Origin of the sequence: Streptomyces sp. NPDC048643 (genome assembly GCF_040650615.1) — a bacterium.
GTDB lineage: Bacteria > Actinomycetota > Actinomycetes > Streptomycetales > Streptomycetaceae > Streptomyces.
In genome coordinates this window covers 1-54850 of the sequence record NZ_JBEZHO010000062.1, presented here as the reverse complement: position 1 = coordinate 54850, position 54850 = coordinate 1, and the positions used below count along the sequence as shown (strand labels likewise).

Genomic DNA, 54850 nt, shown 5'->3' with positions numbered 1-54850 from the left:
GTACTTCGTAGCACCGGCCGCACACCGCGGGGCCGGTGCGGGCGACGATCCGGTCCGGATCGGCGCCGAGTTCCACCATGGCCCGCACGGCGGTGTTCAGGTGTCATGCCTGGCGGCATGACGGTGGGGTGCCGGATGAGTTCGGTTCCTGCCCTGCCGGGCAGGTTCGGGGACAGTACGGCTCGACGCCTACGGCGCCGTGATGTCGTAAGGGTTTTTTAGACAGTTATCCGGTTGCTCTCCCTCTCTGGCCCACCCAGTCTGGTGGGCTTCGGCCCTGACGGGCCAACAGGTGGTTGTGCTGCTCGCTTAGCGCCGCGCAGGCTGGCTCCTGGCCGCCATCTCCGCACTCGCCGCCAGCGCCATCGGCTGCGGGTGAGCCGCCGGCCGGTCGGGCTGGCAGCAGTGGAGTTGGCTGCGCACGGCGAAGGGGCAACTCACCTTCGAGGCCCTGGCGCGGCGGGCCGGCGCACGGCGGATGCCGGTCTCGGCGTGCGTATTGCGCCGAGCCCTCGACACGCGGCTCCCCCCTTGTCTGGAACCGGGGGGAAGTGGGCCGAGCCAGCACCGGGCATGGTGCCGGCTCGGCGGATAGGCGGGCGCGGGCCAACGCGCCTGCCAGAGAGTCCTGAAACGGGTTCGGGCTTGCGACCAGGGCCGTCAGGAGAACACCGGCGGCTTGACCGTCGGCGTTGTGCTGGGACCACCGTCTTTCTGATGGAGCCTGGACCGCAAGTCGGCTGGAACAAATGGTGAGCCGCCCAGGGCACGGAACGCGCGGATGACAGCGCCTCCAGCGCGGTGGGCGCGGGCTGGCCGGGCGGCGGATTCCATGCCGGAGCGGGGAACATCCGCGAGGCCAGAAAGCCACATATCCGACAAAGGGTGTGACAGGGCAGAGCGGTAGTGTGCGGGAGCGTGGAAGGCTGTGTGCCACGCACCCCGCTGTACGGCAGGGCCAACTGCCTTGCGGAACGCGTCACTTTGCGACCAGACCCCGAGTCCCGGCACATCGTCGGCGACCCCCGTCAGGACGGAGTCCTGCGCACCATGAGCCATGCCCCCCTCCCTCGCCCGGCCAGCCCCACCCCGGCCTGCGCTTGTCCCTCTGCCGCCGCGCCGCCGACGGCCCGCGGCTGCGAACCGGATGGCGCTGCCGGGCGGTTCGGACCCACCCACGCGCTGATCCTGCTGATCGCCTTCCTGGGCCTGGGCTGCAGCTTGTTCCTCGCCGGTACCGAGCTTCAGACCGTCTTTGCGCTGCTGGGCGGCTGCGGGACGATCGGCGCGGCCACGCTCACCGCAGCCGGTGGCGGCCGCCGCCTGATGGCGGTCCTCATCGAGACCGCCGTGCGCTCCGGCGCGGGCAGGTAGGCACCGGCCATGACCCGTTCCCCTGCCGACAGTGCCCCGCAGCGCCCCTTCGCCCACCTTGCTGAGCACCTGATCTCACTGCGCCAGGCTTCGCGGCTGCCCCAGCGCGGACTGGCTGAAGCCGCCAACGTCTCCCGCGGCGCCGTCCAGCGCGCCGAGTCCGGCACCGCCCCGCCCACCCAGGCCGTCCTGGACGCCTACCTGCGCGCCTGCGGGGCCGACGAGGCCGCCCGGAAGCGAGCCCGTCTCCTGTTCGTCCGCGGCCGCACTGCACAGCGCGGCAACCTCCCTGGGCTCAAGGCACCGGCCCCCGACTTCATCAGCACCAAGCGCGAGCTTGGCCTCGCCTTGGCCCTGGCGTACGAACGGGCCGGTGCTCCCTCCCTCACGGACACCCGCCTCTCCCCCGGACGCAAACCGCTGCCGCGCACCACCGCGTGGCGAATCGTCAACCGCAAGGGCCTGCCGGCCAGCCACGAGCAGCTGATCACGTTCCTGACCGTCTGCGGTATCCACCACCCCGCCGCGCAACGCCCGTACCTCGACGCCTACAACCACGTCATCGCCCAGTACGGCACACGCCGCCTTCCCCCGCGCACGCAGCTGATCCGCCGCACCCACCCGGTACCCCTGGCCCGCAACGGAACAGGCACCCACGCCCTCGCCGAACTGGCCGCAGCTCTCCCGATGCTCGGCGAAGCCCTCGCCACCGCGTACCGGTCGGCCAAAAGGCAAGCGCACCGAAACGGAACCACCGGACCCGACTGGAACGCGTCCGTGCCCTTCATCCGCGACCGGATCAGCCGCGCCCTTGCCGACCGCGCCTTCACCATGCGCACCGACGACAAGGGCAACAACGTCCTCACCTGCACCACCGCAGACGGCACCGCCGTCTACGAGATCACAAGCCACCGCAACCGGCCCGGCCCTCCCCCGTCGCCGCCGCACGCACCGGTCCTCTCAGTAGCCAGCCACAACACCCACCGGGGCTGGCCAGCACTCTCTGCGGCCGCCATCGCATCCGGACCGCCCCCAAAGGGGAATGGCAGTCGCTCGCAGGTGGGAGAACGGATTCGCGTCCCCTGACCAGCCGGTACTGCCTGCGCGGCAATCACGCGGCGCCGGTTCGGGTGCCCGAACCGGCGAACCCGAGCCCGGGCCCGTCAGCCAGCCGTCGTCGTCTGGGCGAGGTCCACCTCGTCGGCTTCAACCAGGGCCGGCGCAGCTGTTCCACCTCTGCGGGGCGCTCTGCCTCGGGCAGCGCTGCGGCGGCTTGCCAGCCGGGCCGGTGGGGAAAGCGTCGGGGTTGTGCACGGCGATCGCGGCTACGGCGAGGTAGAACGCGCCGAACTCCGTCCGTGCCACGGCTGCAAGCACCCCGGGCACGTCGGCGGTCCAGGCGGCCGGATCGGCCGCCACGAAGCGTTGCAGCCCGAGGGCGTAGCCGTCGGCGCCCGCGTCCGGGGCGAGGGCGGCGGCACGCGGGTCGGGTGGCCCGGTCGGCTTCCGCTCGCGCAGCGCGGTAAGCAGCGGGACGAAGTCCGTGAGGAGTGCGAGGGCAAGGACCGGCGACCAGGTCCACACCCGCATCCAGGAGGCGAGCGGCTCCGCCGTGCCGTCGGCCTGGTCGACTGCGGTGGACAGGACCTTCTCGATGTCGGCTGCGGAGGGGCCGGGGCGAGCGCCGCACGCGTCCACTGGTTGAGGTCGGCGGCCTGCTCGGGCGGGCACGTGTCCAGCACCAGGACGGCCAGCCGGGCACCTTCCGTGTTCGACCGTCCGGCGCACCACGGCCTGACCCGGACGAGGCGACGCGAAGACGGCTCAGATTGCCGCGTCACATCACCTGCCCGAAGAAGAACTGCGCCCTGCGGCCGGGGCGACAGCCTTGCCACGAGGTGACGTGACGCGGCCCGAGCAGGGTTTCCGCGTCACGTCACCTCACGGCGGCTCACCCCTCGCGGCGGCGCCGCGTGGTGATGAACGCCGCGATGACGGTGGCCCCACCCGTGATGCTGGCGCCGATGATGACCGCGATGATGCCGTTCACTGTGCCCCCTTCGTGAGAGCGCCGGATGCGCTCAGCGAGCAGCACATTGACACCCTTACGGGCCCGGTTCAACGGCCGTCCTCCCTGGTCAGCGCGCTTCTGTCTACGCGTTGGCCGCGTGTTGCCAGACCGTAGAATCCGCGGACGTTTCCGCACAGGAATCCTGCGGGAAATGCTGCGGCGCGGAACGTCGGCGAGGCGACCACGCGCAACGCGCCCACCCTGGGGGCGGCAGGGCCTACCACTTTTCGGAGACGGTTCCTGGCATCTTTCCTCGCCCGATCCTGGCAGGTCCTGCCGCAAAAACTCGGTGCCGGCCGCGTCGGTGTACGCAATCAGTACGACCAGATTTACCGCACGAATTTTCTGCTTTGGCGCAGCGCGCGACGCTAGCCGCGCCAATTCGTACGGTCCGCAGCCATGGTCACGACTGCCGCATCACCCCGCACCCGGTTCGCCGCTCTCGCCGTCCGCGCCCGGAACGTCGTCGACTCCGGCCTGTGCATGCGAACGACCGCCGTCCCCGACTGGCTTCTGCGCACGGGGCAGCTCGCCGAGCTCGCTGCGGCCCTCGCCTGCCCCCTGCGCCCCGCTCTCGCGAGCATCGACGACGACACCGTCCTCGGCCTGATGGTCCTGTCGTACGGCTCTTCGCCGTCGGGATCCCGGCCCTCGAGCCCGGGGACCTGGTTCGAGGACCTCGCGCAACGGGCGATGACCCGCACCGTGAACATGACGGTCTCTGACCTCCCGCCCATGACTGGTGAGGACGTCGGCCGGTGCGGCTTCTGCCCCAGCGATGTGCTCCGCACCCCAAGACCGTTCACCTGCCCAATCCAGCGTGGGCGTCTCGGCAGATCGCCGAGCACAGGCCGGAAAGCCCGGACGTCGTCACCCGCGTTCTAGGAGTCCGGGCAGACAGACTGCTGCCAGGGAGCCGACCCCGGACATGGGCATGCCGAGCGGCTCCACCAGGCCACAGTTCCGGCCAGTGGCTTAAACTTCTTGCCCCTTGCAGACGCTGGGCGTCATCCGGTCCCCGTTCAAGGCGCCGGGCTCGCCTGCTTACAGGCCGAGTTCGGCCAGTGCTGCCTGCTTGTGCTGGCTGAGGCCGGAGCGGCGCCGGCGCAGGTTGCTCAGCCACTGGCCTAGGCGCACGGGGTCGCCTTCGATCTTCTCGATGTGGCGCTGGGGGACATTGAGATGGCCTTCTCTCGCATGGAATGCCTGTGCGGCGGCCAGTCCGCGCTGGAAGGCACGCTCCCGTGCTGGCAGGTGGCTTTCCTCGGCTTGGGTGGCGGATGTGGCGGGCAGATCGGCGAGTCCCAGCTCCTTCAGCAGACTCTTCTGGTCGGGGTGGAGGCGGTCGGAGCGGGTGCGGTGGGCCTCAAGCCACTTCCCTTCTTCGGCAGCCGTCGTCCCATTGTGTTGCAGGCTCTGGCGGGCGGCGTGGTAGGTCCGCTGCCAGGTGATCGGCCAGGGCGGGTTCCACCAGCGGTCCAGAGCGGTGAGGGCGGCGGCACGCTGGTCGGTGAGCAACTCGGCGCGGGTGCGCTGGGTGGCGAGCCAGCGGCCGAGGGGGAAGCCGTCATGGATTTCCTCGACAGGTGCGGCGAGGTGGCCGTGGCGGGCCACGTAGGCGGCGGCGTGGGCCAGGGCGCGGTCGAAAGCCTGCTGACGGGGGTCCCAGATGATGCCGAGGCGTTCGAGGGCGTGGACGCGTACGGCGTCGAGGGTGCCCTTGGCGTGGAGGTGGCGTTGCCAGGTGAGCCAGCGGCCCAGGGGGTAGCCGGTGGGGTCTTGGTAGGTCTGGGGGACGTCGAGGTGGTGGTGGGTGTGGCGGTAGCTGCGGGCTGAGGTCAGGCCGCGGCGCCATTCGGCGCTCTTGGGGGCGAGGACGCGCAGGGAGAGGGCGAGGGCGACTTCTTCCGTCTGGGTGGGGCGGTCGAAGCGGAGCCAGGCTTCGGGGTCTTCGCCGGGCACGGTGGGGCGGTGGGTGCGGGGGTCTGACAGGCGGGCGTCGAGGCGGTCGTCGTGGGCGCGCAGGGCTTGGATGGTGCGCCACAGCGGGGTGTAGGCGTCGGCGCCAAGGAGGTCGTCGGGGTCTTCGTCGGGGGTGAGGTAGACGGGGACGACGAGGGTGGCCTTCTTGCCGGCGCCGGGTTTTTGGCGCAGGGCGCGGCCGACGGCCTGGACGGTGTCGACGGGGCTGTTCTTGGGGTCGGCGAAGACGACGGCGTCGATGTCGGGGACGTCGATGCCCTCCCCCAGGACGCGGGCGTTCGACAGGACGGCGGGGGTGTCGGGGCTGGTGTGGGAGGTGAATTCGAGGAGGAGGCGGCGGCGGACCTGGGGGGCGTGGCTGCCGCTGATCCAGTCCGCCCACAGTCCTTCGGGCCGCAGTTCGGCGGGGAGGGTGGCGGCGGTGTCGGTCAGGGTGGTGGCGAAGGCGCGGGCGTCGGCGACGCGGTGGTGGAAGGTGAGGATGCGGCGAAGGCTGTGGTCGTGGATGGCGCGCAGGGCGGCGACCTGGCGGCCGGCCAGGCGTAGTCCGTCGACGCCGGCTCCGGCTCCGGTGGCGAGCCAGTCGCGCAGGTCCGTGTCGGTGACTACGGGGACGAGGATCTGATAGTCGGCGAGCAGCCCGAGGTCGATGGCGTCGGAGAGGTTGAGGTGGTAGGCGACGGGGCCGAAGAGGTCTTCGTCGTCCATGGAGGCCACTGCCTCTGCTCCGTCGTCGTCCGAGGCGTCGTCGGGGTCCCAGATGCGGGGGGTGGCGGTGAGGTAGAGGCGGCGGGCGGCGGGGATCTGGTCGTCGTGGTGGACGGCGGCCCACGCTTTGCCGAGACGGCCGGCCGTGCGGTGCGCCTCGTCGATGACGATCAGGTCCCAGGGGGGCAGTTGGTGGTCGCGGTGCGCGGTGACCACTGCGGTCAGGGAGGCGTAGGTGGCGTAGACGGTGACCGGGCCCGGTCCCGTCTGGCGGATGTGGGCGGCCAGTTCGCCGGGGTCGGTGGTCATGGGGACGTCGGCGCCGACTGGTTCGTGGTCGAGTGCCTGGCGGGCGGAGCAGACCGCGACGGCGGTGCCTTTGCGTCCGGCCAGCCGCCAGGAGCGGATCGTCTGGGACAGCAGGTCCAGTGTCGGCAGCAGCACCAGGACACGGCCGCGGGGAGCGGTGCGCGCGGCGGTGCGGGCGGCGATCAGGGTCTTGCCGGTGCCGCAAGCGGCGATGACGCTGGCCCGCGAGTGGGTTTGCAGGGTGCGGGTGGCGGCCGCGACGGCGTCCTTTTGATGCGGGCGCAGATGGAGCTCGGCGGTGGCCATAGCGTGGTGGCTTTCGGTTGTGGCGGGGCGCAGTGGGGGCAATTGTGGCACCCGCTCTGGCGGGTGTTCGGCGCCTTCGGTCAGTTGTGTGAGAGCGGAGACGGGCGGTTCAGCACGTGACGTCGGCCATCGGTGGCGACGGTGTCTTATAGGTCATGAGGGCGTTCACAGGTCGTCGCGCCAGGAGTTGTCGTGTCGCAGGGCCAGTGTTCCTGTGGCTTCTTGGGCGAGCCGGTTCCCGGCGGTGAGGATGTCGGCCACGGGGCGCCGCAGAGGGGCGGGCAGCCAGGACACGCGTCGTTCGGCGGTCAGTGGTTCGACTCGTTTTGGGGCCGGTCCTTGGCGGTTCTCGCTCAGTAGGAGCCGGTAGAGGCCGCAGGCAGGCCGGATCGGCGGAAGCTGTACTGCGGTGCCCGACACGTTGGCTCTTTGGGGGATGGTGAGGCCGTCGTCGTCGAGATCGCCGTAGTAGGCGATGTCCGTGACGCCTTCCAGTTGGGCTATGCGGGTGATGGAGGCCTCGAAGGCGTGGCCTCCGCCGAACGCGATGTGGCCCACTCGACCGCAGTTGTCGGCCAGGAGTGTGCTGAGGGTTTCGAAAGTGTCGCTGTTCTCGATCACCAGGACGGTGCCTCCGACACCGACGCGGTTGTACGCCAGGGGTGGCGGAATCCGCCGGGCGGCCAGGATGGCCAGGGTGAGGCGGCCAGCTGCGAAAAGCGTGCTGGAGGTGAGTGCGTCCAAGCGCTTTTCGTCACCGAAGATCTCCAGTGAGCGTTCCCGCATAGGGACGACGGTCCGTTGTCGGTCGTCCCCGTCGGTGTCGCGTAGCCACCGGTTGATGGTCTTGAGGGTTTCGGTCTGTGATGTGGTCAGTGTGGCGGTGTTCGCCCAGGTGAGCTCGCGGCGCCATAGAACGGGTGCCGTCGTGCGCGGGGGTCTGCTCTCTGTCGCCTTGGGCAGACGGAACCAGCGTGGCAGCGGCGGCTGGGTGGTGTCCCATCCGTCACGGCTGCGCGGCAGTTCTATGAGGTGGTGGTCGGCGAGTTCGTCGAGCAGGGCGGACAGGACGGGGCGGCCTTGTGTGGTGCCAGCCGTGCCGGGGCAGGCCCGGCCGAAGGCCGTAAGGATCGTGGCCTGTTCGACACGGTGGTGGCTAGTCGCGTTGAGGGTCGCGGCCAGGCAGGACGCCGACGAGGACAGTGGTTGCCGCTCGGCGTCGTTGCCGCCTTGGCTGTCGTTCATCGGTCGGAGGCCGTCTCGCTGGAGGGGCTGTCTGCCCGGGTCACCTCGGCGGGGTGGGGCGGTGTGTGGGCATCGCGTGGTTTCACCAGCAGCCGCGCTGCGGAAAGTCGGCCGGTGACGCCATCCTCGTCCGGCTGCGTGGGGCGGGTGACGCGGTCGGTGACATGCAGGTGCCGTGTCCCGGTGCGCTGATCGGCGTCGTTGCGCAGTCGGATGCACAGCGGGAACGTGGCCAGCACGCGGTCCTCCATGTTTCCGGTGGTGTAGATGAGTTGGACGCCGAGGGCGGCGGCCATGTTCATCTGCAGGGTCAGCAGGTAGTCGGCGTTCGCCTTGCCGATCGGGTTGTCCAGGATCAGCATGCCGCCGAGGCGGGTGGTACTGCGGGTTCCTGTCCGGGTGCTGCTGCGGAGTGCTGCGAGGGTGCAGTACAACATGATCGCGCCGGTGAGTTCTTGGCCTCCGGAGAACACCTTGCTCATGTCGCTGATGGAGGCGTAGTCGGCGCGGCCAGCGGCGTCGGGCTTGAGGATCTCGACATTGAAGTCGCGTGGCACTGCGGCCCCGACACAGCGCAGTACGAGGTCACGGCCGGACAGGCTGGGCTGTGTGCGGGCGGTCTCGTCCAGGGTCTCGGCAATGCGTACGGCCAGGACCTGGGCTTCGGGCTTGCTGAAGCCGATCTTGAGGATCTTCTGTCTGGCCCAGACTCCGGCGCCTTCGGGCAGGCAGGAGAGCCGTTCGGCCTTCTCCAGCAGGCTCAGCGCGTGGCCGGCGCGGTGCTTGAGCTGGTCGATGAGCAGACTGCGGTGGCGTTCTGAGCTCTCCAGGTCGGTGGTCAGGCTCGCGGCCCGGTCGGTCAGTTGGACTGCCCACTGCGCGGCACGTTCGACCAGCGACGTTTTGTCGATGTCGGTGAGCTGGTGGTAGATCGGCGCCTTAAGAGCGCCGAATCGGTTCTGGTTGGCCGTGTCACGGAATTCCAGGATCGCCTCGTCCAGGGCCTGGCTCGCGTCGCGCAGCTGGTCCACGGCATCGCTGTGCGCCTTGGTCGCCTCATCGGCATCCTGTTGCGCCTCGTCGGCGGTTTTGGCGAACGGTGCGGCTGCGAAGGGGAGTTCCAGTCGGCGGACGGCGGACGCCAGGCCGCGGTGCACGACGGTCATCTCGCGTGCTGCGGCTTCGGTCTTGCGGAGCGTGCGCTCGGTGGCGCGTTCGGTGTGGAGGGATTCGTGGAGCTGGGTGTCGGTGTCCTTCAGCTCGGCACCGGCTCGTTCGGTGAGGCGGGTGCCTTCGGCGAGGTTCGACGGGGTCCATTCGCTGTCGAGACTGGTCCAGGGCAGGCCACCGGGCTGGCCTGCCGCCTTCGCTTCTGCCTGGAGTTGGCCGGTGCGCTCACTGAGCGATTGGTATTCGCCTGCCAGCGTCTCGATCGTGCGGGCCAGGCGCCGTTTCGTGGCTTCCAGGGTTTCGGTGCTGCCGGCTTGGGCGGAGGCGGCCAGCGTCTCGGCGCGGGCCGTGACGTCGGCCGGTTGGCCACGGAGTTCGCCGTCACGGTTGGATGCTTCCTGTTGTGCATCCTCGACGCGCCGCAGCAGGTCCTCGCCGACCTCTACGGCGCCCAGGCTCGACACCGCTTCCTCGTATGCGATCTCCAGTGCGGCCAGGTCCGGTTCACCCGCGGGACGGTTCAGGGGCTGGTTGCCGTAGGCGACCTTGTCCAGCCGGATGGTGTACGAGGTGGCATCGCGCCGCAGCGACTCGGCCTGCACGGCGTATTCGGTGACCTGACCACGCAGGCGGGCAGCGTCGTCGCGGTGGTCCTGGGCCGTTGCTCGATGCTCTTCGGCCTGGGTGCGCAGTTCACCGATCTCGGTACGGTGGGTGTCGGCTTCGGCGGCTTCCTGTGCGAGTCGGCCGCAGGCGTCGCTGTTCCGTGCTGCCTCGAGTGCGGCCTGTTCGGCATCTGACACGGCCGTGCGGTGTGCGTCGAGGTTCTCCAGGGCCAGGCTGTGTGCGGTGCGGGCGGCTTCCAGCGAGGCCCGGGCCTCTCGTGCTGCGGCGGCCAGGGCCTGTGCCGCCGAGCGGGTCTGCTCGGCATTCCCCGGCGGGTGGTGGCGATGCCAGGTGTCGAGCCGGCTTTCCAGTTGGAAGGCCGCCGTCTGGCGTGCGGAAAGGTTCTCCAGGGTCCGACGGCGGCCGGCGATGCGGGTTTCGGCCTGTTCCCGCAGTGCGGCGGCGGCGTCACAGTCGTGCAGGGCGGGGGTCGGCTCGACGACGAAGCCACTGTTCGGCGCGGCCGGCCTCTCGTTCAATGGTTCGGGGGTGGAGACGAGTACCGCTGCGGCTGGCAGCAGCGGGTTCTGCGTCAGTACGGCCTGTGCTTTGCAGAGGGTTTCCTGGTCGGTGACCACGATGCCGTCGACCAGCGCGGGGTGGGCCTGGATGGCTGCGGCGTGAAGGCGTGGGTTTACCAGTTGTTCCAGAGCCCTCCAGCCGGCCATAGCGTCAATGCCGTGGCCAGCTAGGAGTTCGAGGAGGTCCTCGACTGCTTGCCTCGGTGGCATGAGGGCGTCGTCTTCGACGGTGAGGGCGGCGATCAGTCGCTGGTCCGCCCGGTCGTCGGCTCGCAGCGCGTCCAGCTGCTCCGCTGCCGACGCTTGGACCGCAGCGGCCAGGTGACGCAGCGGGAAGGCGTTGTGCTCCAGCCACAGTGCGGGGTCGCCGCCGGGTACGTCCTCGCCGTCATCGAGTTCGGCGAGTTCCCGCAGCAGCGTGTGGGAGGCGAGTTCGGCTGCGGCGCTGTTGGTGTCTGCGACCGCCCGGTCTGCGGCCTCGGCTGCCTGTCGGGCGGTCACCTCGGGTTCAATCAGCTGGCTCGTCCGCGTCTCGAGTCGGCGGATGTCCTGCTCGAGCTGCTGGTGGGCGGCGCGTTCTTCCGTCGCTCTGGTGTTGCAGCGGGCTGCCTCGGCCGTATGACGGGCGTCGGCTTCCGCAACGGATTCGTTCTCCTCGAGGAGCCCGGTCTGCCGTGCCTGTTCGAGGCGGTGGTCCACCCTCGTTACCTGTTGGGTGAGCAGCTCGGCCCGGGCCGTGTGCGAGGCGGCCAGTCCTTCGTCCTCGACGGCACGCTCCTCGGCCTTGCGGGCCTGTGTCGTGCTCGTGGCGCTTTTGAGGTCGAGCCCGTCGGCCTGCGTCGCACACTGCTGTGCTCTGGCGCGCAGGCTTCCGGCGTATTGGGCCCCGGCTTGGTCGCGGTGGAGGCGGGCGGTGCCCGCGGCGCGTTCCGCGGCGTCCAGCAGTTCGCTGGCCAGACGGTACTTCTCGTGTGCGGCGGCAGCTTTGAGCACGGTGGGGACCAGCGTCCAGGCGGCGAGCTCATCGCGTTCGGCGGTGAGCTGTTCTTGGATGTGTCCGGCTTGGGTACGTGCGGCTTCGAGACGCAGGAGCAGGGTGCTGCGTCGTACTTCCTTGTAGAGCAGGTCGGCGCGGTCACGGGCCTGTTGTCGTTCCTTGGTGTGCGCCTGGGCGGCCTCGTGGCCCGCGCGCTGTTCCCGCACGGTTCCTTCCGAGCGGTGAACGAACTCGCGGATTTCCGCCGCGAGTTGTCCTAAGGAGGCCGCGGCGTTGCGGGCGGAGGTGGACGCTGCGGTGTGTGCTTCCTTGCGCCGGGACAGTTGCTCGGCGGCTGCCCCGGTGGCCGTGGAGAAGTCGCGGTCCAGCAGCAGTTGCTCGCGCCGGCCGATATTCTTGGCGTATGCGCCGAAGGCGTCCCCCAGCTCGGTGAAGTCGTCGGCGTCCAGCGCTTTGCTCAGCATCCATTGCACGAACTGCCGGCCGGTGGTGGTCTTGAATGCTTCGGCCGCGTCTCCCTCGTCCACGTTCATCGCCTGCTGGACAGCGAACAGGTCCGGCTCCAGGCCGAGCCGGCGCAGGTGCTTCTCCCACTCCCCCTGCCGTTTCTCTATCTCCACGTGCAGCGTCTTGTCATCGGCGTCCAACCGCTTGAGCGCATCGTGGAATGCGTTCATCCGCAGGCGCCGCCGTCCTTCGGCAAACGGCAGTGTGGCCAGGGTCGTTACTGCGTTCGGATGCAGCGAGTAGAACATCCGGTCGATCTTGTCGTCCGCGGTCGGGGCCAGCACCTGCCCGGTCAGCAGCGTTTCACCGGTGCGGACATTGACCCATTCCAGGGCCACATGGGAGGGAGCCGCCGCGGACACCACGTAGGCGCGCAGCGCCTCACGTCCTTTGCGGGACTGCCGTTCGGGCAGCACCGTGGACAGCAGCATGCGGATAAACACGGACTTCCCGCCGCCGTTCTCCAGGACCAGCAGTGTCGCGGGGGCGGGACGGCGGAACAGCTGCCCGGCCGCGGGAATCAGGGTGTGGACCGGGATCGGCAGACCGCCGTCGGACAGATCGAGCGGGACGTCGTCGTACCGGGCCCCCGCCGGGCCGATGTTGTACAGGCGCACGCGGTTGAGTTCGTACATCGCTGGGTTCAGGCTCCTGGCTCGGCTGCGGGCAGGGAGGCGGGTGTTGCGGTGTCCGCCGTGTCAGCGGATGCGGTGTGCGGACTGTGGAACGAGGGTTCGCCGTCGAGCCCGACGGTGATCCCGAGTTCGGCCAGGTGGCCGAGCATCTGCTGGCCGGCCAACTCCCGTACCTGGATCTGGTAGCGGGCGGTGGTGGTGTAGGTGCCGGCGTTCTCTTTACCTGCGCGCCGCAGCATCCCGTTGTCCGCGAGGTACTCGGCCACGCGCTTGATGATGGCGTGCCTGCTCTTGGAGTGGGCCCGGTCGTCGCCGGTGGAGGCTACGGGGTTGCGTCGCTGGTAGTAGCGCCACAGGTGGACTAAGTCCGGGTGGTCGACCGGGACTCCGTCGTCAGTGTCGGCTTCGGTGGCCTGGCGTTCCAGTTCTTTGGTGGCCTGCTCCACCATCGTGTCGATATGGCGGACGGTGACGCGGCCGACGTGGGATTCGTCGTCCAGGTCCTCGGGGCGGTAGTAGGCGAGCGCGGCGATGGCCAGGTGGGCCAGTGCTGCGATCGGCCGGTCGGCGGGCTTGCTGATGTGGTCGGTGACGCTGACCGCGAACTGTGTTTCGGCGGTCGCCCCGAGCACCAATCCGGCCCGCGCGTCGAGGGCGATCACGGTCAGGTCGAATCCGCGGGCGGCGGCGTGTAGTTGCTGCACGAACTGCGGATCGGTGCGACAGCGGCCGATCAGCGTGGCGTACTCGGCATTGCGCCGGGGAGTCAGTCCGGGCTGGAAGCCGAAGGCGAGCAGTCTGGTGACGGCGGCCGTGTCGTCGATGGTGTTCACGCCGCGCCCTCCTCGAAGTCGGTGCCGGTGGTCAGGGCGGTGGCGGCGGGGCCCTGGACCACCAGCAGGTCGTGGCCGGCGAACAGGGCGTCGTCCAGTTCGCTGTCGTCGGCCAGCGCCGCCAGTACCGAGCCGCGGTCGGGGGCGTAGCGTGGCGCGCCGAACAGGCCCAGCACGTGCAGGGCGAGCAGGTGATCGAAGTCTGGCTGCCCGGCCGCCGCGGCGAGACGGCGCGCTGCGTTCAGGAGTTCGGACAGGCGCACCCCGTCCGTGTCTGCCTGTTCCAGCAAGGCTTCGACGGCTGTGTACTGCTCGTCGCAGAAGACGCTGGTGTCGTGCGCGTCGCCGAATTCCGGTTCGATGATCAGGCCGTCGTCACCGTCGGGCTCCGCCGGCGGCATCATGAGGCTGCTGATCAGGTCCGGGAGGTAAATGGTCGCAGGGCGGTGCGGCGGTGTCGCGGCCGCCGCGAACTGATCCAGCAGCGGATACGCCTGCCGTACCGGCAGTTCCAGGGCTGGCTGGAGCAGTTGGCGTTCGAGGTTGATGTGGATCCGGCTGGGGGGTGGTACGAAGCTCTGGCGTTCTTGTTCGGCGCGGAATCGATCGCCGATCTCCTGCAGGTTCGCCTGCAGTGAGGCGTGTCGGCGCAGGCATTCCTGGAGGATCGCGATCAGCTCGGCGGCCTGGGCCGGGGTGGTGTCCTCGGTGCTGTTCTCCATCATCCGCACGAGGTTGTCCTTGATGGTGTTCTCTGCGTTGATACGGTCTTCAATGTGTTCGAGTGCTTCGGCCTGCATGCGCTGCACGTCACGGCTCCAGTCCACGGAGCGGATGTCACGGCGCATTCCTTCCAGGCGGGTGCGAATGTGTTCGGTGTATTGAACGGTGCGGCGCAGCGCCATCTCTGCGGCACGGTGGGCGTCGGTGAGCCGTCCCCGTCGGACCAGGGCTTCCAGCTTGGCGTCGGCGGCGACCTGTTCGGAGGCGATGTCGAGGTCCACCGCTCCGACGAGCACGGCGATCGCTTCGTTGGAGGCGCGCAGCCGTGGCCGCCCGTCGGGTCCCGGGACTTCGCGCAGCAGTTTGAAGGAGAAGCGGTGCGAGGTGTAGGTGCCGTTGGAGGCTATGCCGTAGACGTGGCTGAAGTCGCGGTCGACGGTGCCGACGTTCAGCAGGCTGTCGAGGACCCAGCGGGCCACGGCTGTGTGTTCGTCACGGTCGCTGTGCGGCATCTGCAGGCCAGCGACACGGGCCACGGCGGTCACGATGTCCTCGTGTCGTGCGCCGTCGTCGAAGTCCATCTTCAGGGTGACGGTGTCGATGGCGGTGAGCGCCAGCTCTTCCATCTGGTAGCCGGTCCACTCCCGTGAGGTGAGCAGTGGCTTGCGGCGTTCGAGGTCGAGGACTGGGTCGGCCACCGCGAGTGCCTTCACCCGGGTTGCCAGTCCCAGCGTGTCTCGGCCGCGAAATCCCGCTTCAGACATCCAGTTCCCTTCCCGCCCCTTGAACTGCCGTCACGACGATCAAATTTGAGGGTGGCGTGTCGGGGTGTCCGCGGGCTAGAGGGCCTTTGCGTGGGTTCACGCGCCCCGGCCCGTCCGGCACCGCTACTGCGTCAGGGTCTGCAGGCCGCTGGCCAGGTCGGCTTGCACGAGGTCGTCGCGCTCGGCCGGGGTCAGCCAGCGCGTGCTGGACCCGGTGGTCCCTCGTTCCACCCACAGCACCGCATCGACGGCCTCGGCGACGGCGTGCAGATGGCTGATCACCATGACGAGGCGGTCGCCGCCGGCCCGGGCGCGCAGCACCTCCAGGGCCGAGTCCAGTGCGGCCGAGTCCAGTGCTGCGAAGCCTTCGTCGAGGAACAGCGAGCCCAGGCTCGAGCCGCTGCGGGAGTGCAGTTCGGCCAGCGCCAGCGCCAGGGCGAGCGAGGCCTGGAATTTCTCTCCTCCGGACAGCCGGTTCGGGGGGTGGTTGACCCCTGAAGTGCGGCTGATGATGTCGAAGTTGTCGGCGAAGCCGAACCGGTCGTCGGACATCTGGCCGAGCAGGTCACTGGCGACGTCACGCAGTGCGCTGGTGCGCAGCGTCGTGAGATGGGCCAGGAACTTGGCGTCGACCAGTTCCCGGCGCAGTACGTCCAACGCTTGGGCCCGGGCGGTGCCGACGGTGACGGCGAGGTCGAGGTCGGCGGCCGGTTTGATCATGTCTTGTGCGGTTCGTTGCTTGTACCGCTGGTCCGTGGCCTCCATGCCCGCCTGGGCAGCGGCCGCGACGAGGGGGTGCAGGGCATCTGCTGCCGTCAGGTCGGTGGCGGCGTCAAACCCATCGACGTCGTCGAGTGCGGACGTCTGTTCTCGCAGGCTTGCCGTCGCAGCCGCTGCGTGCTGGGCGGCGGCGTCAGCGTGCTCGGCGAGCCTGTCGGTCAACGACGCAGTGACCATGGCCAGTTCGGCGGCAAACCGTCGGATGGCGGGAATCCCGGGTGTGGCGGGGGCCTGCGGCGCGGGGCATGCCTCGGCTGCATCGAGGTGGGTGACCGCGTCGGCGACGGCTTGGGCCCAGGCGTCCAGGTTGCCGCGCAGCTCGTTCAGCGGGCGGTCTACGTCGGTGCGGGCCTCCTCGTCCAGGGCGCGCTGCCGGCCGAGCACGGCGTTCTTCTCCTGCCGTGCGGCTTCCCGCTGGTCGGACAGCTCCTGGAGTGCGGTCTGCCGGGCGGCCACGGCCTCGAGTGCGGTGGCCGCCGCATCGGCAGTCACCTCGATCGCATCATGGGGCAGCATGGCCCGGATCCGCAGGGGCAGCGCGGCCAGGGCGAGGGTGGTCTTGGCCGCGGCGCGGGTGTGTGCCGAAAGAGCGGTCTGGTGGCCGTCGACGGCGCGTCGGTGGGATTTCTTGCGCTCGTTGAGCGTCGCGCGGTCCATGTCGATCCGGGCGGTGCGGCGGTGCACGTCGGTTCGCAGTTTCTCGGCTTCGGCTTCGGCCGCGTCTTCGCATGCGGTGAGCGCGTCGGTGATCGGTGCGATGTCCCGCTCGAGGAGCTCCTCGTGGTGTGCGGAGCCGTCGGCGGCAGGAGTGACCCGGGCAGCGGTGACGGTGGTCAGTGTCGCCACCGCCGCCGCGTCGTCGAAGTGGCCGGCGGGGGCCGTGGTCGCGAGATCACTGAAGGCGCTCCTGGCCGTCGCCGCGGTCTCGCGTGCAGCCTGGTGCGCCGTGTCGTGCTCCGTGTCCCGGTCGCGGATGGCTGTTTCGGCCGCCGCCGTGTCGGCGTGGGCCCGGGCGAGCTGGTTGGTGGCGTTCTTCTGGGCACGGTTCGCGTGGGTAAGTCGGTTTCTTGCCTCGGTCAGTTCGGCGGAATCTGTCCCGGGTGCCGGTACGAAGCCGTCCGGGAGTCGCCGCAGGCAGACGGGGCAGTCGTCGCCGCCGTGCAGGTCGGCGCCGATCGCGGCGGCCTGGTCGCGTTGCTGCAGCGTTTCCACGCCCTCCTGAGCGGCGTCTCGGTTCCTTTCGGCTTCGGCGTATGCCTCTTGCAGCTCGCCGCACCGTTCGAGAGCGGCCTGATGCCGGCTCGTCGCGGTGCTCTGGCCGCGGACAGCGTCGGCAAGTCGGCTGGCTGCAGCGAGGGCCGCAGCCAGATAGGTGCGGGCATCGGCGGCCTGCTGGCGCACTTTCTTGGCCGTTTGGGCGGCGGCACGTGCCTTGTGCGCCGACGGTTCCATTTGTGCGGCGCGTTCGGCGAGTTCTTCTTCGGTACGGGCGATGGCCGCGTCTTCGCTGGCGAGTTGTTCGCTCTGCTGGGCGAGCCGGTCGCGTTCGCCGCGGTGCTCCTCGGCATCCGCCGCGAGGGTTTCCAGGATCACTGCGGCCTTGCTGAGTGCGTCTTGGCCTTCGCCTTTCGCGTCCACGGTGGCAATCGCATCCGTCAGGTCGCTTTCCTGCTCCGCAGCCCGGGATGCCTGGAGGTTCAGGGTCTCACCTCGTGCGGCGATGTCGGCGGCGACCGGTTCGAGGGCCTCGAGGAGGGTGACCGCGTCGGACACGGCGCGCGCGGAGAGCGTGCGCGCAGCGGCGGTGGCCCCTGCGGTGGCGGCCTGGGCCGTGGAGGCTTCTTTCTGGAGCTGGGTGATGCGGCCGATGGCCGCGTTGAGGCGCTCGGCGCGGTTTTCGGCCTGTACGGCGGCCGCCCCGGCTTGATCGGCGGCCTGCTCGGGGTCGTCCGGCATGGCCTCGCGCTTGGTCTTGGCGACCGCCAGGAGGCCGTTGAGCGTCTCGCGCTGGCGGGCAGCGGTCCGCTGGATGGCTTCCAGTGACTCGGCGCCGAACAGTTCCCGCAGCAGTTTGGCGCGTTCTTTGGGGGCCGCGATGAGGAGCTGGTCGAACTTGCCCTGCGGCAACAGCCCCACGCGCAGGAACGTCTCGTAGCTCATCTGCAGCACCGCTTCGAGGCGGTTGTCGACGGGACCGGCGTTGTCGGTCTCCTCGCCGGTGTCAAGGTTCCTCAGGTGGTGCCGGCCGGCGTTCGGGCTGGTGGCGTGCATGGTGCGGTGGACGTGCCAGCGTTGTCCTTCGTGCAGGAAGGTGAGGTCCACGCTCATGGTTTGGGCACCGTCGGCGATGAGCTGTCCGGGCTTTGTGGCGCTCCAGGAACTCTTGCGGAACAGGGCATAGCTGATGCCGTCGAGGAGACTGCTTTTGCCGGCTCCGGTGTCACCGACGACGCCGACCAGGCCTGTTCCGGTGAAGTCGACGGTGACCTGGCCGGGGTAGCTGCGGAATCCGGTGAGGGTGAGCGTCAGGGGCTTCATCGCGTCGTCTCCGCTGCGGTGATGTCGGTGCCGGGCAGTAGGCCGGAGCGGTCTAGGCCGTCGAGCGGCCGACCGTCGATGGCCGCGGTCAGCAGGATTTCCTCGCAGCACGGTGCCGGGTCGTCGAGGTCGGGTTCGGCCTGCAGATGTGCGAGGGCGTTCATGGCACGGTCCAGGGCCGGTCCGGTGGTTCCGTGGCCGCGCAGGTAGTCGCGCAGCAACTCCTCGATGCCGGGCAATTCGGTGGGAGCCTCCTGCTGGCCTGGCACGCTCTCGGCGGCTCCGGCGCGGCGTTCGTCGACGGCGACCAGGGTTGCCCGCGGCAGCATTTTTGCCAGGGTGTCCGGCAGGTACGGGTCGGGAATCTCGACGTCCACTACCGCCTTCACCCAGGCGTCGTTGACCCTCGCGGCGCGTTGCGCGATCTCTTCCAGGGTGCCTTCCAGGCGGACCAGGCGGCGGCCGGAGGTCAGGGGAACGGGATCAATGCGGGGCGTGGCGTTGGGGCCGACCTCGGCCAGCACCACGCTCTTGGTGTCGCTGCTTTCGCCGAAGTCCATCTGCAGTGGGCTGCCGGCGTAGTGGGCCGGGTATCCGGCGCGCTGGACACGCTGGGGTTTGTGGATGTGGCCGAGGGCGCCGTAGGCGACGTTGGGCAGGTCGGCGGCGGCCGTCGCGTATTCGCTGGCGATGGAGATCTTTCGTTCCGAGTAGGAGGGAAGGGCTCCTTCGACGAACAGGTGGGCGGCGAAGACCAGGACGTCGCGGGCGTCGCGTCCTGCGGCGAGGCGGCGGTAGACGTCGGCCTGAACGGTGCGCAGTCGCTCGGCGTAGGTCGCGGTTGTCAGGGCGGGGTCGGTGAAGTCGTAGGCGAACCGGTTTGGGTGCAGGTACGGCAGCGCGCCGATGCGCAGCGTCAACTCCCCTTCCTGGGCTGGGTAGTCGGCCACCAGCAGGCCGCCGGGGCGGGCGTCGGTGGCGAAGCGGACCCGGGCCTGTTCGCATGTGCCGACGTCTGTGCCGTTCAGGATGAATTCCAGGAATGCCAGGACGTTGCGGGTGTCGTGGTTGCCTGCGACGACGACAACGGGAGCGATCTCACCGAGGCGGCGCAGGGCCTGTGCGGCGCGGCGGAGGTCGTCCAGTCCCGGCCGGGAGGAATCGAACAGGTCGCCGCTGTGCACGATCAGGTCGGGGGCGAAGTCGTCGGCGATGTCGATGATCTCATCCAGGACGGCGTCGACTTCAGTGTCGCGTCGATGGCGGCCGAGCGGTTTTCCCAGGTGCCAGTCGGAGGTGTGGAAGATGCGTCCCGTCACGGGTGTCTCCAGGAGGGCCGGGTGGGCTTCGATGGCGCCGACTGTACACGGGAACACAGGAAGAAGACTGGAAACTCTGGAACTCTGGTAACGTCTGTGGCATGAGTGATCCTCTGGACGCCCTGGAGAAGAGCATCAGCAGCCTGCGCCGTGCGATCCGCGCCGCTTCTGCCGCAGGCGACAGCGAGCGCGCCAGCGACCTACGGGCGCAGCTCCGCCGTACCGAGCGGGCCTGGGACGCCCTGATCGACATCGGGGACCCGGTACCCGCGCCCCCGATGCGCACTGTGGCAGGAGTACCGCCGGCGGCGTTCGGATCGCAGCTTCCGGCACGTGAGCACGTCCACCGGGCCCTGGTGCTGCTCGGGACGCCGGCCGCTCCCAAGCTGATCGTGGGTGTGCACGAGGCGTTCTTCCTGGGTGAGTTGTCGGCGTCCAAACTGTCCAGCCTGCGCCGAGATGAGATGCGTTCCTACGAGTCCAGCCCCGGGGCGCGCCCGTACTATCTCTGCCCGGCGCTGGCACACGACCTGCTGACGCCGGTGCGAGCGCTCGTCACCATCAGTACCTGGACGCTGGAACAGCGCATCATCGGCCCGCTGTCCCCGCGTGTCGACTTCCTCACTGGCGCCATCCGCATCGCTGAGGCGGTCCACACCTCCGCGACGTCCACGGGAAGCGAGCCCCGCCCGGCGGCGCTGCGGCTGTTGTGGCGCTTCGCAACGAACATCCCCGACGCAATTCCGAGGGGCGTCCCCGAGAACGAGAGCGCCTTGGACCCGCAGCAGGTGATCGCCGCCGCCCAAGCCGAGCTGGACGTGCACCTCGCCGCCGACCGGGCCACCCGGGCCGAGGCCTCACGGCAGGCCCGCACATCGCTGGGCGAGGCCCAGCAACTGTTCGGCGCACCCCCGCAGAACGTCACATTGCTGCGGGCTCGGGCCTGATACCCCGTCCCCTCCCCCGCAAGGATCTCTACCACGTGAAAGCACACGTCGACGACCGTCTGAACGGGCTGCGCGGATCCGGACCACGGCGGCCCTATAGCGCCCGGTCGCTGGCCGCCCTGGAGAACAACCCGCGCTGCACGCTGCGCGCCCTGCTGGACGCCTCCGGGTCCGACAAGGCCGCGATCGCCGCGCGCACCGGCTACTCGTCCCCCTTCGGCCAATCCTCCTTCGCCTTCGCCCGCGGCAATGCTTTCGAGGCGATGGTGAAGGACAACGGGTGCGCGGAACTCCTGCGTGTCCTGCGCGAGACCCTGGGCCTGACCTTGCCCGAGGTGGCGTACCTGGACCTGAACGAGGTCGGCGGCGCCGGCGACAACAAAACCCGTAGGAATCACACCGCCCAGGTCCTGCTGCAGGCGGCCCGGGGAACCGGTGACGGCACCCTGTTTGACCACCCGATGCTGCACCTCCAGGTCGGCGGCGAGGACGCGTTCCTGGAGCCGGACCTGGTCGCCTTCCGTATCGACGGCCGTTTCTACGTCGTCGAGATCAAGAGCTTCCCGATCATCGACGGGCAGGCCGCCCCGATGCAGGTGCGGGCGGCGACGACGCAGGCGTGCGCGTACATCATCGCGTTGCGTGCTCTCCTCGCGAAGGAGGGGATCGGCCCGGAGGCCGTAGCCGGGACTGTCGTGCTGGTCGCGCCGAAGGACTTCACCAACCGGCCGACCGCGGCGTTCGTGGACGCTCGCAAGCAGGTCGCCGCCCTGACCCGCCAGCTGGCCCGCATCGAGCGTGTCAGCGACCTCGTGGACCTGCTGCCCGAGGGTCTGACCTTCGACCTCGATCTTGACAAGGACCGGCGGCCCCAACGCCCGACCGAAGAACTGGTCGCGGCCGTGGAGAAGGTGCCCGCGACGTACCGCCCGGACTGCCTCAACCACTGCGAGATGGCCTTCTTCTGCCGCGCCCGCGCCCGGGCGGATGCCTCCCTTGACGTACTCGGCCCTGCGGTACGCGAGCAGCTCGGCGGGATCGACACCACGACGATGGCCCTGGGACTGGCCCGGGGGCAGCTGACGCCGACCGCGGACCAGAGCGACACGGCCGCCGCGCTGCGGCACGCCGCCCGGCTGCGTGCTGAGTTGACCGCAATGTACGGGGGTGCCGCATGAGCATGCTGTCGGCTATGGCGCACGTGGAGGCGATGGACTCCATGGCGGCGGTGCCCCGGACCGTATTCCGCCACCACCGCCTGTCGGACCGTCCGCTGGTCATCATTCCGCTGACGATGGCCGGGGAGGCCGGGGCCCCGCTGGCGGCCATGGTCGGCACCGCCAAGAGGGACATGACCCTGCTGGTTGTGCCCCAGCCCCGCAACCGGGACCAGAGGTTCGCGTTCGCCGCCGAGCTGGGCCGGGCCGTGATGGACTATATCGACTCCTACCGCCAGGACCGCCGCGGCGAAGGCGATCGGTCCCGGTACACCGACGTGCCGCAGATCCTCGTCCCCAACCACGGCGGCATCAAGGCTCTCGCCGACCTCGGGCGCATGTGCCGTTTCCGCTCGACGTCCGGCACCTACGCCGTGCCGGACGTCGTCCCCGAGTTCGGCATGTGGCTGACCTTCCTGGTCGACACGGCCGAGATCGCTGGCAGCTCCATGCTGTTGCCTCTCACCGCGATGCTCACCGAACACTGGGCAACCGGTCAAAGCTCGCTGGAGGACCAGAACCTGGCCTCACTCATGGCGTGGATCGCCCCTCCGCCCGGAGTGAGCGTCGCCCAGGCTCTGGAAGAGGCGGAGAACCCGGACGTCTGCCCGCCGGCGGGGCCGACGACCTCCCCGGAGTTCGACAACCGCGACCTGGCGCCCGCGATCAAGCGGTTCGACACCGCCCACGCACTCGGCGATCCGCACGCGCTGGCCGCCGCCCAAACCGAGCTGACCGAGCTGATCGCCGAACAGACCAAGCCCACCTGGCGCCTGATATGGAAGGCCGTCTCGATACTGCGGTCCGTTCCCGACGCACCCCAGAACGCCGCGCGCGTCGACCGCGATTGCCGACTCTTCACCAGCTACTCCGACTACCGGGACGACGGCGGCCTCCCGCAACGCAAGCGGGACACCGCGATCAGCGCGGCACGGCGCCTGAGCCAACTGGAGAGTGCACTGGCCGACTTCGAGGCCGCCGTAGCGTTCGATGACCCGTTCGTGCTCGCCGACCGGCGCAGCGGTGGGGAGGCCTTCGCCGGAACGGTCGTGGCGAGCGAGCCCGACCGGGTCGTGGTCAAGAACAGGCCGGTGCCACGTCCGCACGTCACGGTCCGCACGAGCGACCCCCTGCGTCTGGCCGCCGGTACCAAGTTGATCAGTCCGTCCATGCCGAAAGGCCACAAGGCCGTCATCGTCTCCGTCCTTCCCGACGGCGACACGACCCTCGTCACGGTGGAGGTCACCGCTGGCATGGGACGCGCCCGCACCCCCAAGTCAGGATCCGTACCGGTCTTGGACCAGGACATCGCCTACCTTCCCGATCCGGGCTGGCGCCCGAAGCCGAACTTCCCGGACCCCGATCACACCCCGTGGACGCACAGCGCCGCCCCGGACGGACCTGACGCCCCAGCCGTACCCGAGAACGCCGCCGCAGAGGAGTGGGGACATGAGGACTGACAGCACCACCGCCCCAGCCGCGGCGAGCGCCGCCACCGCGGCAATCCTGGCCGACCTGGCCGAGACCCGTCACCAAGCCGTCGTCGTCGACTCCCCGCCCGGCGCCGGGAAGAGCACCCTCGTGGTCCGCGCCGCCCAGGAGCTCACTGCAGGCGGCGAGCGCCCGATCATCGTCGCCCAGACCAACAACCAGGTCGACGATCTGATCGAGCGACTCGCCAACACCCATCCCGGCATCTCCCTCGGCCGCCTGAGCGCTGGCGATTACAGCCCGCCCACAGCCCTGAGCGCACTGACGAACACCACCATCGGACGCACCCTGGACGACCTGACCGGCTGCCAGATCATCGTCGGCACCGCCGCTAAGTGGGCCACCATCCGTGACAGCACGTTCGGCTGGGCAATCCTGGACGAGGCCTACCAGATGCGTTCGGACATGCTGCTGCAGATCGTCGAGCGCTTCGACCACGGCCTGTTCGTCGGCGATCCGGGCCAGCTGGACCCGTTCACGATCGTCGGCACGGAACGCTGGATTGGGCTGCCGCACGACCCGACGCAAAACGGTGTCAGCGTCATGCTGGAGCACAATCCCCACATCCCCGTGCACCGGCTGCCGGTGTCCTGGCGCCTGCCGGCCTCCGCCGCCCCCACGATCGCCGAGGCCTTCTACCCCTTCACCAACTTCACCGCCGGCACCGATGCCGGCACCCGCTCCCTGGAGTTCAGCACCACAAGATTCGGCAGCACCCGCCTCGACGAGACCCTCGCCACAGCCTTCAGCACGGGCTGGGCCCTGCACGAACTGCCCCGCCGCCATGTCCCGCGCACTGACACCGAAACCATCCAGACAGCCGCGGACCTCGCCGACCGGCTGCTATCCCGAGGCGCGGTCGGTACCTGCGAACGCAACCCCGACGGCCATGACCTGTCCGCCGGGGACATCGCCATCGGCGTTGTCCACCGCGATCAGGCCGATCTAGTCCGCGCAGCCCTCGTCCGCACCGGCAACCCCAGCGCGACGGGCGTGGCGGTCGACACCGCAAACCGACTACAGGGCCGCGAGTTCGAAGTCGTCATCGTCGTCCACCCGCTGTCCGGCCGCCGCGACGCCACCGCGTTCCATCTCGAGGCCGGACGGCTGTGTGTCCTCGCCTCCCGCCACCGTCAGGCATGCATCGTCGTCGCCCGTGAAGGCATCGCCGATCTCCTCGACAGCCACCCCTCCACCGACCCCGTCCATCTGTCCGTGCCAGCCAAGTTCCCCGACGGCTGGGAAGCCAACCACGTCATGCTGGCCAAGCTCGCCCAGCACCGCATCGCCGCGTGACCCTGCATCTCCGTTCTCGCCGCGCTGGGCGGCAGCCTGCTGGCCCTGCTAAAAGACGGGCTGTACGACGCCAGCAGGGGACAGAAGATCGGCGTCATCAACGCTTTCTGCCACAACCAACGAAACAACACATGCCCCGCATGGATGCATCCGTGATCGACCCTGAAGACCGCGAGCAGCAGGCGGACGTCACGCGCCGCTTGCTGTACTTCCTGAACGCTCCGGTGGCCGAGTATTGCCGCCTGCGCGGCGTGCTGCCCGCACCCGGCGCCGTACGCATCGCCATCCGTGCCGGGGACGATGAGAACGCCCGGGGCTTCCTCTACGAGATCCCCAACGACATAGTCACCCCGTACAACGTTCCTGGCCTGCTGCGTACGGTCCTGAGCGGACCTCAGCTCTACAGCAGCAGCGATGTGAATGAGGTCATGGGGATGACGCTCATTCGCCTCCGCCCGGAGGACATCACGCCGGACCCGGAACCCGAACAGGGCCGAGCGCTCACCGTCGTGCAGGCACTGTCGGGCCCTGGCAACGACGAAAACCCCTTCCTGATCGGCTTCCTGATGCACGGCGACGGGCTGCTGCGCCTGTACGTACAGCGCACCGACCGGCCCGGCATCATCGGCGCCGACATCCGCCTCACCGAGACCCCCGCCACCGCGCTCATCGCTTCAATATCCTCCCTCGTCGAGGAAGAGCAGTACCGGCAGCTGGCGCCGGACGACGACCCGCACTGCGATCTCCTCGTCGATCTGACCAACTGGTAGGCCCGTACGGTGTGCCGGCCGTCTGCACTCAGCGCGGCCCTCAGCCGTCGCCCAAGCCTGTCGGCAGCCACCGATCTCGCCGAGGTGCAGGTTCACGCTCATCGCGCCCACGAGACCAACGTAGACCTGCGATTCCGCGCCGATCCCGGCTTCCGAGTGCACCGTCAGCCATGCGCTTGCCGCACGGGGACGCGAACGTATGATGTAGCGATCAGGGCCGAAGCACGACAGGTGCGGCGATTCGCCATCGCGTCGGCCCACAGGGAGAAGTTGGGGTTCAAGTCCCCAGCGCCTTAGGGCGTCTCGTCCAATTGGTTAGGGCACTCCCGTTCTCCGTCCCGTTGCCGGATCAACGATCCGGCAACGGGACGGAGGACACTTTCCCCTCCCGCTCGGCCGCATCACGCCGCTCGAGTCCGGTCCCATCCCGTGGAAGTGGGACTCGTGAGCCGGGCCACAGTCCACCCCTCCCGGCTACCGCCGCGCAGCCTACTCAGGACCTCTTCCTGACGCTGCGCCAGGTGACCGATGACGCGGATCGCCGGCAAAGCGACGTGTTCCGGGGCGGCCTTGTCCTCGTGCTGGAACCAGTTGCCGAGGAACTCCAGTGTCATGTCCACCAGAGCACGACCCGAGTGGACGTCCAGGAGATCGGAAGCGGACACGAACTGACCGTCGTGCAAGGCTGTGTTCCGGATGACGTACAGCCAGTCGAGGCTCGTCTTGAACTGCTTCGCGATCTTCTCGATCCACGCGGCAAGGGAGACGGGATCGGCCAGCATGGCACGCCATTCGTGCAGCCGGACCGCAGTCTCCCCCTTGAGGAAGTCGAGGAGGTCGGCAAGAGCGTCGGCGGCTGTCTGCACTGCCGGATCCGCATCGGCGGGTGGCGACAGCGCGTCCAGCCAGTCGTCGGGCCTGCGCAGCACACCGTCGCTGCCGACCCCGGTCCGTGCGTCCAGCACTTTGAGTTGTGCCTCAGCCCTTCGTGCCCCGTCGAGCGCGACACTGCATTCGGCTGCGGCGGCCCGTGCCGCAGCCGCCTTCCTCGCCACGGTCACGGCGTGCTCGCCCGACGCCTCGCGGGCAACAGCTTCCAGCCTGTCAGCAATGGCCCGAGCGTCACGGTGTGCCGCGCGCACGGCCGCCACCTCTGCCGCCACGGCAGTACGCGTCCGCTGATGAAGGTCGACGACCTGCTGACGGACGGCCTGGAGACTCAGAGCCCGCGCCAACTTGCTCACGCTGTCGGGCTTCACCTTCACCTCCAGTGCTTCCAGCGCGGCCCAGCACAACCCTGCGGCCGTGGTGGGCGCCTCCGTCACCCGTGCGATGTGCGCGGTGCGCAGGCTTTCCCGCAGTGCGGACGGCCAGCCCATGGTCAGAGGCCGCACCGGCCGCGCCCCCAGAACGGGCACGGAAAGCCGCAGGATTCGGCGCGCGACCGGGTCGAATGCAAGCGTCTCAGGACGCAGCCGGATCTCCGACGTCCGCTGGCCCGCCACATACTGGTCGAGCAGTTCCGAGGCTCGTTGCCGACCCAGGAGCGCGGCACCACCCACGTCCCGGGCACAAACAGTGAAGGTCAGCACGACCTGGCCGCCCGCCTGCTCCCGGGACCAAGCGCGGCGCGCGTCGGACGCGTGTCTGGCCATCTCGACCAGCGCCTTCAGGTCGAACGCGCCCCGGCCCCATCCGACCACGGGATCACCCGGCAAGACCACCGAAGGCACGCAGGTCGGATCCATCAGAGCGCCCAGCCCCTCCAGCCTGGAGGTCCCTTCGACCACCACGGCCACGCGCACTTCGCGCTTCGCAGGGAGCAACACCCCAGACAGTTGATCGGCGTCGAGACGCCCCCTGCTCAACGCTGCGCGCACCTCGGCGTCGAGCAAGTGGTGCTGGCGGCCTTCGATCACGCACAGGGCCGCCATCTCACGCGCAAGGCTCTGCCCGGCATCCGGTGTCACGCCTCCTCGCCACACCTCCGCAAGCCCTGCAATAACCGCGGCTCGCAGGTCCGCTCGGGCAGACTGGACGAGCGTGGCCTTCGCCCGGCAGTCCGCCACACTTTCCACGCCGCCCACGCCGCCTGCTGCAATCGAGTTGAGCGCAGCCACCGCTGCATCGAGGCGGCCCGCCGGCACATGCAGACGGACCCGCTCCAGTTCTTCGAGTGCGGCCTCGACCAGACCGAACGCGAGGCTCGCGAAGGGTTGCGCCTTCACCCGGCCCGGCCGAGCCCGCGACTCCAAAGCAGAGTGCGCCCGAGCAAGCGTCACCACCCCCGTCAGCTCACAGCCGACGTGCCGAGTCAGAACCGACACAGGATCACCAGCCACCAACACGGCTTCCAGCAAAGTCCGTTGACCTCCGCTGAGCCCCGCCCTCCCACACAGGCGAATCAACTCGCCCTGAGCACTCACCAATGACATGCCCAGACCCTACAAGCCTCAGCTCAAAGCCCTCCTCTGGCGCCAGCTCCGTGTGGCGTGTGGTGCGGGGCGGGGCGGGCAAATCCCGGCCACGTGCATGCTCCGGATCTGAGCATGCCGGTCATCTCCAGACCAGCGGCGAGCTTGGGCAGCTCGGGCTACGCCCGCCATCCTGCCTCGTGCAGGCGGACGCGCAGCGCGCGGACCGCCGTGTGCAGCCTGCTCTTGACCGTGCCCTCGGGTATTTGGTTCGCTGGCGCTCCGCGCTTGCTGCCGGCCCGGGGCCCAGTGTGCAAGGCCTCAAACCAGGCGGCACAGCGGTCAGTTCTCTGACGGGATCCGAGCGGCGATCTCCCGAGCTAGCCGGTCCGCTTGCGGAGAGAGCGGATGGCTGTCTTGCGATCGTCAGCAGGAGCAGCGTTGGACTGCGGTCGTCTCCAAGGCGCCGCCCGCAGATGTCGGACCCGGCTGGAACACTGCGGACGTGAATCACGAGACCCCCGCGCGACCTCGGAATGCTTCCGCCGGCACCCTGCCGCCCAGAGCGCGCGCAGCACTCACCGGTACCGACGGGGAAGAGCTACCGCACGTCTGCACGGGTCGGCACAGCGTGCCCGACACGTCGGGCGTTCTCGCCGCGATGCTCGCTGCCGACCCAGGAGATCGGGTGAGGGCAGTGGGAAACCTGTACCAGCTGCTCCTCCATCGAAGGCGCGTGTTCCCCGCGACCGCCCCAGCCGCCCTGATCATCGCCACCCTGCTCAACGATCCACGCACCCTCGCCGTGGCCCGGTGGGAGCGCAGAGAGGGCGAGCGACCACTGCGCGCCGAACTCCTGAACTGGGTGGCCGCGTTCGCGGCTGCTGTTCGGCGAGCTCACCGCGCTGATCTGGGTGGGCCTGGCCGCTCTCTCGCTCGGCGTGCCACAGCTGTTCCGCTTCTACCAACCCTTCGGTCGCCCGCCTGGACGACGCCACAGAGCAGCTCGGGGCACCGCAGGACCTGGCCGCAGCGCGGGCAGCGCGAGCGGCGCTCCACTCGCACGTCGCACCCTTCTGCGAGGACGACGATCCACGGGTGGGAGAGGCCGCCGTCGCCGTCACGCCCTGACCTGCGACTGCTTCTAGGCTGAAGGCCTCGGGGCTTGTCGCAGAGGGTCTCCCATGCCCCGGCCCATCTGGTCCGGCGCCATCTCATTCGGCCTGGTCACCGTGACCAGGTGCATCTGGAGGACATGGGCCGGGTGCGGAGCCGCAAGATCTGCGAGCTCGAGGACCGCGAGGTAGCGCAGTCGGAGATCGGCAAGGGCTATCAGTGGGGCAAGGACACGATCATTCCGGTGCTCGACGAGGAGCTGCGGGAGATACCGCTGCCCACGGCGAAGGCCATCGAGATCGAGGCGTTCGTGCCCCTGGACTCCATCGACCCGATCCAGATCGGCGAGGGCTACTACCTGGAGCCCGACGGTCAGGTGGCGGCCAAGCCCTACACACTCCTGAGGCAGGCCCTGGAGCGCTCGTCGAAGGTGGCCGTGACGAAGTACGCCTGGAGCGGTCGCGAGCGGCTGGGTCTGCTGCGGGCCCGCGACAACGTCATCGTTCTGCACGCGATGCGCTGGTCCGACGAGATCCGCGACCCCGCCGAGCTGAAACCGGACGAGGTGGACCTCACCGATGACGAGATCGCCCAGGCGGAACAGCTCATCGACCGGCTGACCCGCGACGACCTTCAGGGCGAGGAGTTCACCGACCGGTACACGGAAGCGGTGGAGCAGCTCATCGACGCCAAACGGGAGAACCGCGAACCGCCCACGACCGAGGAGCCCGAGGCGCTGGCACAAGTCGTCAACCTGATGGCCGCGCTCAAGGAGTCCGTGGCCAAGGCCCGCAAGTCCCGAGGCGAAGACGCCACAGTCCACGACCTGCCCAAGAAGAAGATCGCAGCCAAAAAGACGACGACCGCAAAGACGGCGAAGAAGCAGCCCGCCAAGAAATCAGCCAAGAAGACGACAGGGCGGAAGCCGCGGCGCAGCGCCTGAACGTGCTCACCGCCAGCCTCACTGGCCCGGCCGTGTGCCGGACAACGGTTGTGCGTGCCTCAAGATCCCTTTGCGTAGGTCCGCGCTGTCTGCGGGCATTGGTGAGAATGCTGGGCGGCACCGTCGTTGCGCAGGGGTGGCGGCGAAGAACTTGCTGCAGCTCGTGAGACTGTCGCCGGGGAAAGGATTTGCACGGTGTTGCGGGTATGGACTCCGTGGTGCCACAGCTGCGGCTGGCGGAGCAACACGGTGATGACTACGCCGACCGTGGTGTCGACGATGCAGGCGCAGTCGAGTCGTTGGTAAGTGCGCCGCCCGGGGGGATAGCGGGGGCCGCTGCTGTAGGTCTGCTCGGGTGCGATCACGCACCGAAGGACGTCGCTTTCATGGAAGCCCAGCTCGCGGGCTCGGTGTTGTGCATGAAGAGTTAGAACGACGCCTGCCTGACGGCGGAGCCGTTCCAGCGCTCGGCGTTGGCGTTCGGGACGGCCTCGGTGGCCTCGGTTCCTCACGGGTCGGCCTACTGCTTGGAGCTCAGCAAGTCCGAGATTGTGCTGGGACTCCATTTTCCCCGGCCACTCGAGGTTGGGATCGCTTCTTCGTCGAGCTCGGCGGCAATCTCCCGGACTGAGTAGCCCTGGCTGCGCAGTTCGGTCGCTGCCTTCCGGGCGTGGGCAAGCGAACGGGTTTCCTCCACGACGGTGTTGTTGTCTCGGATCCGGAGGGCTGCGAACAGTTCGGTTCCCTCACGTAGAAGCCGGTGGCATTTCCCGGGATCGATCCGGGTGCCGTTCTCCACTACTTGCGCACCGCGGAAGAGGGCCAGGTCGTATACCGCGTTGCGCTGCATCCGTGAGGAGAAGACCGCGTCGGGCCTGGCAACGTAGAGCGTGCGGAAAATGCCGTAATCCATGACGTTCTGCATCATCTTGGGCATGCCTCGTTCCGGGTGTCCGGGGTCGATTGGGAAAACGAGGTGGTGCGGCTCGGCGAGGTCGGCGTCGAACCTCCTTGCTTCTGCTTCCGCGCCTTCATCGCCCAGTACCGCCATCACATGAAGGCTGGCTCCGGGTAGGTGCAGGCGTCCCGCTTGGCGTGAGGTGGCGCCGGACTTCTCAGGGTAGTAGTAGCGGGGATACCGCTCACCGTCGCATTTTTCCCAGAGAATTCTATCGATCCCCTGCTTCGACCACGCCGCAGGACGGTCGTATTGGTCGACATTTTCCAGGATGCCCGCAACCTTCGCCAGGGAATATCCCATCTCGTTCATGAGCTTGTGTGCCAGACGCGCGTATTCTTCAACAGTTGGCCAGTCGGGCGAGATATATGCGCGGCCCTTCTCCGGGCCGCCTGTGGCCGAGGGAAGCAGCCGGTGCCGTTCACGGGTCGCATCCCAGGCCGTTTCCCAGTCCCGAGCGTGTACACCGGCCGGCCCACGATCAGCCGTGACCGGCTCTCCCCCGATGGCGACCGAAGCCCCCGAGGCCAGAGCTTCCGCGCAGGCGACAGCCCGGGTCCTGGGGTCTTTCAGATGCTCCTCGCGTGCGATGCACACATGGTCGGCCACCCCCAGCCGGACCATGGAGATGGCTTCCTGCAACGCGATCCGCTTCATCGCTCCAGCATTGACCAGCGAACGGGCTTCCTGCCGCCGCAGCGCATGAGCGGGCAGGCTCTCTGCTCCATTCCCGGTCTTCTGTGACCCGACGGCGTAATGAATGTCCACAGATCCTCCTTGTTGTCGAACGCACCTCGCGGCCACCGTCAGGAAACAACGCCTGCGCTACGAGAGTCCGGGACGGCGTGGAAATACTGGCACCTGACGGCTCGTTCCGGCAAATATTCCGTACTGTCCGTCCGCCTCCACTATTCGGAAGGATAATTCGGGCTCATAATTTAGGACCTATTTAGCTTCCGACTTTGTTCCCAGCTTTGAGGAGGGCGCATTAGCTGGGCGGACGCGCAGAACACCACGGGACGTCCCTGCACAGAACTGCCGCGTGAGGGGCGCCGGAGGCGGTTCACTCCTGGATACGCCTGTCAACGACGAGGCTGTAGGCAGGGAGGCGGCAGAGAACCGACCTCGTTGGGGTTACCACGGCCTCGCCCCGTGGGGCCGAGCCGACCGAGCCAAGGCTGCCCGGTACTCCTGGACGGCAGACAGATGCTGAGGACATCTGTCGAGTGGGTGGCCTGTCGCGGAGTTCTACTTGCCGGCCCGTGACTTGAACCTCCATACGGCGTGCTCCAGTCCGCCCGGTTCGCACCCGAGCGCAGCGGCTGCTTCTTCGTATGCGGTGCGCAGCTCTTCGTACCCGAGGAGCCCGACACCAGCATCGACCGCGAAAGCACGCAGGTGTACGTCTACCGCGACTTGCGAACGGCCGACGAGGTTGCCGATGTAGTCCACGCTTTTCGGGCCCACTCCTTTCACCATGCGCAGAGCGGCACGATGGTCCCGGTGGTCAAGCCACGTATGGAGGTCATCACGAGTGTCGACACCTCGAGCGATCAACAGTTCGGTGATGGCGTGGGCCGTCGCGACCCTGCTGGGGGCGTTGAAGTTCATAGCGACGGCAAGGTCTTCTGCGGCGATCCGTGCCCGAAAGCCGCGGACCGTGACGGCATCGGGCCACATCCTTTGCAGCCGCAGAAGCCGCGGCAGGACAGTCGACTGGTACTTGCGCCGCGCGTGGAAGCTGGCGTCGCAGATAACGGCCCCCATGTGTATCCAGCCTCCGGGCGGGTGGAACGGGTCCTCACCCAGGACAGACCGAATGTGGGCCGCGAGCATCTGAGCAGGGCGTCGAGAAGGCATGCACTCATGGTCATGCCTGGGTCTCACGCGCGTGAGGAGATCGAGCGACAGCGAGACGGAGCTGCCACGTTGGCGGATAATCCGTTGCGCCCAATGACGCGTGGGGCAGTCTCAGCTGCCGACGGTGCGGCCCGTCTGCGCCCGCCGGCTGTCCGGAGTAACTCGGAAACCGAGCCGCCATGGCTTGTGCCCTCGGCTTCGCAGTCCGCCCACAGCCTGATCGTCGCGTTCCGATATTGCCGCCGCCAGCGCTGTTCACCATCAGCTTCTTCGTACCAAGTCGTCATTACAGAAGGGTCCAGAGCCCAGCCTGATCCGATCGCCTGCCTCCCACGGGAACGGTGGGATGCTCCGGCCGAGTGGGGTCGGCACCGTCGAGTCCAGACTTGAACCGGTAAGGGCCCCAGATGACCTGTGCTCGTCCGGTGGCACCAGGGAACGGTCGAAGTCGTCACGGATCGTGAGTCGTACTCTGAGCCGACCCAGCTGGGCAGGACCGTCAAAGCGGACATAGAGCAGGCCGTCCGACTGCTCCAGCTTCATCCTCTATCCCTCGGCGCGGTGGGAGCTGCAACCCGATGCAGCCGACAATCGTTGCGGGCGCGTCAGACGGCTGCCACGTCACTTGCTGTCGGGCGTGGTTGGCCTCGGTTGGAGCAGCCGTATGAGGCCGCCCCAACCGAACGTCCCTAGAAGCGGGTTAGGAGTAGTCGCCGTGTCCGGCCCGGCGCAAGATGTCGCGTTCCCGGCCTGTCTGAGTGTCGGGTGAGCCCTCGTGGTCGATGACGATGGTGTCGCCGGCCGGTCGGGCTCGTACCTGGGCCCCGTAGTCGTCGGTCGCTTTCACCAGGAGGACGTCCTGGCGGGCGGCGCGCCAGCTTTGGATCAGGTAGGACTCCACGACGTCGTCCGTGCTCTCGTCGACAGCCGTGTCCCTGCCGAGCGCGTGGACGCGCAACCGGTAGGGACCCGGGCCCTGGGACGCCAGCGAGGGAAGATCAGCGGGATCGTCCATCATCGGCGTCACCAGCACTTCCCCGGAGGGGGAATGGCATGACATCTCAGCGATCTCTTCCCAGCCCGGAGCAGGGTCGGGTCGCTGTGAGTGCGGTTCGACCGTGACACGGACGTTGCCGGTATGGATCCCGGTTGCCACCTCGATGACGCCGCCGACAGCGGATACGAGCCCGCTGTGGGTTGCGTCGAGGTCGTCGGCCACGGGCCCTTGCGGGTCCATGATCTGGAAGAGGTGGTACTCGGCGCGTACCAGGGCTGTTGCTCGGACCGGCTCATCGTTCACGGGGTTTCGTCTTCCGGTCTCGTCCGCCTGGGGTCTACCTGATCCATACCAGGAACCGGGCCCCGTCGAGGACGCGGTTGTAGGTGTAGAAGCCGTTGAGTGCCCGTCCCGCATCCGTGTTCTGCGTGGCGTTGATCATCCGGCGGCTGAACGGGCCGCCGCTGTAGCGGGCGCCCTGCCACGTGCTGGCGAAGGCGGAACCTACTCCTACAGCGTCAGCTTCCGGGGCACCTGCCCCCACCACCGTGGCGTGAAGTACTGGTACCGGTAGAAGAGCGGGCGACGTCCCCGAACACAGTCAGGACGGGGGCGTCGCCTGGATTCCTACTCGGACAAACCTGTCGGCGGCCGACGGTCACCTGGCGGGTCTGCCCTCTGGGTGATCGTCGATCCAGGAGAGGCCGCTCATGTCGAGGCGCTGGCGAGTGCGGGTGACGGCCACGTAGGCGAGGCGGGCTTCGCTGTTTTCGATCGGGCCTGGGATGGCCCGCCCGCTGTCATCTTTTTGGTCGCTGTCTTTGGGCGGGGTGAAGTCGTCGGCGATCCTCACGCAGGCCCATTCGCGGCCTTTGGCTTTGTGGGCGGTCGAGACCGTGACTTCGGCCGACTGTTCGGGGACGAACTGGGCTACGGCGTCGAGGATGGTTTCGGTGCCGTGGGTGTCGACGAGGTCGACCAGCGGTTGCAGGTCGCGTCCCGCCGGGTCGTGGGAGGCGTAGTCCTGTAGTTCTCCCCAGGTGGCGAAGAGGACGAGTTCCGGGTGGCTGGTGCGGCGGCCGTCTTTGAGGTCCTGGGCGGCCAGTGCCAGGGCGCGCAGGCTGTCGCCTCCGCCGACCAGTGCGACCTTGTGGCCGGCGGCGAGGAGGTTCATCGCTTGGGCCATGGCGCCGACGTTGGTGCGGCACAGCACTGCGTCGGGCCGGGTGACGGGTCCCAGGTCGGTGGGCAGGGTGTCGGTGCCGGTGAGGCGGATCGGGGCGTCGGCGATGGCGAGCCACCGGTTGGCCTCTTCTGCGAGGTGGGGGCCGAAGCGGAAGGACTGGGAGAGGGCGAGTTGGGTGCCGTCGAAGCCGGTCATGACGTCTTTGGCGCCGCGCCAGTCGTAGATGGCCTGGGCTGAGTCGCCGACCATGACGAGTTGGGCGTGGTCGCGTTGGGCGAGGAAGATCTGTTCGACGACGGGGTTGGTGTCCTGGGCTTCGTCCAGGAGCAGGAAGTCGGCGTCGATCCTGGGTTGGGTGAGGGCCCAGATCTTCAGGTAGTGGTCGTGTTCGAAGCGGACGGTGCCGTCGTCTGGGTGTTGCAGGTCAGTCCAGGCTTTGCGGGCGAACGGCACGATGTGGTCGGCGAGTTGAGCATGCAGTTTCGTGTCTTCGAGGCCGCGCAGGCGCGGGACGTGGTGGCGGGCTACGTCCGTGTCGGCGGTGTGGCAGAAGCGGGCCACGGTGCGCAGGGTGGCGTTGGCGAGGGTCTTCTGCGGCAGGTCGCGTTCGCCGATGCGGATGGCTTTGGTGATGCCGAGGGCGTGGCCCGTCTGCCAGGCGGGGCGTCGTGGGGAGTTGAGGCGGTCGGTGTAGCGGTGGCCGATGGCGGCGTAGGCCAGGGCGTGGGCGGTTTTGCAGCTGACCGTGGACGGGAAGCGGGTTTGGGCGTCCTGGGCGATGGCGCGGTTGTAGGCGAGGTAGCGGCCGCGGCGCCGGGTGGCGCGGGCGAGTTCGGCGAGTGTGGTGGTCTTGCCGGTGCCCGCCCCAGCTTGCAGGGCCAGATGCTGGCCGTCGTGGAAGGCGTCGGCGGCGGCTTGCTGTTCATCGGTGGGCTTCAGCACGGTACTCCTTCGGGGGTGTGGGTGAGAGCCCGTTCGAGAGCTGTCAGGAGATGGGGTGGGGTGGTGCCGGCGAGCAGGTGCTGGAGTGCCCGGTCGAGGCGGTCGGCTTCCTCGGTGGCATGCCGGGCCAGAGCTCGGTGGATTGCTTCCTGTACGAACAGGTGCGGCGGTCTTTCCACGTGCGCGGCGCCTGCCTCGAGCGCGGTGTACGCGGCGGGTGAGAAGGCGAGGTTGAGGAGGATCTGCCCGTTCGGGTCGGGGTAGTGCGTGGTGATCACGTCGATGGGGAGGCGTCCGCCCAGCTGGTTGCTCAGCTGTTTCAGGGCTTTGTGCGGAGTTTTGGCGCGGGCAAGGGCCAGGAGGCGGGTGGTGTCGTGGTCGGCGGCGAGCGGCATCACGCGGGCGGCCCGGCGGAGTTCGGCCGGCGTAAGGGCTCTGGTCAGCGTGACGTCCAGGGCGTGGAACGGCATGGTCATGTTCCTTCACCGTGAGTGGCCCTGGTGTGGGGCAGTCGCGTGTGCAGGTGCGCCGTGTGCAGGAGGGGGTCGAAGACCTGCCAGCCGGTTGGCGTGAGGTCTGCGGCACCGGAGGTTGCGGCGTGGACGGGGCAGCGCTGGGTTCGCCAGCGCAGCTGTTCGCTGTAGGGCAGGCGGCTCAGGTCGTAGATGGCCATTGGCGTTGCGGGGAAGGCGAGTTGGCCGCACTGCGGGGTGGCGGGCAGCAGGACCCACATGCCGCGGGGGCGGCTGGCGTCGAGCACGGGCTGGGGGCAGCGGTGGCGGTGGCGGGTCTGGGCCACGCACCGGATGGCGTCGAGGGGGGTGTCGGCGAGGTAGCGGCCCAGCAGCAGCTGCACGACGGGCAGGGCGGGTCGGTCATCGCTGGCGGCTGTCTCGCAGACAGCGTGAGGGCCTGGGGTGAACTGGCCTGTGTCGATCAGGCGGCGGGTGCGGACGGCGAGCTGGCGGCGCAGGGATTCGATGTAGGGGCCGGGTGGCGCGGTGAGGGGGTGTCTCGGGCAGAGGGCGTGGTGCGGGATGCGGCACCACGCGCTGCCGTCGCTGTGGGGGTGGGCGATGCCGCCACTCAGGTGCCAGCGGTAGGAGGCGGGGATCCGGAAGGTGTCCAGTTCCACCGGGTGCAGGGCGATGAGCTGCTGGTTGGGGCGCTGGTACCGGTCGATCCGGTGGCCGCATTGGCGGCAGCGACCGCTCTGGCCGGTGCGCAGCAGGCGGCTGGGACTCGTGGCGGCGACACGCAGGGGGCGGCGAGGATGGGTGATGCGGAGGCTGCCGTCCCAGTGACGGTGTGCAGGGGTGGGGTGGGAGCACATGCGGGGACCGTGCCAGGCGGGGCACGGGAGCAGGCAATGCGACCGTGGCTGTATCGCCCGGCTGGCCCAACCGTGCCGAACACGCCGTCTACTTGTCGACTGGGTGTTCTATCTGGCTCGCCGGTTCGGGTGATGTGTGGCGCCGTGTTCGTCGGGCCACCCGGCGAGTCAGGGGCTTTGCGTGCCGGGTGGGGTGTGGTCGGTGCAGAGGCTGCCCAGGAGGTGCTCGAGCGAGACGTCGAAGGTGTGGGCGAGGGTGTGCCAGGTGGTGAGAGTGCCGGTGGTGCGGCCGTGTTCGAGGTCGATAAGGGTGCGGCGGGCCAGGCCGCTGCGGTCCGCGAGTTGATCGAAGGTCCAGCCGCGCTCGCCCCGCAGGCGCGCGAGTTCGGTGCGCAGCGCGTTGAAGTCGGGGTCGGGCGGCAAGATCGTCACCCCACCATCCGACGGTGCAGACCCCTGCCCTGTCAGTGCAGACTTCTGCACTATCTGCCCGGGCGGGAGTGATCTTTGCGGTCCGGGGGTCTGCACTGACGTGCCAGGGCCTCCGGCCGCTCTCGGCCGGGCGGCACCATCGCGGCAAAGACTGACGGGAGACGGACAGGCCATGAGGCTCGGCGGGGCGCACCCGGCGGTGCGGCGTATCTGGACGGTGGAGCTGCGTGCACAGGCGGACGGTCCCCGCCTGGTCTGCCCTCACTGCACCGCCCGTCCTCCCCTTTCCGTGGCCGCTTCCGCGCGCTCCGCTGCGCTGGCGCACCTGGCCCGCCATGCCCGTGCTGACGCTCTCCCCCGGCATCTGCGGATCTGTCAGTGCAGTGAGCGGGGCTGTGCGTGGCACCCACGGCACCGCGGATGCGCCGGACCGGTGCTGCTCGCGCTGACGCGTGACCGCAGCGGCCGTATCTGGCGGCTGGCCGATGCCTGCGGGGCCTGCGCCGCCGCGACCAGCCGCACCGCAGCGGTGCCCGACACTCTGCTCGCCCCTCGCCGCCCTGCCGCTTCCGCCCCTGCGGCGCCGCGGCATTTCCATGACGAGTCCCGGCGGGTGCGGGAGATGCTCACCTACCTCGCCTCTGCACTTGGTTGCATCACCTCCCCCGCCGCCCGGCTGCTCGCCCTGCAATGCGCCCTGCGCGCGGGCACCGACGGCTGCGCCCGGCTGCCGGCCGGCCTGCTGCGCAGCATGCGCATGCACCGTCGTGCGGAGGTGTGGCAGGAGCTGGTTGCGGACGGCTGGCTCGACCTGCCCGTAACCCGGGCGGCGTTCATGCATGTCCGGCTGCTGGACGAGGCGATCCTCGATCAGGCTCCCGGTCGCAGCGCTCGCCGGCGTGCCGCGCATTGGGCCCTGCAGCCGTCTCCCCTGCCGATACCGCCTGCTGCGGCATCGGCAGAACGGCTGACAGCGCTGGTGCTGGCATCCCATGCCGACGCGTCCGGAACCTCTGCCGACCTGGCTGTCGTCGCCCGCCTGTGCGGACACTCCCGTCAGCAGATGGGAGAGCTGCTCGACCGGCTGGTGGCACGGCGCATCCTGGCAGCCTGGCACCATCAGCCAGACACCGACGACGTGCACTGGAAGCCCGGCCCGCGCCGCCCACTCCCCCTGCGTCCTGCAAGCAGTCCAGCGCCCTGACCCGCCGCGCTGGCAGCGTCCGCCCCCTTCATCTCAGCCATGCGGCAGGGAACAACGCGATTGCCTTCCGTACTATCACTGCAGCAAAGCATCTGCACTGTAACTGCCGCTGTGTGCAAGGCGGCAGGCGCGAAGCAGCGCTCCTTCGACTTCGCGTACGCCATGGGCGCTCGTCGCCCATCGGCTGCGGCACCCAAAAAGGGGATGAGCATCATGTCCGAAACCGCTGTTCAGACAACGGAGTTGGCCTCCCAGTACAGCGCCCAGGTGGCAGGCGACCTGGACCGCAACGTCAAGGAGCAGGAGCGCCTCAGTGCTGAGATCGAAGCCCTGCAGCAGCAGTTGGCCGCCCTGCAGAACGATCACACCATCCTGGTGAATCTCCAGCAGGCTCTCGGCACCCCGGCAGCGCCTGCGGCCGAGCCGGTCACGGCGGTGCCGGTCCCCCGCAAGAAGGCTGCGACAGCCTCCGCCACGGCCAAGAAGGCCGCTCCAGTGAAGAAGCGGGCCGGTAAGAACGCCGCTGCGGGATCGGCCCCACAGTCGGCTTCCCCCACGCTGGTCGACCTCGTACGCAAGCACCTGGCCGACCAGCACGAGCCCCGCTCGGCTGCCGAAATCACCACGGCGCTAGGACAGCAGCATCCCGAACGTACGGTCAAGACCACTGTGATTCGTACGACGTTGGAAGGGCTCGTCGCCAAGGCCCAGGCCCTGCGCACCAAGCAGGGCACATCCGTGTTCTACACCGCCACTGAGACGGCACCGCTCGCAGCGGGCGACCAGGTATCCGCGCAGTCCGCCTGACTTGGGGCTGCCTGAGTATTTCGCCATGTCGGTTGTGATGCTGCGAGGGGCGCACGCCACCCTCCCCGGACTGTGCCTGCAGCCATCGTGCGTGAGCGGTAGGCATGTGATTTCCATTGGGTCCTGTCGAGGATGACGACCGCGGCATCCTCGGACAGCTAGGTGGGGCTGCGTGGTGGTCGAGGGCCCAGCTCAGGCAGGTGAGGTTGGGGGTGAGGGTGATCTGTATGCCGTGAACCACGCCGGCCGACTGGTGAGCCGACCCGGCTTCCTGCAGCCAGGCCCAAGCGTTCGACAGAATGCTCGAGAAGATGGGTTGGAGTAGTTCCGACAATGAGCGGAGCCCTGTCAGAACGGAACCGCCTAGTTCTGACAGTCGGGACAGTCCGTCAAGGGGGGCGGCTCGGGAAAGGCCCGGTTCCCGTCCAGCCAGTCCGTCAGCCACTGCGCCAGAGTGAACCGCTCCGGGAAGAGACGGTGTTGCTCGCAGCGTGAATTCGGTTCCCAGCCCCACATGCGGCCGTCCGGCGTGCTGAAATCCACGAACCACCAGACGGCGCAGCCGAGCGTCATCAGCGGCACCGTGTGACGCGGTGGATCCGAGGGATCCGGGTGAGCTGCGGCTTCACGCATGAACTGAAGGAGCGATTCCTCTTCGCTGAACCACTGGCCGGTATGGGTGAGGGACATGACTCGGCTGCTGGGCCCGAACCCGCCGTTGGCGACCTCGAGGTACAAGCGCCGCAGCAAGGTGGGCATGGGCCAGCCCACGATGACCTCCAGCTCCGCCACCGCTTCCTCGGACGCCGGCGGTGGCAGACCGCGTGCCTGCGCGACGGCCTGAACCCGCTCGATGATCTCGTCCTCACTCACACGGTGATCATCGAGTCCGGGCTTCTCGCCCGTCTATACCCATCCGCCACTACCGATCTTCCTATATCAGCAGAAACAACTATCTAAGGGCGGATAGCGCCGTCCGTGATGGCGCGCACAGCCAATCGCGCCCCATGGGCCGAGAGTCAGAACAGATGCGTATCGCCGGATAGCATGCAGCATCCGCCCCGGCCGACATGCGCCGCTGCTCACGCTGAAGGAGCCTTGGTGTCCAGCCGTATCCAGCCGGTGCAGGCTGGTGATCCCCGTCGTATAGGCCCCTACCGCGTCATCGGGCGGCTCGGGGCAGGCGGTATGGGCACGGTGTATGCCGCACTCGATGTCTCGGGGCTGCAATTGGCGGTCAAGGTCGTCCATCCCTCGCAGGCGGCAGACGAGGAGTTCCGGGCACGCTTCCGCCGAGAAGTACGGCTCTCCAGGCAGGTGACAGGCCCCTGTCTGGTACCGGTGCACGACGCCGATACCGACAGCCCGGCCCCATGGCTTGCCACTCCCTTCGTGCCCGGCCCCACCCTGGACCAGTACGTGGCTGCGAGCGGCCCTCTGGACGGGGCGGCGCTCTATGCGCTGGCTGCCGGAACCGCGGCTGCCCTCGCGGCCGTGCACGAGGCAGGCATCATCCACCGGGATGTGAAACCCCAGAACGTCATCCTCGCCCCGGCCGGCCCCCGGATGCTGGACTTCGGTATCGCCCACACTCTCGACGGCACCTCGGTGACGCGCACGGGAATGATGACCGGCACCCCCGGCTGGATCAGTCCTGAGCACTACCGCACCGGAGACGTGGGGCCTGCCGGGGACGTCTTCGCCTGGGGTGCTCTCATCGCCTACGCCTCGACCGGACGTCTCCCCTTCGGTGTCGGCGCCCCCGATGCCGTGGCATTTCGCGTCCTGTCTGCAAAGCCGGACCTGCAGGGCATGCCGGATGCGCTGCATACCCTGGTTGCGCAGGCTCTTCGTAAGGAGCCTGGCGACCGACCGGGCGCCGCCGAGCTCAGTGATGCTTGTACAGCATTGCTCGCCTCCCAGGCAACGGCCCTCACTCCGCGCAGCCCCGAACCGACACGGGTGTCCGAGCTGGTGAGCAGCCACTGGAACCTGCCGATAGACAACGACGCCGCCTGGCTCACTGCTGCACGATCCCGCAGTCGCCTTCGTTGGTCGCTCGCAGCCATCGCGGCGGCCGCAGTGGTGGGAGGCATAGCCGGAGCCGTTGCCGCATCCACCGCCTCCACGCCTGAACGAGGACACGTGGCGGCGCCACCAAGCAGCCGGAAACAGTTTTCCAGCGCTCCCACGACGGAACCGACCCACAACAAGGAGACCGTCAGCAGGTCCCCGGCCCCCTCCCCCACCACGACCACGATCGTGTCTGCGCAGTCGCGCCCGCCGTCTGCGACACCTGCCTCACCGCTGCAGGCTCCGCCGTTCACCTACCTTCCGGCCCAACTCGACTGCAGCCCACGCAAGCAGGCAGAGGTCGACGGTGCTTGGCAGATCTTCTCAGCGGGCGATGTCCGGGCGGGAGACGCAGTGGAACTGAGTCTGCGCAACAAGTACGGCAACATCGATCCTGTGCAAGCCGAGATGGAGGTCCTGGCCCGCGTCTACATGCCTGACGGCACCTCACGGCTGGCACGAACAACCGTGCAGTCCGATACGCCTGCCACCGTGGTCTGGCCCGGAAGCTTCACCGGGGCTGCCGCGCACTACCCACCAGGCACGTATACCGTGGTCTGGTTCGTCGGCGACGGCTCACAACGCTTCATCACCTGCACTGGGTTCACCGCCCAATGACAGCTCCTCGCGACAACCAGGATGTAGCACCTGGGGATTGCGCGCTGGGGTGCTGGCCCGTGCCGGGTCCCTCACACATCACGAGCAGCGAGCGTCGGAAACCCTGAGCTCAGGCGACCGATACTTGGGAGGGATCGGTGGGGATGATCTCTGCCTCGCCGAAGAGCTGCTCCAGCGCCTCGCGCCCGTGACGCCTGCGGAACTCGATCTCGGCAGACCTGCCGCAGGAGTTGGGTTTCGGCTCGGGACTGATCTGCTGGCGACGGCTGCTGCCTGGAACGAGGCCGGCGTCTGGGACCAGTTACACGCAGATGTCACCACTGGCCGGGCTGAACACCGGCAGAGGCCGACAGACGGCTGCTCACTCCTTCGGGAGCAAGGAGCGGCCGCAGACGACAGAGCGCAGCCCGGATTGTGCAGGCCTCCACACGCACGTCGTTAGTCCGGCCATCTGCTGCGCTCATGGCGAAAGAGGAGGGAGTCGGCCGCTTTGGTCTCAGGCCTACCGGTCCGAACCGCCAAGGACTGCAGCGCCACAGACGCACGCCCCCCGCCGTCAGCCGGGTTCTGCGGGTGGGCAGGTAGTAAGCGGCGGGCGGGGCAGGCCCCTGGCCTGCCCCGCCCGCCGCTCTTGCTCTCTTCCTCCCGCCAGCTGCAGCCCCCCTCAGAGCAGGAGATCGCTCCTTTTGCGGGAGCGCGGGCTTCGAGCGCAGAGGTCTGCCAAGGCTGGGATACCGAGGGCAGTGAAGATCGCGCGCTGAAGCCGCCAGCAGCCAGACGCAGTGCAGACGGAGGCTTACCAGGCTAGAAAATGACCAGCTTTTGCGGGGTCCCGTCCGGTGTCTCCTGAACGGTGATCGATCCGCCCTGCTGGAGTACCTGCTCAATGTAGGCGTACACGGTCAAAGCCCGGTTGATGCTGTCTGTCTTGCTGTCTCCGGTGAGCCCCACCGTGGCTTCAAGCGCCTTGGAAGCCCGGCCCGTCAGGTTGACGGTGACCCGCTCCAAGGGGCTGGCCCCTCGTCCCGAAGCAGCTGGACGCCCGCCGTCAATCGTGGTGCCAGCAGTTCTGGACATGGCTTACTTCCTTCCCTCTGTCTACCTCTTCGCGCCAGTCATCATCTGCCCTGACGCGTACTTCGTATGTACAGAGTGCGCTTTAAATGCGCCCAAGTCAAGCGGATCGGGCGCTGTTCTTTGACTTGCGAGGAGCATAACCAAAGCCACTACCAGAAGCCAGCTGCACTAGCGGACCACTGGCGGCCGCCGCTGCGGGGCAGCGACCAGGAAACCAGCTCCGCGCGCCCGTAGGGCGCAACCGCCCCGGACGGAATCTCCGTCCGGGGCAGCCGTCATGCCCATGACATTTTCACGCTTCAGACTGATTGCAGTAGCACTTCAGTGAATATTTCACCCTGCTAACGACTGCGATCCATACAGCACTCACTCTGATGTTGCGAGTACGGCTGATAGGATTGTGGCGGGATACCGAGCCGTTCTCGCGCGCCGGGGGCGGTTGAAGATCAAACGAAAGGTCGCCAATGGCGCTCCGTAAGCACACAGACCTGTCGACCGAAGAGCCCGGCCAGCGAGCCGAGCCTGTGATCATGCCCATGGAGACCATGGACATCGAGGTGAGCCCCAAGAAGGTGCGCTTCCTGACCGCGATGCACCGCGACTCCCTTCTCGGCGCCGGGGCGGTCTCGCTGCTGCTCCTGGCGGCGGTGTTCGGATGTGCCGTCGCCACCGGCGTCCTGGCCTCCAAGGTGGGGGTGGGCCCGGCGGGCTGCATGATCGCCGCCTCGGTCGCCGCGGCCGTGGCCATCGGCCTGGTCGTCTTCGTCTTCATGAACCAGCGGCCCGCCCCCACAACGGCCGTCGACCATGCGCCGGAGACCAGGCCTCCGGCGCATTACCAGGACAAGAGGCGCAAGAAGAAGAGCCGCAAGAAGAGTAAGAACCGCAAGTAGTAGGAACCGGCCGGCCGGAGGGGCCGGGGGCAGCACACGCTGTCCCCGGCCCCTCCGTTGTGCTGGCCGCGCCGCCGCCCTCTCTGGCAACGGCGAGCTCCGGCTCACGACGCCGTTCACCTGGCCCACGGACCCGTAGATGATGCCGGCCTGTATCGCCTCGACCGTGTTCTTGCCGATCACGCTCCGCGGCCGGGCCGCCCCGGTCTTGCGCAGCTGCGCACCCCGTACGCCCAGCGCCTCGACCGAGATCTCAATACCCAGCGCGATCACGCCCCCGACGTACTCCCCGCGCGCTGACCGCGTCGAACGTCGTGGTCGTACCGAAGTCCACGATGATCGCCGGGCCACCGTACAGCTCCACCGCCGCCACCGAGTTGATGATGCGGTCCGCGCCGACCTCTTTGGGGTTGTCGGTGAGAATCGGCCCGCCCGTCTTCACCCCCGGCTGCACGGCACCGCGGGCACGTCGCCGTAGTAGCGCCGGGTCATCTCGTGCAGCACGGACGGCACGGTCACGCAGACGGCGATGCGTCGCCGAGTTCGTCGCCAAGTAGCGGGTACATGCCCATCAGGCTCTGGAGCAGCACCGCCAGCTCGTCGGCCGTGCGGCGCGCGTCCGTGGAGATGCGCCAGTGCCAGGCGGACTCCTCCTCCTCGAACAGGCCGAGGACCGTGTGCGTGCTGCCTACACGGGTCGTGAGGAACATGCCCCTTACTCCGCCTCACGCAGGTCCAGGACGACGTCCAGGATCGGCAAGGAGCAGGTCAGGCCCACCACCATGCCTGTGTCCGCGTACCCCGCGCGTTGTTCAGGGTGAGGCGGCCGAGAGCCTCCAGCGTGGCACGGCCGTCCACAAGGGCTGCCACGCTCTCGGCAATTCTCCACCCCGCGGCGGTACGGCCCGCTGGGCGGACTGCCCGACCCGGTCCCCGTCCACCGCGTCGGCCGGGACCGGCTCACCCGTCGGCGCCCCGGCCACGGCCCTCGAGGAGGTCCTCAGCAGCAGGACCCGACTGGCCCACGACGGACACCGACCGCACCGCGCCGCTCGAACCCTCACCGCCCGCAGGCAGTCCCGCCGATGGCCGGGCGCAATCCCCGGAAGCCGCTGCCGACTGCCCGCTGGACCGCGCGGTCCGCCGCCTTGCCCATGCCGATGCGTTCGCTCGGGCAAAGGGGTGTGGTCTACGGCCAGACCAGACCCGGCCCCGGCCCTGTCCCGCAGGCCGCCCTCCAGCGGGTTACAGGTGCTGCCACGAGATCCCGGTGCGCAGCATGTACAGACTCCCGCCACAGCGCCTGCAGGCCCGGCCACCGCCGGCGCCTGTATGGCGGAACCTGCGTTCCGGCTGCAGCAGCAGCGCAAGACGTTCCGCGGCAGCGCTCAGCCGGGAAACTCAGCTACCACTCAGACACGGCCACTGAAACGCAGCCACCTCTCTGTGCTGGACCCGGCCCATGCAGTCTCAGCCGCCACTGCCGACAGAGAGCTGCTGGCGGCTGTCGCACCACGCCGCCCCTCTCCTCAACGCGGCCGCCACGTACGGATCTCCAGATGGATGATGTGCGCATCCGGGCGGATACGGCCGGTCTCCACCAGCCACTGGTGCACGGCCGCAGTAACGTCACCGCCGGCGGCATCCACCCGACGGGCGAAGCCAGCGGCGTCATGCCCACCAGTCTGGGCGGAGCCGTAGGAGCGTTCTTCGGTGTGGTCGGCGCGTTGGGTGACGTCGCGGCGGATGCCGGGTGAGTCGGTGCGGCTTCCGGAGGGGTGCAGGTAGCCGGTTTTGGCGAGGCGGACGGTGAAGGCCAGACGTAGGCCTTGGCGGGCGGCTTCGGCGATGAGGGGACGTAGGCGGGAGGAGCCGGAGGCGATGGCTTGGGCGCCGACGCGGCCGGTTCCGGAGCCGGTTGGGGTGATCAGGACGGCTTTGCTGCGGACGCGGGCGCGGGCGCCGCTGGAGGTGGTGCGGCGGTGGGTGTGGCGGGCGGCGATGGTGGCGAGTTCGGGCAGGTCGGTGATGCCGCCGGTCTGGATGGCGGCCAGGACTTGCTGGAGGGCGGGGACGAAGGCTGCGCCCTTGTTCTTTGTGTAGAACTGGGAGACCAGGGAGGGGTCGCGGTTGATGATGCGGGCGATGTCGCGTTTGGTGTAGCCGGCGGCTTGGAGCTGGTCAGCAAGTTGTGCGGCCTCGTTCAACTCGCCCTGGTTCGTGGAGGGGTTGGGGCGGCGGGAACGTGGAGGCATCAGGCTCCTCCCCCGTTCTGGGTGAGGGCGGTGCGTCCCGCGTCGCGCAGGGTGAGGAGTTCTTCCTCGGTGGTGGGGGCCGTGACCGGCTGGTTGAGGTGGCCTTTGAGGAGGTAGTCGCCGGGCTGGTGGTGGTGGGGCCAGTTCTGGGGCTGGGTGAGGTAGAGGGCGTCGGTGCGGAAGGCGACGACGGTGCCGGCGGGGGTGTGCAGGGCGCCGGCGTGGGTGTTGTCGTCGCGGTGGCGCTGGGTGAGGAGGGCGGCGCGGGCGCCGGACCAGATGGCGGCGGCCCATTCGGGGTGTGCGTTGGGGTCGCGGCTGAAGCCGGTGGGCTTCTGCCAGGTGATCAGCTCGTCGTTGAAGCCGATGATTTCGGCGTCCGGCGGGACGTCGCGTTCCATGGTGCGGGGGGTGGTGCCGGTGACCATGCGGGGGCGTTGGGCGAAGGCGCCGATGCCGTACAGGAGGATGGAGCGTACGGCGCGGGAGGCGAGGTGTGCGGCGCGGGCCTGCTGTGCGTCGCCTTGGAAGTGGGCTTGGGCAGAGAGGTTGGTCCAGGTCTCTTTGAGTTTCTTGGCCCAGTCGTCGAGGGGTTTGCCGTCGTCCCAGAGGATGCCGTCGAGGATTTCGATCTTCCACGGCTGGATGGGGTTGGCGAGGGCAGTGTGGATTTCGGGGCCGCCCGCCCAGGTGGTGAACGTGGTTCCGGGGGAGGCCGGGTAGTGCCAGGCGCGGTCGCCGGGGGCAGGTGCGGGCAGGAGTCCGACGTGGTTCCAGGTGTCGGGGACGGTGACCCTCACCTGCCAGCGGCCGCTTCCGTACAGGGCGCGCTGCTGTTCCTTCTCGGACCAGGCGGCGAACGTGGCTGCGGTGATACGGCGGGGGGTGCCGACCGGGGATTTCCAGGTGTGTTTGGCGTAGGCGAAGGTGCGGTCGTATTCAACGAGTTGGGGCAGTTGTTCGGGGACGCGGGGCGGGGTGAGGAGTTCGTTGCGGCCCTGGCCTGCGGTGGCGTGGAGCAGTCCGCGCAGTTCCTCGGAGAGGACGGGGAAGCCGTCGGCGTGCTGGCCGCGCTGGGGGATGGTGCGGGTCCACAGGTCGCGGCCCGTCTGGGATGGTGAGCCCATGATGACGGCGTCGCTCCAGTGGCGGCGCAGTGCCTGCCACAGCAGGACGAAGGCGTCGCGGACGGTCGCGGGGTCGGCCTGGTCGACGTCGAACCACTCCCCCACGGACCGGATTTCGACGTGGTCCTCGCCGTTTTCGCGCTGGTAGCGGCCGACGGGGTTGCGGGCGTGGACGAAGTGTCCGGCCATCCGGTCGCGGCCGCGGCCGGTGTCGGTGCGCCAGCCGGGGGTGGGGGCGTTGAGCCAGGCGGCGACCGCGTCGCGCAGGTAGGGGTAGCGGTCGGCGTCGCGGTGCCAGGGGTCGCCGGCGGTGATGTAGATGCGTTCCACGCCTTCGGGCAGGACGTGGAAGACGGCGGTCAGGATGGCGGCAACCGAGGCGTCGCCCAGGTCGAGGTGGTGGGTCTGCTGGCGGTGCACGAGTACGCCGGTGTCGGTGTCGAGGAAGACGGTGGAGCGGGCCTGCTGGGTGAAGTTCGGGGACTGGGAGACGAGCTTGGGGGTGTGCGTGAACCAGGCGTCGCCTGCGGGGCCTTCGGGGATCGACGGCAGTTTCCGCGGCGCGTCTTGGGCTTCGGTCCGGTCCTGAGCGGGGTCTGCGGGGCCACTGGCCTGGGCCGGGGGCGCTGCGGGTGACGGCCGCTTGCCTGCCGTTGGGGGCACTGGGGCTGCGGTCTGCGGGGCAGGCTCGGGTGTGGCCTCGGCCGGAGTGTCGTCCGCGGCAGGGGCGGCTGGCGCGGGGGCGGTCTCGACTGCGGTGAGGTTCTCGGGGGCCAGGGCGGGGGCCAGGGCGACGATGTCGGCCACACTGAGTCCGGCTGCCGGGGCGATGCGCTCTGCTTTGGCTTTGCCGTAGGCGGCCAGTTGGGCGATGCGCTGGTCGCGGTCGGCTTCAAGCTTCGTGAGCGTTGCCCGGGCCTTTTTGATCTCGTCCCGCACCGTGCGCAGCTCGGTGAGAGCGGCGTTGTAGCTGTGTGCGTCCATCGGGAGCTTCCTTGTCCGGGTGGTTCAGTCAGCGGTGTGGGTGGGGACGTAGGCGATCGCGCCGCCGGAGTGGGAGGCGAGCCGTGTGCCGAGGAGGAGTTCGGCGAGTTGGCGGTCGTCGTCTGTTTGGGCGGTGATGGTGGTCTGGGGGGTGGCGAGGTCGGTGACGTAGCCGGCCAGACGTGCATCGGGGAAGGCGTGGCGGCTCTCGTCGTTGCGTTGCCATCGATCCAGGCCGGTCAGGACGGCGACGACGTAGCCGGACAGGGTTACGGGCAGCACTCCCCCGGCGGCGATGTCGGCCGGGTCGCATCGCCACCAGCCGCGCAGCGCCGCGAGGAGGTCGCCGGGGGTGAGGGATGCGGCAAAGCCGATCCAGTCCCGGTCGGGTTCCTGTACGGGCTTGGCCGCGTCGATTCGCAGGACGGCGATCTCTTTGGTGGCCAGTTGGTTCAGTGGGGCGTGCTGGCGCTGGCTGAGTGCCTGGACGACGTTGAGCGGGACCATGACGCGCACGCCGCGGCGGGACAGGCCCGGCAGCAGTTCGGCGTGTACGAGACGGCGGAAGGTGGTGACGGCGCAGCCGAGTTCCTGGGCTGCCTGCCCGGTCGTCAGCAGCATCGATCCATCCTCTATGCCAACTCCGATATCTGATTTGGGACCAACGTTAGCGGGATTCTGGAGGGCCCGTCAAAGACGGGTCTCCCGGGTCACGCCCGCGCACTCGTTCTCCTCCCTGCCGCCGCCCCATAGCGGGAGCTGGCAAGACGGTCGGTCCGGCGGTCTCCGCGGTTCTACCGCTGGTCGAGCAGCTCGCGCCACGCGCAAGGCAACATCACGTGGTACGTTCGACGGAGACTTGAAGGGGCACCCGCCGTCCAGCAACGGCCGCTGCCCCTTTCTTCATGCCCGGACACACTCGCTTCCCGCCGGGTGACCTATCGGCACGCCGAGCACACGTTGTCGTCGTTGTACTGGTGTGGGACGTCGGCCGGAGCGAGGTGAGCAGTCCGGCATGAGGGTGCAGAGGTCTCCCCCGCAGGTTCGGCAGCCGTCTTGACATGCTCCTCGCCTTGAAGGGCGAGGAGCATGTCAAGGCCCCGTAGCGTTCCGAGCGGCCCTCTGGCCGTACCTGAGGCATTCCGTTCTGCCGCCACGGCAGGCTGCCGGGGGTTCTCACAGTCGGCCGAGGACTGCCAGCCTTCACTGCAGCGGTGGCGGCAGCCGTCCGTCGCGGTGCCGCTGGTGTGGCCGGTGCGGCGCCGATTGTGGTCTCTCTAGGGACAGCGGGTGTGGCGACAAGAGCGGATGTGAACTCGGCCTGTCCCTTTCATGAGTTGACGAGCCGGTGGCGGTTCGGTCACTTCCAGGGGGCCGGATGTCTGGGCTGCTCACCCGCGTGCGAGGTGTTCGATCAGGTCCTTCTGGTTGTTGATCTCTTGCGCCTGCGGGGGCGGCACGTTGTAGCGGAGCAGGCTTTCGATCTCGGTGCGGGCCACGGCGAAGTCTCCGGTGTATGCAAGAACGACGGCTCGTTGGGCTCGCACCGCAAGGAGAAGGTCACCCAGGCCTTGCTGCCGGGCTGCCGGCAGCAAGGCGTTGTCCAAAAGTTCCATGGCTTGCTGCAGGTCGCCAAGCTCGACGAAGTCGTCGGCGATGTCTTGTCCGATGATGACGAAGTGCCGCCATGCCTGGGATAGTTGGTAGAGCTTCATGGCGTGCAGGGCGGACAGGCCAAACGATTGGCTGAGCTGCCGTTTGCAGCGCACGGCCAGGGCCAGGCAGTCGGCGAGACGCTTGCAGTCATCGAGGTCTGCGTCAGCGGCTTCCAGCCGTGCGGCCACCTGCTCGACGCTGGTCCCGACGATGTCACGGTCCTCCAGGCCCAGGTGCGCCATGTAGGTTTCAGCGAGGTCGAGGGCGATGGTGTCGGCCTGGATGTAGCGTTCTGCCCGGCAGAGGCCCTTGGCCTGGTTGTAGCGCAGGATGCGTCGGGCGGCGCTGTTCTTCGGCAGTGCCTTGCGGGCCGCGAGGTAGGCAGCATTCAGTGCAGTGATGTCGTGACTGTCGGCGTGCTGGTGCATCTGGTGTCCGGCCAGGACGACAGTCTCCCGGATGCCCCAGTCCTGTTGGTGGGCGTCGGCGAGCGTGGTCAGTTCCTCGGTCAGCTGCTTGTGGGCTGCTGCGTCGTCGGCGTCGAGCGCCAAACTGGCCAGGGCATTGAGGGCGTCAAAGCGGTCGATGGGCCGGGCAGCCGGGTCGGCGGCCACCATCTGCAGCGTCGGCTCGAGGTCGGCGGCGAAGGGCTGGTCGAAGAAGTAGTCGTGGCTGGCGAGAGACAGCAGCTGTTCGGTTTGCTCAGTGCGGGCCAGCAGGCGCGCCCAGCGGGCCAGGCGTCCCGTCGAGGCACTGCCGTTGGTCAGGGAGTCGTGAAGGATGGTGCTGAGGGTGAGATCGAGCTGGTGTTGTGTGCTGGGGTGGTGGGGGATGTAGTCGGCCGCAAGTACGCGGGTGGCGTCATGGAGGGTGGTCAGGCCGTCTCCGGTGCGCTGGAGAATGCCGAGGCCGGCCAGGGTACGCAGGCTGCGCGCGCAGTCGCTCGGGCTGAGGCTGGTGTGGTGGGCGAGGCGGGCGAGTTCATCGTGGGTGAGAGGGATCTCGGCCAGCGCGAGGAGTGATGCGGTGGTCTGGGCCTGCGGTGCCAGGCCCTCGAAGATCTCTTCGAGGATGAGGTCCTGAGCGGTGGGCGCGGTGTGCTGGCGGGCGATGAGTGCCTGGCACATGCGGGCCGTGTCCTGGGCGTAGTGGTTCTGGGCGAGTTGGGCGGCGTTGCGGACGTAGAGGGGAAGTCCGCCGGTGAGGGTGATGAGGCGGTCGATCGTGGTCGCGTCGGCGGGAGCCCCGGCGTCGGCGAGGACTTGGGCTACATGATCGGCGTTCCAGCCGTTGAGGAATTCGGGTGTGATGCCCAGGTGCGCGCTGTAGGTGGTCTGGTCGGGGCGTGGCTGGCCCAGCAGGACAAGGCGTGCCGTGGGCAGCGTTTGGGTGATCTGCTTCAAGTCGGTGGCGTTGAGGTGGTGGACGTTGTCGAGGACGATGGCCACCGGTGTGCCGGTCAGATGCTGGTGGACGGCGCGCAGGAGGTCGATTCCCACGGCGTGCGGCAGCCCGGTGCGCTGGTCGGCGGTGAGGTGCCGGGCGGCGAGTTCGCGGCCGAGGCCGCCCGCGACGGCGTCGGCGGCGAGTGCAGTGGCGTCGAAGTAGGTGAGAGGTTCGGGGTAGTGCTGGGCCGCGTGGGCGGCCCAGGCGGTCTTGCCCGCTCCGGAGAAGCCGGTGATCAGGCGTACCCGGGCGTCGGTCAGCAGGTCGGGCTCGTCGGCCTGGGGCAGGTAGTCGTGGTCGAGGGCAGGGAAGTCCTGCAGTTCCTGGACGAACTGCTCGTACAGGCCCTCGACGGTGTCGGCGGTAAAGGCCTGATTGCCGTGGCCGGTGCAGGCGTAGACGACGCGGGCGGCGAGTTTCCACACGAGGGTGAGCGGGCTCAGCGAGGAGAAGGGGACTTGCGCGGCTTCTCGGGTGCACCAGGCGATGCCTTCTTCGAGGTCCGTCCAGGCTGGGGGGAGCCACTCCTCTGGTGGGGTTGCCTGCGGGGTCAGCAGGGTGACGTCGTCGGGCCAGTCGGTTGCGGTCGTCATCGTTGCCAGCTTCGGGCCCAGGGGCACGTTGGCGACGATGACCAGCTGCGGGTGGCCCGGGCGCTTGCCCTCGGTGTGGCGGGAGCGCGCGGCGGCGAAGTTATCGACCGCACCGCTGATGTCCCCCCACTGTAGGGGCTTGCTGCGGGTCTTGACCTGCAGGTAGAGGTGGCGTCCGGGGAGAACTGCCTCGAGGTCCTCGTCGCGTTCCACCAGCAGCGTGTGCAGGCCTGCCGTCTTGAAGCGCAGCAGGCAGGCTGCCGCGTACAGATGCTGGTAGAGAAACCCCCGGTGAAGCGATGTGATCCGCACCAGCTGGTCGGCATCGATGACGAGATCGCCGTGCCTGTCGGCGTGGGAGTCTTCGGGGGTTTTGGGCATGCTCTCATCCTTTCATCGCAGACCGGAAACAAGGGCAGGAGCGCACCGGCCCGACGTGGAGGTGGGGTCGAAAGCCATGGCTGTCTCCGCTGCGGTTACCGGGCAAGGATGTAGTTGTGAGCCGTGCGGGGCCGGGGCTGCAGCGCTGCTGTTGGGACGTGCCCCAAGCGGTCAGGGCTGCTGTCCTGTCATCCCAGGCTCCGAATCCTGCTGATCGGCCGGCTCTCCGTACCACGGCATGTTCCCCGTGGAGTTGACGACGAGCCCCGCCTGTCCCGCAAGGTCGTTGAACACCCGGCACGGCCGACGAGACCAGACCCACAGGTGCCGAAGCCGATGCGCCCCCGCTGCGAGGCGGTCACCGGCATAATCGAAGCGGTCGTCACTGTAGAACGGATGTCCGGTTTGGTCAGCACACCCGAGGTTACTGGGCCGTCCATGGATGCCGTCCCAACCCGCTACGGCAACACCACGTTCCGCTCACGCCTCGAGGCCGACTGGGCCGCCACCCTGGACGGCAACGGTATCCGGTGGGAGTACGAACCGGAGATGATCACTCTGGACTCCGGCACGCTGTATCTCCCCGACTTCTGGCTGCCCGAGCTCGGTACCTGGATCGAGGTCAAAGGCCCGGGCATACCTCGTACCGAGAAGACAGAAGAGCTGGCCCGAACCCGCGCCTGCCGGTGTCAGGCCGCCTGCACCTGCCGATGGCCCGGCGGTGAATTCGTCCTCCTCGGCAAGCCGTCGCTGCCCTCCGAGTGGAACGAACCTGGCCACCGGCCCCGTAGCGGCTACGCGAACTGGGTAACCCCCTTCGGTCCGTCCGCGTATTTCGTGACATGCACTGTGTGCACACGGGCGCAGTGGATCACTCTCAGGCGTCCCTGGCGCTGCCGCGCCTGTCACGCACTGCTGGAGAAGGAACAGACCCACCGGCCCGTCGACCGGTTCGTCCGCTTCGTTGAGGCCGGCGCCCGGATAGGTCTTTTCGCGATGCCCGACCTGGGTGGGCCGTTCACCGATGCCGAGCTCGGCCTTACCGACGGCCCCGAGAGCGGCGTGTTGTGATCGCACGCCATTTCCACCGTCGCGCTGTGCCTCTCGCGCCAGGGCGCGCTCATCGACTGGGGCGTCGAGGACTTCCTCTGCCTGCTCGGTTGCACAGCACGAGCTGCCTACCCTGCGGGACACGTGGCATCACGCGGTGACCGACGGCCAGCACGGCAGCCCGTTGCCTCCCCCGGCCCCTTCCCGTTCACTCCCCCGGCCACGACACGCACCTCAAGGGCTGGGAGGCCGGCGAGTCGTACCGCAAGTTTCTGCGCACTTACGGTCCCCGCCAGGTGCGGGACAAGCTCTACGAGCGCTGGCTGACCCGGATGTTTACCACCGAGCGCGCGGTCCACGCCCTCGTCGGGAACATCGCCGCCCGGCCCCGAACGTTCATGCTGCTCGGGCTGGCCTACCCTTCGCACGCTGTCGCCAACTACGTGCAGGAAGACCTCTTCCCCGTATAGAGGCAGGCCCTGGCTTGACGCTCCGGAGATTGGAGTGGCCAAACGTGGTTGCGGCGCTCCATTTCCCTTCCTCACGCCGGGGGCTCGACGACGCTGGCGCCCTTCAGTAGACGTTGCGCGGCTTTCGCGATCATTCCGACGGGGTCTGCGACGTCTCTGAAGTCAAACCACTCACCGCTCAGCGCTCTTCTCGCGAAACGGTCGTGCAGACGGGTCTCCAAGAGGCCGCCCCCAGTCGAGGTCCAGCGCACGATCAGCGGTGAACCAGACCCGGATTGCAGCGATTTCAGGCGCCCGGGGACGTCTTTGGATACACCGATCTTGACTATCTTCGCTTCGGCCTCAGAAGAGACGACGTACACGGACCGGGTGTCGTACTGAGGCTTCTTAGCCGGAGCCTTGTGGAGGACGGACTGGTCTCTGAGCTGGACGAGCAACTCGTCCTCGCGTCGGACTTCCTCTTTGGCCTCTTCCACAACGCGGTTGAGCATGTCGCGCACCGCGCCAGCGCTGGCACCTCCGCCCTCGACCAGCTCGAGCAGTTCGATGACAGTGTTCACGTCTATGTCCACGCGGTGGTCGGGAGGACCTGGCGGACGCCGGAACGATGTCAGAGTCAGGGACACGTTCGGTATGTCGTGGCCAGCTATGTGGAGGTCGGCAGTGAAGACGGAAACGTTCACAGGCGGATTCCTGTCGTAGGGAGTGATGCCGCCAGCAGCATTCAGTTCGCCTGCCGGGACGGCTTCTCGTCCGGGGCGGTGCAACTTCTGCGTTGGCGCTGTTCGTCAGTTCAGCTGTTCGGTGTAGGTGACGTAGACGACCTCGGAGACGCCGGGCAGCACGGCTGTCCCAGCGGGCCCTG

General features: G+C 68.6%; 37 protein-coding genes and 4 pseudogenes. 15 read left to right on the top strand and 26 right to left on the bottom strand.

Translation table 11 applies throughout. The features are described 5' to 3' along the window. A pseudogene (locus AB0C62_RS37420) lies at positions 1 to 91 on the bottom strand (laccase domain-containing protein); the annotation flags it as partial. A gap of 959 nt (positions 92 to 1050) precedes the next feature. On the opposite strand from AB0C62_RS37420, the gene AB0C62_RS37415 reads away from it, so the two are divergent. After that, positions 1051 to 1374, top strand: a complete 324-nt coding sequence (locus AB0C62_RS37415) for a hypothetical protein (protein WP_362981026.1) — start codon at positions 1051 to 1053, stop codon at positions 1372 to 1374. Positions 1375 to 1383: 9 nt separating this feature from the next. Then, the gene (locus AB0C62_RS37410; RefSeq protein ID WP_362981024.1) at positions 1384 to 2460 is read left to right on the top strand and encodes a helix-turn-helix transcriptional regulator; all 1077 of its coding nucleotides are present in this window, start codon (positions 1384 to 1386) and stop codon (positions 2458 to 2460) included. Between the two features lie 120 nt (positions 2461 to 2580). Here the strand turns inward: AB0C62_RS37410 and AB0C62_RS37405 are convergent, their stop codons facing one another. Beyond that, positions 2581 to 3105, bottom strand: a complete 525-nt coding sequence (locus AB0C62_RS37405) for a hypothetical protein (RefSeq protein ID WP_362981022.1) — start codon at positions 3103 to 3105, stop codon at positions 2581 to 2583. Positions 3106 to 3844: 739 nt separating this feature from the next. Here AB0C62_RS37405 and AB0C62_RS37400 point away from each other — a divergent pair. Further along, positions 3845 to 4330, top strand: coding sequence for a hypothetical protein (locus AB0C62_RS37400; RefSeq protein ID WP_362981019.1), 486 nt, complete (start codon positions 3845 to 3847; stop codon positions 4328 to 4330). A 159-nt stretch (positions 4331 to 4489) separates the two neighbouring features. Here the strand turns inward: AB0C62_RS37400 and AB0C62_RS37395 are convergent, their stop codons facing one another. The 7 genes from AB0C62_RS37395 to AB0C62_RS37365 form a co-directional block, all read right to left on the bottom strand. Beyond that, positions 4490 to 6751: a Helicase associated domain protein gene (locus tag AB0C62_RS37395; protein ID WP_362981017.1), complete on the bottom strand. Its 2262-nt coding sequence runs from the start codon at positions 6749 to 6751 to the stop codon at positions 4490 to 4492. A 165-nt stretch (positions 6752 to 6916) separates the two neighbouring features. Further along, positions 6917 to 7996 (bottom strand): Wadjet anti-phage system protein JetD domain-containing protein, encoded by a 1080-nt coding sequence (locus AB0C62_RS37390; protein ID WP_362981015.1) that lies wholly within the window; start codon positions 7994 to 7996, stop codon positions 6917 to 6919. Next, positions 7993 to 12492, bottom strand: coding sequence for a hypothetical protein (locus AB0C62_RS37385; RefSeq protein WP_362981013.1), 4500 nt, complete (start codon positions 12490 to 12492; stop codon positions 7993 to 7995). The genes AB0C62_RS37390 and AB0C62_RS37385 overlap by 4 nt, the downstream gene beginning before the upstream one ends. An 8-nt stretch (positions 12493 to 12500) precedes the next feature. After that, a complete protein-coding gene (locus AB0C62_RS37380) occupies positions 12501 to 13325 on the bottom strand; it encodes a hypothetical protein (RefSeq protein WP_362981011.1) in 825 nt (274 codons plus the stop codon). Further along, entirely contained in the window at positions 13322 to 14746 is a 1425-nt protein-coding gene (locus AB0C62_RS37375; protein WP_362981009.1) for a hypothetical protein, read from the bottom strand. The genes AB0C62_RS37380 and AB0C62_RS37375 overlap by 4 nt, the downstream gene beginning before the upstream one ends. Positions 14747 to 14935: 189 nt before the next feature. After that, a complete protein-coding gene (locus tag AB0C62_RS37370; RefSeq protein WP_362981007.1) occupies positions 14936 to 18130 on the bottom strand; it encodes an AAA family ATPase in 3195 nt (1064 codons plus the stop codon). Beyond that, positions 18127 to 19449, bottom strand: coding sequence for an exonuclease SbcCD subunit D (locus tag AB0C62_RS37365; RefSeq protein WP_362981005.1), 1323 nt, complete (start codon positions 19447 to 19449; stop codon positions 18127 to 18129). Before AB0C62_RS37365 ends, AB0C62_RS37370 begins: the two co-directional genes overlap by 4 nt. 101 nt (positions 19450 to 19550) lie before the next feature. Here AB0C62_RS37365 and AB0C62_RS37360 point away from each other — a divergent pair, with 101 nt between their 5' ends. The 5 genes from AB0C62_RS37360 (at position 19551) to AB0C62_RS37340 (ending at position 25170) form a co-directional block, all read left to right on the top strand. Next, positions 19551 to 20396 carry a hypothetical protein gene (locus AB0C62_RS37360; protein ID WP_362981003.1) on the top strand — a complete coding sequence of 282 codons (846 nt, stop codon included), beginning with the start codon at positions 19551 to 19553 and terminating at the stop codon, positions 20394 to 20396. Between the two features lie 35 nt (positions 20397 to 20431). After that, positions 20432 to 21574 (top strand): hypothetical protein, encoded by a 1143-nt coding sequence (locus AB0C62_RS37355; RefSeq protein WP_362981001.1) that lies wholly within the window; start codon positions 20432 to 20434, stop codon positions 21572 to 21574. Then, positions 21571 to 23073 (top strand): hypothetical protein, encoded by a 1503-nt coding sequence (locus tag AB0C62_RS37350; RefSeq protein ID WP_362980997.1) that lies wholly within the window; start codon positions 21571 to 21573, stop codon positions 23071 to 23073. The genes AB0C62_RS37355 and AB0C62_RS37350 overlap by 4 nt, the downstream gene beginning before the upstream one ends. Further along, positions 23063 to 24400, top strand: coding sequence for an AAA domain-containing protein (locus AB0C62_RS37345; protein WP_362980993.1), 1338 nt, complete (start codon positions 23063 to 23065; stop codon positions 24398 to 24400). Before AB0C62_RS37350 ends, AB0C62_RS37345 begins: the two co-directional genes overlap by 11 nt. 152 nt (positions 24401 to 24552) lie before the next feature. After that, entirely contained in the window at positions 24553 to 25170 is a 618-nt protein-coding gene (locus tag AB0C62_RS37340; RefSeq protein ID WP_362980991.1) for a hypothetical protein, read from the top strand. A gap of 401 nt (positions 25171 to 25571) precedes the next feature. Here the strand turns inward: AB0C62_RS37340 and AB0C62_RS37335 are convergent, their stop codons facing one another. Continuing rightward, complete coding sequence (locus AB0C62_RS37335) at positions 25572 to 27530, bottom strand: hypothetical protein (RefSeq protein ID WP_362980989.1); 1959 nt, start codon at positions 27528 to 27530, stop codon at positions 25572 to 25574. Between the two features lie 1238 nt (positions 27531 to 28768). Here AB0C62_RS37335 and AB0C62_RS37330 point away from each other — a divergent pair. Then, positions 28769 to 29643, top strand: a pseudogene (locus AB0C62_RS37330) (Ku protein). A 520-nt stretch (positions 29644 to 30163) separates the two neighbouring features. Here AB0C62_RS37330 and AB0C62_RS37325 read toward each other — a convergent pair. The 7 genes from AB0C62_RS37325 to AB0C62_RS37295 form a co-directional block, all read right to left on the bottom strand. Beyond that, complete coding sequence (locus tag AB0C62_RS37325; protein WP_362980987.1) at positions 30164 to 31369, bottom strand: recombinase family protein; 1206 nt, start codon at positions 31367 to 31369, stop codon at positions 30164 to 30166. Between the two features lie 480 nt (positions 31370 to 31849). Beyond that, the gene (locus AB0C62_RS37320) at positions 31850 to 32368 is read right to left on the bottom strand and encodes a hypothetical protein (protein ID WP_362980985.1); all 519 of its coding nucleotides are present in this window, start codon (positions 32366 to 32368) and stop codon (positions 31850 to 31852) included. A gap of 793 nt (positions 32369 to 33161) precedes the next feature. Continuing rightward, positions 33162 to 33761, bottom strand: coding sequence for a hypothetical protein (locus AB0C62_RS37315; protein WP_362980983.1), 600 nt, complete (start codon positions 33759 to 33761; stop codon positions 33162 to 33164). Between the two features lie 355 nt (positions 33762 to 34116). Next, entirely contained in the window at positions 34117 to 35583 is a 1467-nt protein-coding gene (locus tag AB0C62_RS37310) for a UvrD-helicase domain-containing protein (RefSeq protein WP_362981028.1), read from the bottom strand. Beyond that, positions 35580 to 36056 (bottom strand): hypothetical protein, encoded by a 477-nt coding sequence (locus AB0C62_RS37305; protein ID WP_362980981.1) that lies wholly within the window; start codon positions 36054 to 36056, stop codon positions 35580 to 35582. The genes AB0C62_RS37310 and AB0C62_RS37305 overlap by 4 nt, the downstream gene beginning before the upstream one ends. Before the next feature lie 2 nt (positions 36057 to 36058). After that, entirely contained in the window at positions 36059 to 36919 is an 861-nt protein-coding gene (locus AB0C62_RS37300) for a DUF6083 domain-containing protein (protein WP_362980979.1), read from the bottom strand. Between the two features lie 168 nt (positions 36920 to 37087). Further along, positions 37088 to 37351: a helix-turn-helix transcriptional regulator gene (locus AB0C62_RS37295; RefSeq protein WP_362980977.1), complete on the bottom strand. Its 264-nt coding sequence runs from the start codon at positions 37349 to 37351 to the stop codon at positions 37088 to 37090. Between the two features lie 433 nt (positions 37352 to 37784). Here AB0C62_RS37295 and AB0C62_RS37290 point away from each other — a divergent pair, with 433 nt between their 5' ends. Together AB0C62_RS37290 and AB0C62_RS37285 are read left to right on the top strand one after the other, a co-directional pair. Beyond that, positions 37785 to 38555, top strand: a complete 771-nt coding sequence (locus AB0C62_RS37290; protein ID WP_362980975.1) for a hypothetical protein — start codon at positions 37785 to 37787, stop codon at positions 38553 to 38555. A 204-nt stretch (positions 38556 to 38759) separates the two neighbouring features. After that, positions 38760 to 39362, top strand: a complete 603-nt coding sequence (locus tag AB0C62_RS37285) for a hypothetical protein (RefSeq protein WP_362980974.1) — start codon at positions 38760 to 38762, stop codon at positions 39360 to 39362. A 363-nt stretch (positions 39363 to 39725) separates the two neighbouring features. On the opposite strand, the gene AB0C62_RS37280 is transcribed toward AB0C62_RS37285, so the two are convergent. Beyond that, positions 39726 to 40235, bottom strand: a complete 510-nt coding sequence (locus AB0C62_RS37280) for an SMI1/KNR4 family protein (RefSeq protein ID WP_362980972.1) — start codon at positions 40233 to 40235, stop codon at positions 39726 to 39728. A 228-nt stretch (positions 40236 to 40463) separates the two neighbouring features. Here AB0C62_RS37280 and AB0C62_RS37275 point away from each other — a divergent pair, with 228 nt between their 5' ends. Beyond that, the gene (locus tag AB0C62_RS37275) at positions 40464 to 42053 is read left to right on the top strand and encodes a serine/threonine-protein kinase (RefSeq protein ID WP_362980970.1); all 1590 of its coding nucleotides are present in this window, start codon (positions 40464 to 40466) and stop codon (positions 42051 to 42053) included. An 804-nt stretch (positions 42054 to 42857) separates the two neighbouring features. Here the strand turns inward: AB0C62_RS37275 and AB0C62_RS37270 are convergent. After that, positions 42858 to 43130 carry a hypothetical protein gene (locus tag AB0C62_RS37270; protein WP_362980968.1) on the bottom strand — a complete coding sequence of 91 codons (273 nt, stop codon included), beginning with the start codon at positions 43128 to 43130 and terminating at the stop codon, positions 42858 to 42860. A gap of 530 nt (positions 43131 to 43660) precedes the next feature. Between AB0C62_RS37270 and AB0C62_RS37265 the strand changes: the two genes are divergently transcribed. After that, positions 43661 to 44023, top strand: coding sequence for a hypothetical protein (locus AB0C62_RS37265; protein WP_362981030.1), 363 nt, complete (start codon positions 43661 to 43663; stop codon positions 44021 to 44023). Positions 44024 to 44122: 99 nt separating this feature from the next. Here AB0C62_RS37265 and AB0C62_RS37260 read toward each other — a convergent pair. The 6 genes and pseudogenes from AB0C62_RS37260 to AB0C62_RS37235 form a co-directional block, all read right to left on the bottom strand. Further along, positions 44123 to 44733: pseudogene (locus tag AB0C62_RS37260) on the bottom strand (type III pantothenate kinase); the annotation flags it as partial. 5 nt (positions 44734 to 44738) lie between these two features. After that, positions 44739 to 44887, bottom strand: a pseudogene (locus tag AB0C62_RS37255) (nicotinate-nucleotide diphosphorylase (carboxylating)); the annotation flags it as partial. A gap of 665 nt (positions 44888 to 45552) precedes the next feature. Beyond that, a complete protein-coding gene (locus tag AB0C62_RS37250) occupies positions 45553 to 46278 on the bottom strand; it encodes a helix-turn-helix domain containing protein (protein ID WP_362980966.1) in 726 nt (241 codons plus the stop codon). Next, a complete protein-coding gene (locus AB0C62_RS37245; protein WP_362980964.1) occupies positions 46278 to 48389 on the bottom strand; it encodes a hypothetical protein in 2112 nt (703 codons plus the stop codon). Before AB0C62_RS37245 ends, AB0C62_RS37250 begins: the two co-directional genes overlap by 1 nt. Before the next feature lie 24 nt (positions 48390 to 48413). Continuing rightward, positions 48414 to 49010, bottom strand: a complete 597-nt coding sequence (locus AB0C62_RS37240) for a DNA-binding protein (protein ID WP_362980962.1) — start codon at positions 49008 to 49010, stop codon at positions 48414 to 48416. 770 nt (positions 49011 to 49780) lie between these two features. After that, entirely contained in the window at positions 49781 to 52465 is a 2685-nt protein-coding gene (locus tag AB0C62_RS37235; RefSeq protein ID WP_362980960.1) for an AAA family ATPase, read from the bottom strand. Between the two features lie 324 nt (positions 52466 to 52789). On the opposite strand from AB0C62_RS37235, the gene AB0C62_RS37230 reads away from it, so the two are divergent. Both AB0C62_RS37230 and AB0C62_RS37225 read left to right on the top strand, forming a co-directional pair. Next, positions 52790 to 53536: a hypothetical protein gene (locus tag AB0C62_RS37230; RefSeq protein WP_362980958.1), complete on the top strand. Its 747-nt coding sequence runs from the start codon at positions 52790 to 52792 to the stop codon at positions 53534 to 53536. Positions 53537 to 53811: 275 nt separating this feature from the next. Then, on the top strand, positions 53812 to 53985 hold the full coding sequence (locus tag AB0C62_RS37225) for a hypothetical protein (RefSeq protein ID WP_362980956.1): 174 nt from the start codon (positions 53812 to 53814) through the stop codon (positions 53983 to 53985). Positions 53986 to 54056: 71 nt separating this feature from the next. On the opposite strand, the gene AB0C62_RS37220 is transcribed toward AB0C62_RS37225, so the two are convergent. Further along, entirely contained in the window at positions 54057 to 54668 is a 612-nt protein-coding gene (locus AB0C62_RS37220; protein ID WP_362980954.1) for a GIY-YIG nuclease family protein, read from the bottom strand. Between the last annotated feature and the right edge of the window lie 182 nt (positions 54669 to 54850).

Bases quoted from the DNA above. Each gene is read 5' to 3' on its own strand.
- AB0C62_RS37370 (WP_362981007.1), bottom strand. From the start codon at position 18,130: ATGAAGCCCCTGACGCTCACCCTCACCGGATTCCGCAGCTACCCCGGC.
- AB0C62_RS37300 (WP_362980979.1), bottom strand. From the start codon at position 36,919: ATGTGCTCCCACCCCACCCCTGCACACCGTCACTGGGACGGCAGCCTC.
- AB0C62_RS37390 (WP_362981015.1), bottom strand. From the start codon at position 7,996: ATGAACGACAGCCAAGGCGGCAACGACGCCGAGCGGCAACCACTGTCC.
- AB0C62_RS37270 (WP_362980968.1), bottom strand. From the start codon at position 43,130: ATGTCCAGAACTGCTGGCACCACGATTGACGGCGGGCGTCCAGCTGCT.
- AB0C62_RS37265 (WP_362981030.1), top strand. From the start codon at position 43,661: ATGCCCATGGAGACCATGGACATCGAGGTGAGCCCCAAGAAGGTGCGC.
- AB0C62_RS37350 (WP_362980997.1), top strand. From the start codon at position 21,571: ATGAGCATGCTGTCGGCTATGGCGCACGTGGAGGCGATGGACTCCATG.
- AB0C62_RS37320 (WP_362980985.1), bottom strand. From the start codon at position 32,368: ATGGGGGCCGTTATCTGCGACGCCAGCTTCCACGCGCGGCGCAAGTAC.
- AB0C62_RS37415 (WP_362981026.1), top strand. From the start codon at position 1,051: ATGAGCCATGCCCCCCTCCCTCGCCCGGCCAGCCCCACCCCGGCCTGC.
- AB0C62_RS37360 (WP_362981003.1), top strand. From the start codon at position 19,551: ATGAGTGATCCTCTGGACGCCCTGGAGAAGAGCATCAGCAGCCTGCGC.
- AB0C62_RS37385 (WP_362981013.1), bottom strand. From the start codon at position 12,492: ATGTACGAACTCAACCGCGTGCGCCTGTACAACATCGGCCCGGCGGGG.
- AB0C62_RS37395 (WP_362981017.1), bottom strand. From the start codon at position 6,751: ATGGCCACCGCCGAGCTCCATCTGCGCCCGCATCAAAAGGACGCCGTC.
- AB0C62_RS37345 (WP_362980993.1), top strand. From the start codon at position 23,063: ATGAGGACTGACAGCACCACCGCCCCAGCCGCGGCGAGCGCCGCCACC.
- AB0C62_RS37305 (WP_362980981.1), bottom strand. From the start codon at position 36,056: ATGCCGTTCCACGCCCTGGACGTCACGCTGACCAGAGCCCTTACGCCG.
- AB0C62_RS37400 (WP_362981019.1), top strand. From the start codon at position 3,845: ATGGTCACGACTGCCGCATCACCCCGCACCCGGTTCGCCGCTCTCGCC.
- AB0C62_RS37250 (WP_362980966.1), bottom strand. From the start codon at position 46,278: ATGCCTCCACGTTCCCGCCGCCCCAACCCCTCCACGAACCAGGGCGAG.
- AB0C62_RS37285 (WP_362980974.1), top strand. From the start codon at position 38,760: ATGAGCATCATGTCCGAAACCGCTGTTCAGACAACGGAGTTGGCCTCC.
- AB0C62_RS37245 (WP_362980964.1), bottom strand. From the start codon at position 48,389: ATGGACGCACACAGCTACAACGCCGCTCTCACCGAGCTGCGCACGGTG.
- AB0C62_RS37240 (WP_362980962.1), bottom strand. From the start codon at position 49,010: ATGCTGCTGACGACCGGGCAGGCAGCCCAGGAACTCGGCTGCGCCGTC.
- AB0C62_RS37410 (WP_362981024.1), top strand. From the start codon at position 1,384: ATGACCCGTTCCCCTGCCGACAGTGCCCCGCAGCGCCCCTTCGCCCAC.
- AB0C62_RS37235 (WP_362980960.1), bottom strand. From the start codon at position 52,465: ATGCCCAAAACCCCCGAAGACTCCCACGCCGACAGGCACGGCGATCTC.